This window comes from Prosthecobacter sp. (assembly GCF_044222345.1).
Classification (GTDB): domain Bacteria; phylum Verrucomicrobiota; class Verrucomicrobiia; order Verrucomicrobiales; family Verrucomicrobiaceae; genus Prosthecobacter.
This window is the reverse complement of the sequence record NZ_JBGANL010000025.1, coordinates 1-57671: the sequence shown is the minus strand read 5'-3', so window position 1 is coordinate 57671 and position 57671 is coordinate 1. Positions and strand designations below refer to the sequence as shown.

At 62.5% G+C, this 57671-nt stretch carries 33 protein-coding genes and 1 tRNA gene (1 of these 34 running past the window's edge); 18 read left to right on the top strand and 16 right to left on the bottom strand.

Annotated features, from left to right (window positions below):
* The 3 genes from ACILSL_RS14625 to ACILSL_RS14615 all read left to right on the top strand — a co-directional run.
* Nucleotides 1-18928: the 3' portion of a putative Ig domain-containing protein gene (locus ACILSL_RS14625; protein ID WP_395732783.1), read on the top strand. Its footprint begins 11525 nt before the window's first position; the window shows 18928 of its 30453 coding nt (coding positions 11526-30453); its start codon lies off the left edge, out of view; its stop codon occupies nucleotides 18926-18928.
* 92 nt (nucleotides 18929-19020) lie between these two features.
* Nucleotides 19021-19647: a L,D-transpeptidase gene (locus tag ACILSL_RS14620; protein WP_395732782.1), complete on the top strand. Its 627-nt coding sequence runs from the start codon at nucleotides 19021-19023 to the stop codon at nucleotides 19645-19647.
* 97 nt (nucleotides 19648-19744) lie between these two features.
* Complete coding sequence (locus tag ACILSL_RS14615) at nucleotides 19745-22528, top strand: hypothetical protein (protein WP_395732781.1); 2784 nt, start codon at nucleotides 19745-19747, stop codon at nucleotides 22526-22528.
* Nucleotides 22529-22544: 16 nt separating this feature from the next.
* On the opposite strand, the gene ACILSL_RS14610 is transcribed toward ACILSL_RS14615, so the two are convergent.
* The 4 genes from ACILSL_RS14610 to ACILSL_RS14595 form a co-directional block, all read right to left on the bottom strand.
* Nucleotides 22545-26774: a PAS domain S-box protein gene (locus tag ACILSL_RS14610; protein WP_395732780.1), complete on the bottom strand. Its 4230-nt coding sequence runs from the start codon at nucleotides 26772-26774 to the stop codon at nucleotides 22545-22547.
* 116 nt (nucleotides 26775-26890) lie between these two features.
* Nucleotides 26891-27562: a spermine synthase gene (locus tag ACILSL_RS14605; RefSeq protein WP_395732779.1), complete on the bottom strand. Its 672-nt coding sequence runs from the start codon at nucleotides 27560-27562 to the stop codon at nucleotides 26891-26893.
* 164 nt (nucleotides 27563-27726) lie between these two features.
* Nucleotides 27727-28113 (bottom strand): type II toxin-antitoxin system death-on-curing family toxin, encoded by a 387-nt coding sequence (locus ACILSL_RS14600; RefSeq protein ID WP_395732778.1) that lies wholly within the window; start codon nucleotides 28111-28113, stop codon nucleotides 27727-27729.
* On the bottom strand, nucleotides 28110-28337 hold the full coding sequence (locus ACILSL_RS14595) for an AbrB/MazE/SpoVT family DNA-binding domain-containing protein (protein WP_395732777.1): 228 nt from the start codon (nucleotides 28335-28337) through the stop codon (nucleotides 28110-28112). The genes ACILSL_RS14600 and ACILSL_RS14595 overlap by 4 nt, the downstream gene beginning before the upstream one ends.
* A gap of 112 nt (nucleotides 28338-28449) precedes the next feature.
* Between ACILSL_RS14595 and ACILSL_RS14590 the strand changes: the two genes are divergently transcribed.
* Together ACILSL_RS14590 and ACILSL_RS14585 are read left to right on the top strand one after the other, a co-directional pair.
* Complete coding sequence (locus tag ACILSL_RS14590; RefSeq protein ID WP_395732806.1) at nucleotides 28450-29487, top strand: DNA cytosine methyltransferase; 1038 nt, start codon at nucleotides 28450-28452, stop codon at nucleotides 29485-29487.
* Entirely contained in the window at nucleotides 29457-30038 is a 582-nt protein-coding gene (locus ACILSL_RS14585) for an HNH endonuclease (protein ID WP_395732776.1), read from the top strand. The genes ACILSL_RS14590 and ACILSL_RS14585 overlap by 31 nt, the downstream gene beginning before the upstream one ends.
* A 71-nt stretch (nucleotides 30039-30109) precedes the next feature.
* Here ACILSL_RS14585 and ACILSL_RS14580 read toward each other — a convergent pair whose 3' ends face one another.
* Nucleotides 30110-34792, bottom strand: coding sequence for a hypothetical protein (locus ACILSL_RS14580; RefSeq protein WP_395732775.1), 4683 nt, complete (start codon nucleotides 34790-34792; stop codon nucleotides 30110-30112).
* Nucleotides 34793-35092: 300 nt separating this feature from the next.
* Here ACILSL_RS14580 and ACILSL_RS14575 point away from each other — a divergent pair, with 300 nt between their 5' ends.
* The 3 genes from ACILSL_RS14575 to ACILSL_RS14565 all read left to right on the top strand — a co-directional run bounded on the left by ACILSL_RS14575 (nucleotide 35093) and on the right by ACILSL_RS14565 (nucleotide 36341).
* Nucleotides 35093-35275: a hypothetical protein gene (locus tag ACILSL_RS14575; protein WP_395732774.1), complete on the top strand. Its 183-nt coding sequence runs from the start codon at nucleotides 35093-35095 to the stop codon at nucleotides 35273-35275.
* Between the two features lie 72 nt (nucleotides 35276-35347).
* A complete protein-coding gene (locus tag ACILSL_RS14570; protein ID WP_395732773.1) occupies nucleotides 35348-35950 on the top strand; it encodes a hypothetical protein in 603 nt (200 codons plus the stop codon).
* Nucleotides 35951-36098: 148 nt separating this feature from the next.
* On the top strand, nucleotides 36099-36341 hold the full coding sequence (locus tag ACILSL_RS14565) for a hypothetical protein (protein ID WP_395732772.1): 243 nt from the start codon (nucleotides 36099-36101) through the stop codon (nucleotides 36339-36341).
* Nucleotides 36342-36420: 79 nt separating this feature from the next.
* On the opposite strand, the gene ACILSL_RS14560 is transcribed toward ACILSL_RS14565, so the two are convergent.
* Nucleotides 36421-36915, bottom strand: coding sequence for a hypothetical protein (locus tag ACILSL_RS14560; protein WP_395732771.1), 495 nt, complete (start codon nucleotides 36913-36915; stop codon nucleotides 36421-36423).
* A gap of 11 nt (nucleotides 36916-36926) precedes the next feature.
* Nucleotides 36927-37478 (bottom strand): hypothetical protein, encoded by a 552-nt coding sequence (locus ACILSL_RS14555; RefSeq protein ID WP_395732770.1) that lies wholly within the window; start codon nucleotides 37476-37478, stop codon nucleotides 36927-36929.
* Nucleotides 37479-37890: 412 nt separating this feature from the next.
* Between ACILSL_RS14555 and ACILSL_RS14550 the strand changes: the two genes are divergently transcribed.
* Together ACILSL_RS14550 and ACILSL_RS14545 are read left to right on the top strand one after the other, a co-directional pair.
* Nucleotides 37891-40263 (top strand): hypothetical protein, encoded by a 2373-nt coding sequence (locus tag ACILSL_RS14550; protein WP_395732769.1) that lies wholly within the window; start codon nucleotides 37891-37893, stop codon nucleotides 40261-40263.
* Between the two features lie 89 nt (nucleotides 40264-40352).
* A complete protein-coding gene (locus ACILSL_RS14545; protein WP_395732768.1) occupies nucleotides 40353-40850 on the top strand; it encodes a hypothetical protein in 498 nt (165 codons plus the stop codon).
* A 285-nt stretch (nucleotides 40851-41135) separates the two neighbouring features.
* Here ACILSL_RS14545 and ACILSL_RS14540 read toward each other — a convergent pair whose 3' ends face one another.
* The 3 genes from ACILSL_RS14540 to ACILSL_RS14530 all read right to left on the bottom strand — a co-directional run bounded on the left by ACILSL_RS14540 (nucleotide 41136) and on the right by ACILSL_RS14530 (nucleotide 44679).
* The gene (locus ACILSL_RS14540) at nucleotides 41136-41774 is read right to left on the bottom strand and encodes a DUF1801 domain-containing protein (RefSeq protein WP_395732767.1); all 639 of its coding nucleotides are present in this window, start codon (nucleotides 41772-41774) and stop codon (nucleotides 41136-41138) included.
* Nucleotides 41775-41804: 30 nt separating this feature from the next.
* Entirely contained in the window at nucleotides 41805-42269 is a 465-nt protein-coding gene (locus ACILSL_RS14535; protein ID WP_395732766.1) for a hypothetical protein, read from the bottom strand.
* A 235-nt stretch (nucleotides 42270-42504) separates the two neighbouring features.
* Nucleotides 42505-44679, bottom strand: a complete 2175-nt coding sequence (locus tag ACILSL_RS14530) for an alpha/beta hydrolase family protein (RefSeq protein WP_395732765.1) — start codon at nucleotides 44677-44679, stop codon at nucleotides 42505-42507.
* A gap of 142 nt (nucleotides 44680-44821) precedes the next feature.
* Here ACILSL_RS14530 and ACILSL_RS14525 point away from each other — a divergent pair.
* Nucleotides 44822-44906, top strand: a tRNA-Leu gene (locus tag ACILSL_RS14525).
* Nucleotides 44907-45057: 151 nt separating this feature from the next.
* Here ACILSL_RS14525 and ACILSL_RS14520 read toward each other — a convergent pair.
* The 4 genes from ACILSL_RS14520 to ACILSL_RS14505 all read right to left on the bottom strand — a co-directional run bounded on the left by ACILSL_RS14520 (nucleotide 45058) and on the right by ACILSL_RS14505 (nucleotide 48571).
* Complete coding sequence (locus tag ACILSL_RS14520) at nucleotides 45058-47160, bottom strand: TonB-dependent receptor (RefSeq protein ID WP_395732764.1); 2103 nt, start codon at nucleotides 47158-47160, stop codon at nucleotides 45058-45060.
* 88 nt (nucleotides 47161-47248) lie between these two features.
* Nucleotides 47249-47860 (bottom strand): RNA polymerase sigma factor, encoded by a 612-nt coding sequence (locus ACILSL_RS14515; protein ID WP_395732763.1) that lies wholly within the window; start codon nucleotides 47858-47860, stop codon nucleotides 47249-47251.
* Nucleotides 47835-48299 (bottom strand): periplasmic heavy metal sensor, encoded by a 465-nt coding sequence (locus ACILSL_RS14510; RefSeq protein ID WP_395732762.1) that lies wholly within the window; start codon nucleotides 48297-48299, stop codon nucleotides 47835-47837. Before ACILSL_RS14510 ends, ACILSL_RS14515 begins: the two co-directional genes overlap by 26 nt.
* Nucleotides 48296-48571, bottom strand: coding sequence for a hypothetical protein (locus tag ACILSL_RS14505; RefSeq protein ID WP_395732761.1), 276 nt, complete (start codon nucleotides 48569-48571; stop codon nucleotides 48296-48298). The genes ACILSL_RS14510 and ACILSL_RS14505 overlap by 4 nt, the downstream gene beginning before the upstream one ends.
* 140 nt (nucleotides 48572-48711) lie before the next feature.
* Here ACILSL_RS14505 and ACILSL_RS14500 point away from each other — a divergent pair, with 140 nt between their 5' ends.
* Genes ACILSL_RS14500 through ACILSL_RS14490 form a run of 3 tightly spaced genes read left to right on the top strand, consistent with a single transcriptional unit; the run spans nucleotide 48712 to nucleotide 50909 of the window.
* The gene (locus tag ACILSL_RS14500) at nucleotides 48712-49098 is read left to right on the top strand and encodes a DUF302 domain-containing protein (RefSeq protein WP_395732760.1); all 387 of its coding nucleotides are present in this window, start codon (nucleotides 48712-48714) and stop codon (nucleotides 49096-49098) included.
* Nucleotides 49095-49793 carry a DUF488 family protein gene (locus tag ACILSL_RS14495; protein ID WP_395732759.1) on the top strand — a complete coding sequence of 233 codons (699 nt, stop codon included), beginning with the start codon at nucleotides 49095-49097 and terminating at the stop codon, nucleotides 49791-49793. The genes ACILSL_RS14500 and ACILSL_RS14495 overlap by 4 nt, the downstream gene beginning before the upstream one ends.
* Before the next feature lie 57 nt (nucleotides 49794-49850).
* A complete protein-coding gene (locus tag ACILSL_RS14490; RefSeq protein WP_395732758.1) occupies nucleotides 49851-50909 on the top strand; it encodes a peptidyl-prolyl cis-trans isomerase in 1059 nt (352 codons plus the stop codon).
* Between the two features lie 56 nt (nucleotides 50910-50965).
* Here the strand turns inward: ACILSL_RS14490 and ACILSL_RS14485 are convergent, their stop codons facing one another.
* Nucleotides 50966-51415 carry a hypothetical protein gene (locus ACILSL_RS14485; RefSeq protein WP_395732757.1) on the bottom strand — a complete coding sequence of 150 codons (450 nt, stop codon included), beginning with the start codon at nucleotides 51413-51415 and terminating at the stop codon, nucleotides 50966-50968.
* A 416-nt stretch (nucleotides 51416-51831) separates the two neighbouring features.
* Nucleotides 51832-52305, bottom strand: a complete 474-nt coding sequence (locus tag ACILSL_RS14480; RefSeq protein WP_395732756.1) for a nucleoside deaminase — start codon at nucleotides 52303-52305, stop codon at nucleotides 51832-51834.
* 349 nt (nucleotides 52306-52654) lie between these two features.
* On the opposite strand from ACILSL_RS14480, the gene ACILSL_RS14475 reads away from it, so the two are divergent.
* The 4 genes from ACILSL_RS14475 to ACILSL_RS14460 all read left to right on the top strand — a co-directional run.
* Nucleotides 52655-54715 (top strand): sodium-translocating pyrophosphatase, encoded by a 2061-nt coding sequence (locus ACILSL_RS14475; protein ID WP_395732755.1) that lies wholly within the window; start codon nucleotides 52655-52657, stop codon nucleotides 54713-54715.
* A 496-nt stretch (nucleotides 54716-55211) separates the two neighbouring features.
* Complete coding sequence (locus ACILSL_RS14470; protein ID WP_395732754.1) at nucleotides 55212-56552, top strand: hypothetical protein; 1341 nt, start codon at nucleotides 55212-55214, stop codon at nucleotides 56550-56552.
* Nucleotides 56553-56837: 285 nt separating this feature from the next.
* Nucleotides 56838-56978: a hypothetical protein gene (locus ACILSL_RS14465; RefSeq protein WP_395732753.1), complete on the top strand. Its 141-nt coding sequence runs from the start codon at nucleotides 56838-56840 to the stop codon at nucleotides 56976-56978.
* 240 nt (nucleotides 56979-57218) lie between these two features.
* On the top strand, nucleotides 57219-57671 hold a 453-nt coding region (locus ACILSL_RS14460; protein ID WP_395732752.1), incomplete at its 3' end, for a hypothetical protein.

Here is a 57671-nt window from a genome sequence, read left to right as displayed (position 1 = left end):
CAAGGAATACGAGCTGAGCGTGTGGGCTTCCAGCGCCTCGTCAGGTGCGGCTTCGATCCTGTGGAATCTCGGAGCAAATGCACAGATTTTCCAAATCATCACCGGAGCGACGCCGGGGCTGTATCAGTACTACACGGTGCCGCAGGGTGAAATGAGCGCGACGGCTCCGGGCGTGAGCCAGTGCTGCGGATACAATGGCGGCACGATTTCGTACTCGGCCTTTGGCGCATCCGATTACAACAACTGGACGGAAGCGGGCGCGAACAGCACGCAGCCACTGTGGAGGCAGTTTACCTATCACTTCCGCGTGGCCAACGGCGCGACGCCATCGCAGATCGACACCGCGACGCTGGCGCTTTCCGGCGGCAGCAGCACCAATGCGGTGGCGGCTGACCTTGTGTATCTCTGCCAGGTGAACACCACGGCCACGCTGACGATCGGCAATCTGGTGTGGAACGACGCGAACAAGAACGGCGTGCGTGACACGGGCTCGAATCCTGAAATCGGCATCAGCAGCGTGGTGGTGGATCTGTTCCGCAGCACGAATGACATCGCCGGAGACGCGGATGATCTGCTGATCGCCAACACGACGACCAACTCGGCGGGCGCTTACAACTTCACCGGACTGGCCGATGGCAAATACGTGGTGCGTGTGACGCCGCCAGCGAACATCCCAGCGACCGGGGGCAACGTTGTGGCGCTGGACAATGGCGTGAACAATGACAACAACGGCAGCCAGCCCGGCGGTCCGGGAACGTACATCTACAGCCCGGTGATCACGCTGGCCAGCGGCACGGAGCCCGCGAACGATGGCGACACCAATCCCGACACGGAACTGAGCGTCGACTTTGGTTTGTTCTCCGGTATCCAGCTTGGCAATCAGCTCTTCATCGACGCCAACAATGACGGTGTCTTCAGCAGCGGCACCGAAGCCGGCGTGGGCGCTGGAGTGACGGTGGAACTTCTCGATGGCACGGTGAACACGGTCATCGCCAGCACGACGACGAACAGCTCGGGCGTGTATGGCTTCACGGTGTACCAGCCTGCGAACTACCGCGTGCGTGTGCCGACTCCGCCTTCGGCTTATCCGCTGGCTTCCGGCGTGGTGGACACTTCGGATGACGGGCGTGACAATGACAGCAACGGCATCCAGAGCGGCGGCATCAGCACGGCGGTGATGAGTCCGGTGATCGCGCTGACGGCGGGTGGCGAGCCGGGAAGCACGGGCAATTCGAACACGGAGAACACCGTCGACTTCGGCTTCCGCGGCTGCCCGACCATCACGATCACCCCCGGCACGGTGGCGGTGGCGACGCAGTATGTGGCTTACAATCCGCTGACGCTGACCTCCAGCGGCGGCTCGGGTGGCTATGTGTATGCGATCAGCAGCGGCGCCCTGCCGAATGGCATGTCGATGAGCAGCGCCGGAGTCATCAGCGGCACGCCCGGCGCCTCGGCAGTTCCTGGCAGCTACAACTTTACGGTGCGCAGCACGGACAGCATGGGCTGCTCCGGCACGCAGAACTACACGCTGACGCTGAGCAACGCCATCGTGACCGTGAATCCGGCCACGCTGCCTGCGGCGACGCAGTATGCGGCCTACACGCAGAATCTGGCGGCAACGGGCGGCACCGCGCCTTACGCCTGGAGCTACGGACCTTCCGCACTGAGCGGAGCCGCCGCCTGGTGGCCGGGTGAAAGCGGAGCGACGGAAGTGGTCGCGGGCAACAACGGCGCGCTGATGAACGGCGTGGCCTTCACCGCCGGTCTGGTGGGACAGGCCTTCAGCTTTGATGGCGTGAATGATTACGTGCAGGTGGCTGACCAGTCGGTGATGCGTCCGGCGCAGATCAGCCTGGAAGCCTGGGTGCGTCCGGCCAGCGCCACGCCTGCGGCAGATCAGATCATCCTCGAGAAGACATCGAGCGCGAGCTCTCCAGTGAACGGCTACGGTTTGATCCAGCGCAGCGGCACGAGCACGGTGCGCTTCTGGATCAATGGCACGGGGTCGGTGGCCGGCACGTCCGAATTTGTCGATGCGACGCTGACGGTGGGAAGCTGGAGCCATGTGGTGGCCACGTATGACCTGACCAACATCCGCATTTATGTCAACGGCGTGCAGGTTGCCACGAAGGCCTTCACCACGGCGATCAATCATGCGACGCAGCCGCTGGTGATGGGGGGCAGCGCGACAGCCGGCACCGCATGGAACGGTGCGCTGGATGAAGCGGTGCTCTACAACCGCGCGCTGAGTTCTGCGGAGGCGCTGGCACGTTACACGGTGACGAACAGCGGCAACAACGGGATGCCTGCCGGGCTGACGCTGGACACCACGACCGGCGTGCTGAGCGGCACGCCCACGGCGGTGCCTGCGAGCTATCCTTTCACGGTGCGCGCCACAGACTCCTACAGCGGCATCGGTCTGCGCAGCTACTCGCTGACGGTGGGCTGCCCGACGCTGAGCATCTCTCCGGGCACCTTCACGGATGCGATCCAGTATGCGGCCTACACGGCGGTGACGATGACCGCGACGGGCGGCACGGCTCCGTATCAGTGGGACATCACCAGCGGTGCGCTGCCCACGGGCATGAGCCTGAGCAGCGCGGGCGTGCTCAGCGGCACGCCGGGCTCCGCACCCGCGACCTACTCCTTCACGGTGCGTGCGCGTGATGCGAACAACTGCGTGAGCACGAAGGCGCTGAGCGTGAAAGTCATCTGCCCGACGATCACCCTGACACCGTCCACCCTGGCGAATGCGCAGCAGTTTGCGGCCTACTCCTCCGTGCTGCTGGATGGCACGGGCGGCAGCTCCCCCTACACCTTCAGCATCCAGAGCGGTGCGCTGCCCACGGGCATGAGCCTTTCCAGCGCGGGTCTGCTGAGCGGCACGCCCACGGCGGTGCCGGGAGATTACACGGTGGTGGTGAAGGGGACGGACAGCGCGGGCTGCTCCGCCACGCGCAGCTACACGCTGCATGTGAACTGCCCGGCGATCACCATCAGCCCGGCCACGCTGGCTGCCGGCAGGCAGTATCAGGCCTACAGCCAGACTTTGACTGCGAGCGGTGGCAATTCCACCTACACCTGGTCGCTGGCCAGCGGCAGCCTGCCAACAGGGCTGACCCTGAGCAGTGGCGGACTCATCAGTGGTACGCCGACGGTGGCACCTGGCACCTACACCTTTGGCGTGACGGCGACGGACTCCGAGGGATGTACGGCCACGCGCTCCTGCAGCATCATCTTCAGCTGCCCTGCCATCGCCATCACACCGACGACGCTGCCGCAGGCGACGACGACAGTGGCCTACAGCCAGCAGCTCACGGCGACGGGCGGCTCCGTTCCCTACACCTGGACGCTGGCGGCCGGCGCGCTGCCATCCGGCATCACCTTCTCCTCCGCAGGTCTGATCAGCGGCACGACTTCGGCGGTGGGCTCGTTCAACTTCACGGTGCAGGCGAGCGATCTGAACGGCTGCGTGGTGCAGCAGGCGCTGGCCTTGGGCGTGAACTGCGCGGCGATCACCATCTCGCCCGCATCCCTGACCACCGCGACGGTGGGCGCGGCCTACTCGCAGCAGTTTAGCGCCAGCGGCGGGGTGGGGACAAAGACATGGACGGTGAAAACGGGCACGCTGCCAGCCGGCATGACGCTGAGCACGGCAGGTCTGCTGAGCGGTACGCCCACGGACACGGCGGGCAGCTTCAACTTCACCATCCAGGCGATGGATCAAAACAACTGCCCCGGCACCTCGGCCTACACTCTGACGCTGCAGTGCCCTGCGGTGACCATCACACCGAGCAGCGTGCCGAACGGCACCGTGGCCACCAGCTACTCGACGACGCTTTCGGCCTCCGGCGCGACCGCTCCTTATACCTGGAGTCTGGCGTCTGGCAGCATACCGCCCGGCCTGGCACTGAGCCCAACAGGAGTGATCAGCGGCACGCCGACGGCAACCGGCAGCTTCAGCTTTGGGGTGACGGCACGCGGCAGCTATGGTTGCGCGGGCACAACGACCATCACCATGACCGTGGACTGCACGACGCTGGCTCTGAATCCGACGAGCCTGAGCTCGGGCTATCGTGGTATGGCTTACAGCCAGACGGTCACGGCCAGTGGAGGGATCAGTCCCTACACTTATTCGGTGACGGCCGGCAGCCTGCCTCCGGGCGTGACCTTGAACAGCACCACCGGAGCGATCAGCGGCACGCCGACGGCGGCGGGCAGCTTCAGCTTTACCGTGCGTGCTCAGGACAGCGCCACGTGCTCCGGCACGCGCGACTACATCGCCGTGATCAACGGTCTGACGCTGGGCAATCTGGTGTGGCAGGACACGGACCAGAGCGGAACGAAGGATGTGGGAGAGCAGGGCATCGGCAGTGTGTCGCTGCAATTGTTCGCCACGACGGATTCAGTGATCGGCAACGGGGATGATGTTTCGCAGGGCACGACGACCACGGACGGCACCGGCGCGTATGCGTTCACCGGACTCGCTCCTGGGAAATACTTTGTGAAGATCGCCACGCCGCCGACGGCGTATCCGCTTTCCTCCGGACCGCAGGTGGCGCTGGACAACGGCGTGGACAATGACAACAACGGCGTGCAGGCCGGTGGTGTGAGCACGGCCATCGTCAGCCCGATCGTCACGCTCGCGGTGGGCCGTGAGCCGGGCGATGTGGTGGGCGGCATCGATGCGGACAACACCCTCGACTTTGGTCTGCGAGCCGTGCCGGCCTCCCTCACGAACCTGCTGGAATACGAGCTGAACACAAGCACCGGCGGGCTGCCCGCAGCGCCGAGCCTGAAGAGCGCCGCCGTGGTGAACGCGGCGAAGATCCAGATCGAGGACGACATGAACGGCCTGAAGGACATCAGCGAGCCGACGAGCAACGGGCCGATCCGCAGCGGGGCGCTCTCACGTCGCATGCGCGACTGGGATGCGGCGTATGACACGGGCTATGATGCGGTGCCGGGATCGCTGGTGCAGCGCCCTGACAGCCTGTGGATCCGGTTTGACATGGACCCGACGGCCACGGGCAACATCGGCAATCTGCTCTTTGATGTGTACCGCGTGGGCAGCACCGCGCCCGTGCAGGGGAAGGTGTTCCTCTCCTGGATGGAAGGCGCGACCATGAAGACGGTGACGACGAACGTCTTCCAGCTTGCAGCGACTGCGTCCTGGTATTCGATGAACCTGGCATGGACCAGCTCCATCGGTGGTGCCTCGACGCTGCCGACGGGAGCGCAGCTCGCGGGCAAGTCCTTCATGATCGAAGTCTATCTCTGGGGCGGTGACGGCTCCGGGTACATCGACATCGACAACATCCTGCTGCAGGGCAGCGCGACGACGAATCCGCAGTCGCTGGCCATCGGAGACTTCGTCTGGGCTGACACCAACGGCAACGGCCTCAAGAACCCACGTGAGCCCGGGCTGCAAAACCTCACGGTGCAGCTCATGAACCCCGGCGCTGATTCGCTGGCGAACACGGGGGATGACACGCTGATCTCCACCACCACGACGGATGCGAACGGCTACTATCTCTTCAGCGGGCTGACGGCGGGCAATTACTTTGTGAAGCTGCCAACGCCTGACCCGATGTGGCCGACGGCGTCTCCGGGCGTGAGTCTGGACAACGGCGTGGACAATGACAGCAACGGCATCCAGACCGGCGGCGTGGGCACGGCGGTGTCCAGCCCGGTGATCAACCTGGCGCTGGGCAAGGAGCCGGGCAATCTGGCCAGCGGCGGCGGCAACCAGGACATGACGGTGGATTTCGGCTTCAGCGCGGCGATGACGATGGGCAACTTCGTCTTCTCCGACACCAACAACAACGGCCTGGTGGATGTGGGTGAAACCGGCGTCGCAGGTGCGCAGCTGGAGCTTTACACCTCCACCGACACGACGGTGAACAACAGCGATGATGTGAAAGTGGGCACCACCTTCACCACGGGCAGCGACGGCCTTTACAGCTTCAGCGGCCTCAGCGCAGGGAAGTATTACGTGAAGCTCACGCCGCCGATCACGCACCCACGGCGCAGCAGCACCAGCAGCAACGCGGACAACGGCATCGACAACGACAGCAACGGCATCACGCAGTCCGCCACGGGAGCGCCGATTTATTCGCCGATGATCACGCTCTCCGCCCTGACGGAGCCGGGCAGCCTGCTGGCGCCGTTTGGCAGCAACCTCGACAACACGATCGACTTTGGTCTGCGCCCGACCTTCTGCCGCATCGGCAACCTGGTGTACAAGGATGCGAACAACAACGGCGTCTATGACTCCGGTGAAGGCATCGGCGGTGTGCGCGTGGAGCTGCTCAACAGCGCGGGTTCCTTTGTGGCGAGCACGACGAGCAGCACGACCTCGACGAGGGTGGGGCAGTATCAGTTCACCAATGTGGTGCCGGGCTCCTACTATGTGCGCGTGCCGGCCTCCGAATTTGCCACGGGCAAGGCGCTGGTGAACACGGTCTCGATCTTCCCGGCCAGCTCGTCTGACAACGATGTGGACGACAACATCGTGGGCAATGACGACGGGATCGACAACGTGCAGCCTGCCGTGAACGGCATCAGCAGCGCGCTGATCTCCCTGAGCGACAGCGGCGAGCCGATCAACACGAACGGTGAGAGCGGCGCGTTCAACACGATCGACGACGCGGACGACAACAATGGCAACATGACCATTGATTTCGGCTTCAAGTCCAGCGGTCCAAGCGCCACGGGCTGCTACCACTTCCTGGCGATGGACTCGAACGCCGACGGCGTGCTGAGCGGAGCGACGGAATGGACGCCGGTGCAGGCGTATGACTTCAACTACACGCAGGGCGGAGTGGCGACGATGAACAAGGCGGACGTGATCTATGACGCCGCGCTGAGCCGCCTGAACCTGGACCTGACGTTCAACCAGATCGGGGCCTCCAAGGTGGACGCGCTGTGGTTCCTCGTCAGCACGGGCGGGAATCCTGCGACGGCGGACCATGCGATCGTGTATGTGGACGGCATCACGCGCGGCAGCCCTGTGGTGACGATTTACAAGTATGATGCCACGCTGGGCAGCCAGAGCTGGCAGACGGCGGCGAACCTGATGGTGAGCACGGTGGCCGGCAGCAGCACGGCGGGAGACGTGATGCTGAACAAGGTCACTGAAACGGGCAGCAATGTGCGCTTCCAATGCGTGATCGATGTGAGCCGCGTGAACAACGTGACGAACTGGAGCGCGATGGGTGTGAATGCGGCGACGTGGGAAGGCATCCAGACCGGGGGCGCCACGGGCATGGAGCTGCACATGGTGGACCTGAGCAGCACGCCGACGTATGACAGCAACGGCGCGCTGACGGCCTTCAGCTATGCCACGGAAGGCTCCTTTGTGACGGATCCATCCGGAGTGTTCACCATCGCCACGGAGCCGTGCTCTGTCTCGCCATGGGTGAACGTGGGGAACCTGGTGTGGAATGACGCCAACAGCAATGGTCTGCGCGATGCCGGGGAACTCGGCATCAGCGGCGCGACGGTGCAGCTCTTCAATCCGGGGGCGGACAACGCCATCGGCGGCAGCGGCGCGAATGCGGACACGCAGGTGGGTGCGAGCGTGCTGACCAGCAGCACGGGAGTGTATGCCTTCAGCAATCTGGTGCCGGGCAAATACTACGTGCGTGTGACGCCGACGGTGAGCGTGCCGGGTGTGAGCAGCGTGGTGGTGACGCTGGACAACGACGTGGACAATGACAACAACGGCAGCCAGCCAGGCGGGCCGGGCACGTTTGTGTACGGGCCGGTGATCGATCTGCAGGTGGGCACGGAACCCGCCAGCGGCGTGGATGGCGACGGCACCAATGGCAACAACACGCTCGACTTTGGTCTGTTCTCCGGCATCACCGTGGGTGACCTGGTGTGGAATGACCTCAACAACAACGGCCTCAAGGACAGCACGGAAACCGGGGTGAGCGGGGTGCAGGTGGATCTCATGAACCCCGGCGCGGACAATGCCGTGGGCGGCACCGGCTTGAATGCAGACACGGTGCTGCTGACGGGCTCCACGCTGAGCGGCGGCTCCTACAGCTTCAAGGTTTACACCGGTGGCAACTACTACGTGCGCCTGACGCCGCCCGCCGCCTACTCGCTGGCGAGCAGCGTGGTGGCGACCGCGGACAACGGCGTGAACAATGACAGCAACGGCTCGCAGCCGGGTGGTGCGGGTTCGGTGATCAACAGCATGATCTTTGCGCTGACTCCCGGTGGTGAGCCTGGCACCAGCGGCGTGACCAACACGGAAAACACGATCGACTTCGGCCTGCGCTCCTGCCCGGCGATCACGATCACGCCAGCGACGCTGACGAATGCGCAGAAGGGCTCGTCCTACTCGGCCACGTTCAGCGCGGCCGGCGGCAACTCACCTTATGTGTGGAGCATTGCCAGCGGCGCGCTGCCAGGCGGGCTGACGCTTTCGAGCAGTGGTTCGCTGAGCGGAACGCCCACAGCCGCGGCGGGTACTTACAGCTTCACGGTGAAAGTGGTGGACGCCTCCAACTGCTCCGCCACGCAGGCGATGACGATTGGCGTGGTCTGCCCGACGCTGACGCTCTCCCCGACCACGCTTTCCTCGGTGGCGCAAAACACGGCCTTCAGCCAGCAGTTCAGCACCACGGGTGGCGCTTCGGCCTACACCTACACGCGGCCCTCCGGCACGCTGCCCGCCGGTGCGACGCTTTCCAGCAGCGGTCTGCTTTCCGGCACCATCACGGGTGCGCCGGGCACGTACACGTTTGTGGTGCGCTCCACGGATGCGAATGGCTGCGCGCTGGATACTTCCTTCACCTGGGTGGTCACCTGTCCGGCGCTGTCGCTGTCTCCGACCACGGTGCCTGCGGCCACGCAGTATGCGGCCTACTCCCCGCAGACGCTGACCGCCAGCAATGGCAACAGCCCGTATGTCTGGAGCTTCACCGGCACGCTGCCCACCGGCATGACGCTGAGCAGCGGCGGGGTGCTGAGCGGCACGCCTTCCAGCGCGCCGGGCACCTACAACATCACCGTCACCGCCACGGATGCCAACGGCTGCGCCAAGTCCGGCGTGTATGCCATCACGGTGAACTGCCCGTCCTTCACCATCACGGCGCCGACCTTCCCGAGCGCGACGAAGAATGTGGCGTATCCGAACCAGCAGCTCAGCGCGTCCGGCGGCACCACGCCGTATACCTGGACTCTCGCCTCCGGGGCGCTGCCTGCGGGCATGTCCATGAGCACGGCCGGTCTGATCTCCGGCACGCCGACGTCCGTGCCTGCCACTTACAATTTCACGGTTCGTGCCACGGATTCGGTGAACTGCTCGGTGACCAAGGCGCTGGCCATCGTGATCGCCTGTCCGACGCTGACGATCACACCTGCGACGCTGCCAGCGGGAGTGCAGTATGCGGCCTACAGCCAGACGCTGACGGCGGCGAACGGCACCTCCCCCTACACCTGGAGCCTGGCCTCCGGCGTGCTGCCCACCGGCATGACCCTGAGCAGTGGCGGTGTGCTGAGCGGCACTCCGACGAGCCTCGGCAGCTTCACCTTCGTGGTGCGTGCGACGGATGCGGACAACTGCTCCTCGACGCTGTCCTACACCTTCACGGTGAACTATCCGCCGATCTTCATCACGCCGTCCACGCTTTCAAACGCGACGCGTCTGGTGCCTTACTTCACGCAGCTCACGGCGACGGGCGGCACGGCGCCTTACACTTTCAGCAAGCTGACCGGCAGCCTGCCCGCAGGCCTGTCGATCTCCACCGCAGGCGCGATCTCCGGCACCACGACGGCGGCCCCCGGCACCTATTCCTTCACGGTGCAGGCGCTGGATGTGAACGGAGCACCGGGCACGCAGCCCTACAGCATCACCATTGTCTGTCCGACGATGACCATCTCTCCGGCGACGCTCACGAACGGCGTGGTGGGCACGGCTTACACGGCCTCGCTGACGGTTTCAGGCGGCAGCGCTCCCTACACCTGGAGCGTGGCCAGCGGCGCACTGCCAGCGGGACTTTCCATGAGCTCCAGCGGCCTCATTTCCGGCACGCCGACGCAGGCGACGACGGCGTCCTTCACGGTGCAGACGGTGGATTCGTTCAACTGCTCCGCCACCCAGATCTACACGCTGTCGGTCAACTGCCCGTCTGTGAGCATCACGCCGACTTCGCTGACGAGCGCCTACTACGGCATCGCTTACAGCCAGCAGCTCAGCTCCAGCGGCGGTACCGGACCGTACACGTATGCGGTGATCGCGGGCTCTCCTCCGGCGGGCATGACGGTCTCCTCCAGCGGATTGCTTTCAGGATCGGCGCAGGTGTATGGCACGGCCAATTTCACGGTGCGCAGCACGGACGCCTACAACTGCTCCGCCACGCAGTCCTACTCGCTGCTGGTGAAGGGGCTCAGCATCGGCGACACGGTGTATGAAGACAGCAACTTCAACGGTCTGCGTGATGTGGGCGAATCCGGGATCAGCGGCGTCACCGTGGAACTCTGGGATCCGGGTGCGGACCACGCCATCGGTGGCAGCGGTCCGAACAGCGATCTGATGTTCACCAGCACGACCACGAACGGGCAGGGGCAATACACCTTCATCAATCTGCAGCCCGGCACCTACTTCATGCGCGTGCTGATGCCGTCCGAGCTGAACATCATCGGCGGCAATCCGGTGAACCTGGACAACGGCGTGGACAATGACAACAACGCGGCCTCCCAGCCCGGTGGTCCCGGCACGCCGGTCTTCTCCCCCGTCATCACCCTCGCCACGGGTGGCGAGCCGACTGTGGATGACGGCGACGCGGACACGGAAAACACGATCGACTTCGGCCTCTTCCGCGGCATGAACGTGGGCAACCTGGTCTGGCAGGACACGAACGACAACGGACTGCGTGACAACGGTGAGCCGGGCATCGACGGCGTCACGGTGCAGCTGTGGAATACAGGCGCGGACGGCAGCATCGGCGGCACGGATGATGTGCTGCTGAAAACCACCGTCACCAGCGCTGGCGGGGCCTATCTCTTCACCTCGGTCCCGCCGCTGAAAGTCTATGTGCGCATCCCGCGTGCGCCGGCTGCGCAGCCGCTTTCCAGCAGCAGCACCGCGTTTGTGGACAACGGCGTGGACAATGATGACAACGGCCTGCAGCTCAGCGGTGGTGCGGTGAACAGCCCCGTGATCACGCTCACCGCCGCAGACGAGCCCGGCACCGGCGGCGGCACCTATGAGGAGACGACGATCGACTTTGGCTTCCTCAATGTGGCGCCGAGCATCTATGTGTCCGCCACGCAGGCGGACAGCATCCAGACTTTCGATTCCAGCACGGGGCTTTACTCCGGCTCCCTGGTGCCTGCGTTTGGCAACAGTCTCAGCCAGGGCAATGCGGACTATGGCGACGTGCCCTATGGTATGGAGCTGGGTCAGGACGGCAACTGGTATGTGGCCCACTATGGCGCGAGCAACCTGCGCAAGATCAGCCCGACCGGCACCGACCTGGGGCCGGTGCTGGACAACAGCGTCACGAGCATGAGCCTGGTGACGCAGTTTGCCATCGGCCCGGACGGGAACTTCTATGTGTTTGATGTGAACGGCGGCCGCGTTGTGCGCTTCCAGGGTCCGACGGGAGCGGTGCCGGGCAAGCCGATCGGCACGGCAGCACCTTACACCTTCATCAGCCAGACGGGGGTGGAAGACATGAACTTCGGCCCGGATGGCAACCTCTACCTCGTGGTGCAGACGAACGACACCCGCGAAGTGCGCCGCTACAGCACGACGACGGGCGCGCTGCTCAACACCATCGTCACCGACACGCAGCTCATTGCGATGGTGCCGGGCGGTGGTTCCATCGCGCTGATCTCGGGCATCGACATCGAAGGCAGCACGCTTTACGGCATCAACCGCTCCGACGGGGAAGTCTTCAGCCTTGATCTCAGCACGCCAGCCGCGCCGGGGCTGCCGCAGCTCATCGGCACGCTTTCCAGCGCAGGCAAAGGCGAGGTGGACACGCGGGACATTGAATTCAACCCATCGAACAACAAGCTCTACATCACCGGTTACAGCTGGGGCAAGCCGGTGAACGCCGGCAGCTACAACAGCGGTGCGCTGATCAGTGTGGACGTCACCGGAGCGCCCAATGGAGCGGTCAATGTGCATGAAGTGCCGATCCCACGGCCGCCGGGTCCGAACTTTGAAGTCTGGTCCGGTCCGCGTGACCTGGCCATCGGGCGTCCGTATGCGCCGCTGCCGGACTCGGTGGCGATCGGTTCGCTGGTGTGGAATGATGACAATGCCAACGGCATCCAGGATGCGGCCGAGCTGGGCATCCCCGGAGTGCGCGTGGACCTGTGGCGTGATGTGAATGGCGACTCCGCCGACGGCGCCGAGTTCCTCGTGGGCTGGACCTACACGGACAACAAGGGCTTCTACTACTTCTCCGGCCAGGCTCCGGGCGTGTACCAGGTGCAGATCCCCGAGTCCAACTTTGTGGACGGTCTGCCGCTGGCAGGCAGCGGCTACAGCAGCCCGATCTCGTCCAACCTGGATGACCAGATCGACGGTGATGACAGCGGTCGTCAGCCCGGTGGTCCGAAGACGGTGGTGAAGAGCCCGCTGATCACGCTGACTCCCGGTGCGGAGCCTGTGGGCAACGGCTCCTCCGGCGCGGAATTTGGCCGTGGTGGCGAACTGGACAACTACACGGTGGATGCCAACGGGGACATGACGGTGGACTTCGGCTTTGTGGAGCCGGGCATCATGGGCATCGGCAACCTGGTGTTTGTGGATGACAACGGCAACAACCGCTTCGACGTGGGCGAGGGCCGGGATGATGCGACCATCGAACTCTATCGCTGGGGCGATACTCCCGGAGTGTCCACGCCAGTGGCCACGGCGACCACAGCCAACGGCGGTCTCTACCTCTTCAGCAATCTGTGGCAGGGACAGTACTTCATCCATCTGCCGGCCTACCAGTTCGAATCCAGCGGCAATCTGCGCGGTCTTTACAGCCTGCCCGTTGTCACTGCGGGTGACGACAACACGGGCCAGGATGCGCTGCCGACGGACACGCCGTGGATCACGGGTGTGAGCACGGGGATCATCAATCTGGTGCGTGATCAGGCGCCGTCGGACACAACCTCGGAGACGGGCTTTGACTCCTCCACCGATCTCAATGACATCAACATCGACCTCACGGAGGACATCGGTCTCTTCCGTCCGGTGGCGCTGGGCAACATGGTGTTCGCGGACAACAATTCGAACGGCCACTATGACTCGGGCGAAGGCCTGGCCGGAGTGAGCGTTGAAATCTACACGGACACGCAGTTCCCTGAAGTGGACAATCCGCTGTCCATCACCACGTCGGATGCGGCAGGCCGCTACGGCTTCAATTTCCTGCGCCCCGGCAATTATGTGGTGCACATCCCGTCGTCGCAGTTCCAGGCCGGAGGCCCGCTGTATCAGCGCATCAGCATTCTTGAAGGTCTGGTGGGTGATGATGATGTGGGTGAAGACGGCATCAATGACGGCCTGCCCACGGACAACGGGGTGTCGTCTCTGGTGATCAGCCTCTACCCCGGCAATGCGCCGACGAATGACAGCGGTGAGACCGGCTTTGAATACACGTCTGATGACCAGAACGATGCGGCGATCGATCTGAGCATCGACTTCGGTTTCCAGACGCCGGTGGGCGTGGGCAACCTGGTGTTCGTGGATGCCAACCAAAACGGCAGGGCCGACGTGGGCGAAGGCGTGGACGGTGTGACGGTGGAGCTCTACCGCAGCAGCCAGACACCCGGATTTGGTGTGCCGCTCTACAGCGCCATCACCAGCAACGGCGGCCAGTATTTCTTCAATTCGCTGACCGCCGGTGACTACGTTGTGCACATTCCGTATACGCAGTTTGAGCCAGGGCGTCCGCTCAACGGACTCTCCTCCCTCACGGGCGCCAGCAGCGCCTCCCTGGCGGTGGATGATGACGTGCCTGACAGTGAAAACGGCATTGATAACGCGTCCCCATTCCTCAACGGCATCAGCAGCGCGGTCTTCACGCTGGCGGTGAATGCGGAGCCGACCGACGCCACGGGTGAGACTGGTGCGTTCAATTCGGCCGACTCGTTCGATGATGACAACTTCAATCTCACGATCGATTTCGGCTTTGAACTGAACAACCCGAACGGCGTGGGCGTGGGCAACCTGGTCTTCGTGGATCTCAACGGCAACAGTGTCTATGACGCCGGTGAAGGCATCGACGGCGTGAAGGTGCAGCTCTTCAACGCGGCGGCGGACGTGCATACGGCCAATCCGATCGCCACCGTGATTTCGAACAACGGTGGCAGCTACATCTTCAGCAACCTGGTGGAGGGCGACTACAAGATCTTCATTCCAGCCTCGGAATTTGCGGCGGGCAAGCCTCTCTCCGGCTGGCGTTCGCTGCCCGGCGATGGCGCTGACAATGGCGTGGACGACAACGTGGATGAAAACGGCATCGATGTGGCTGATCCGTCCGCCACGGGGGTGGAGTCTGCGCAGTTCCACCTGTCACCGGGTGACGAGCCGACGGATTCACTTGGTGAGTTTGGCAGCAACGCCTTCATGGATGATGCGAACGATGCCAACACCGATCTGACGATCGACTTCGGTTTCTTCCGCTCCGTGGCCGTCGGCAATCTGGTGTTCCTGGATGCGAACTACAACGGCCGTGCGGATGCCGGCGAAGGCGTGGGCGGCGTGACCCTGGAGCTGTATAAGGAAGGTGCGCTCATTCCGTTTGATGCAGCGGTGGCCACCACCACCACGAACACGGACGGCAGCTATCTCTTCGCCGACCTCCCACCGGGGCGCTACTTTGTGCGCGTGCCTTCGTGGCAGTTTGACTTTGGTTCACCGCTGTACGGGTATGCCAGCGTGCTTGGCACGCAGAGCGGTGACGACAGCGTGGGTGAAGACGGCCTCGACAATGGCAACCCCTCCATCAATGGCATCCAGACGGCCGTCATTGACCTGACTCCGACCAATGCACCGACCGGCAGCCAGGAAGGCGGCTATCAGGGCTCCAGCGACGACCTCAATGATGCCTCCACCAATCTCACCGTGGACCTCGGCTTTGTGCTGCGCTCCGGTGTTGGCAACGTGGTCTTCAATGACCTGAACAACGACGGCCTGTTTGATCCGGGTACTGAATACGGCATCGATGGCGTGACCGTCGAGCTGTGGTCCAGTCAAGCGAACGCAACGACGGCGGTGGGCAGCACCACGACCTACGGCGCCGGTCTCTACAGCTTCAGCGTGGCGCCGGGCAGCTACTATGTGAAGATCCCTGCCAGCAACTTCCTGGAAGGTGGTGCACTGGCGAATCTGGTGCCTTCGAAGCCAGCGGCGGTGGGTTCAGCCGTGCCGACGACGACGGCGGGTGATGATGACACGGAACAGGACGGCTACACCACGGGCTCTGTGCTGGTGGACGGGGCACGCACGGCGGTCTTCACCCTGGTGCCGGCGCAGTCGCCGACCGCAGCCACCACGGAAACCGGCTACGACTCCGAGAGCGATGACTTTGACGATGCGAACGTGGACCTGACGATCGATCTGGGCTTTGCGCCGAAGCCGCTGAGCGTGGGCAACCTGATCTTCCGGGATGTGAATTCGAACGGCCTCTATGACAGCGCGGACTTCGGTGTGGCCGGGGCCAAGGTGCGCCTCTTCAAGGTGGGTGACGATCCTGCGACCGCCACGCCGGTGATGGAGACGACGACCAGCATCGACGGCACCTACCTGCTGAACACGTATGAGGAAGGGCAGTACTTCCTCCACATCCCCGCGACGCAGTTTGCGAGCGGCGGCGCACTCTTTGGCACGACCTCGGTGACTGGTGCCGGCAGTGATGACAACCAGGATGACGACGTGGATGAAAACGGCCAGGATGCCGCCAGTCCGACGAGCACGGGCGTGAGCTCCACGGTGTTCGCCCTCGCCTACGGCACAGAGCCGCAGGGTGAAGCCGGCTTCCTCAGTTCGATGGACGAGTACAATGATGCGGATGTGGATCTCACGATCGACATGGGCTTCAGCGGCGGCTCGCTGCCAAGCCTGATGAACATCGGCAACATGGTCTTCAACGACGCCAACAACAACGGCGTGGCGGATGCAGGCGAAGGGGTGCCCGGCGTGTGGATGCTGCTGTATGCAGGAAGCGGCACGGCGGGGTCCACCAGCTACATCCGCAGCACCACGACGGACGCCAGCGGCCGCTACTTCTTCACCAATCTGAGCCCCGGTGTCTACACGGTGCATGTGGCGGCAGACAACTTCAAGGCATCCATCAGCATCAATGGAGGTCCGGTGGGTCCGGGACCGTTGTACAAGATGATGTCTCTGCGCGGCAACCAGGCCGCCGCCAGTGCGGGGGATGACAACCTGGGTGAAGACGGCATCGATTCGCAGAGCCCTGAGCAGGTGGGCATCACGGCGCCAGCGGTCACGCTGACGGCCAATGCCGCACCGACCGGCGCGCAGGAAGGCGGCTTCGAGGGCACTTCAGATGATGCCAATGACAGCAACACGGACCTGACGATCGACTTTGGTTTCTCCACACGTCTGGGCGTGGGCAATCTGGTGTTCCGTGACGCCAATGCAGATGGCAAATACCAGGCTGGCGTGGACAGCGGCCTCGCGGGCATTCAGCTGGAACTCGTGTGCAATGATGGCGCTGGTACGGAGAAAGTCGTGAGCACCACGACGACGGACAGCACGGGCAAGTATTTGTTCTACGCACCGCCGGCGGTGGCTCCGCAGACCTACCATGTGCGCATCCCCGCCACGCAGTTCGCTGCCACGGGCCCGCTGAATTTCCTGGTGCCGAGTGCGCTGACGACCAACGGCAGCGACGACAATCTGAACCAGAACGTGCAACCCGCGGCCAATCCGGAAACGACCGGAGTGGTGACCGCCGGATTCTCCCTGGTGGCGGGCACGCTGCCCACGGACACGGATGGCCGTGAAACCGGATTCGGCAAGACCGCTGACAATGATGACGATGCGAACATTGACCTGACCATCGATCTGGGGCTCAAGGCGAAGGCGCTGATGGTCGGCAACCTGGTGTTCCGCGACGCGAATGCGAACGGTACGTATGAGTCCGGCATCGATGTGGCGATGGCCGGCGTCACGGTGCAGCTCTTCCAGCAGGCGCAGGCGGTGACGGACACGCCGGTGTCTGAGGCGGTGACTGCTGCAGACGGCACCTACATGCTCTACGCCACCGCGCCAGCGGCCTACTACGTCCACATTCCTGCCAGCATGTTTGCCGTGGGCGCACCGCTTGATGGCATGACCTCGGTGGCGGGCACCGGGGATGTGCAGCCCACCACCAATGCGGACACCGGCAAGGATGACCGCTTTGATGAAAATGGCGATGACGCCACGCAGCCGTCTGCCACGGGCATCACCTCCGGCATCATCAATCTGGCCTACGGCACCATGCCGCTGAACAGCAGCGTGACCGCCACCACCGGTGAAAACGGCTTCCAGTCCTTCATGGATGATGCGGCGGATGACTCCGGCATGATGACCGTGGACTTCGGCTTCCTGGGCAGTGCGGGCTCGCCGAATGGCGTGGAGATCAAACGCAATCTGGTGACCAATCCCGGCACGGTGAGCACCGCGACGACCTTCACGGCATGGCAGACGCAGAACAGCCTGAGCGGACTCAACAGTCCGAATGATGATCCGGATGCGGATGGCCAGACGAACCTGCTGGAGTACGCGCTGGGCACGGCGGGTGGCAGCGGCCTGGGTGTGTCGCGCTTCACGCTGGTGAACAACACGGTCACGGGCGCCATCGATGCGGTGCTCTCACGGCCTGCAGGCGGGCATGCGGACGTGCGCTACTCGCTGGAAGGCAGCAATGATCTCAGCAGCTGGACCACGCTGGCGCTGACTCCTGTGACGACGGCTAACGCGGACCAGACAGAAACGCTGCGCTACAGCGCGGTGGAGTCCGCCTTCAGTGGCGCGGCACGCGGCTACCTGCGCCTCAAGGTGACGCTGGATGCGAACCTCGACGGCACGCCTGAAGCCACGGCCACCACGGGTGCGCAGGGCTGGGCACGCATGCAGTTTGCGGTGGGCCGTCAGTCGCTGTCCATGCCGCTGCTGCTGCCTGCCGTTTACACGGGCCAGGTCGCCTCGGTCAGTGGACGCACGGTGGTGCTGAACATCAACGGTGGAGACATCCGCACGCAGTTGCAGAATGGTGTGAGCTACTATGCGGAAGTGCTCAGCGGTGCGCTGACCGGCCGCACCTGGGATCTGGACACGACGGCTTCTACGAGCAGCAGCATCTCCCTCACCACCAGCGCGGACAGCGCGCTGGCCGGTGCACGCATCCGCATCCGTCCGCACTGGACGCTCGGTGCGCTGGTGCCGGTGGCCGGCCTGCAGGCTGCCGCCACGGCGGACACGGCAGACCGCGTCATGTTCTTTGACAGCGCCAGCGGCCAGTTCCAGATCGACTGGCTGCAGAGTGCGACCAACGGTGAAGCGCAGTGGGTGCGAGATGGAGATGCCGCACTGGCGAATGATGCCGCCCGCACCATCCCGCCGCAGACGGGCATGCTGGTGCAGATCCGCAGCACGCCGGCCACACTGACCTTCGTGGGTGAGGTCCGCAGCGCGGCACTCGCGCTGCCGCAGACCGCAGGCACCGCGTTGCTCGGCACTGGCTTGGCCACGGCCAAGACTCCGGGTTCGCAGCCTTTTGTGATCGGCTCACGCCTGCGCCTGTGGAGCGGAGACACTGATCCTGCCACGGCGGTGTATCAAAACTACCTGCTCAATGAGCAGTCCCAGTGGGTGGATGAAACCACCGGCCTGGAGGTGACGAACCTGCCGCTGCTGGATGGCTTCCGGGCGTTCTTCCTGGTGAAGCCGTAGGGCGGGGGGAGGTGGGAGTGCCCATCGGACTTCCTGAAATTTTAATCTCTCTCGCGTTGCAAATCGCAATCCCGGAAGCATTGCTGTTTTGCATGAGGTCACTCCGGCTGCTTCTTCTTTTTTCGCTCAGTCTCGTCAGTTGCAACACGGTGAAAAACACGGGCAACAATGCGTTTCATTACAGCCGCAGGTTTGTGACCAGTGACATCCCACGGGCCTCGCGCTTTGTGTGGAAAGGGGTGACGGGATTGTTTGGCCCGAACGACAACTCCTTCTGGTATGCGGATGAGATGCGCGGCAAGCCCAGCGTGGTGATCAATCTCAGCGAGCAGATGGTGTACCTCTTCAAGCGGGGCGAACTGGCGGGTGGCTCGCCCATTTCCTCCGGGGCGGAGGGGTATGACACGCGGCCCGGCAAGTACCATGTGATGGAGAAGGACATCGGCCACAAATCCTCCATCTACGGCGACTACGAGGACTACCAGGGCAATGTGATCATGCAGAACATCGACAACCGCAAGGACCGCAGGCCGCCGGGCACGCGGTTTGAAGGGGCGAAGATGTACTACTTCATGCGCATCTATGGCGGGGTGGGCATGCATCAGGGGTATCTGCCCGGCTACGCCGCATCGCATGGCTGCATCCGCCTGCCGGGGCACATGGCGGAGAAGTTTTTCCGCGAGGTGCACGTGGGCACGCCGGTACAAGTGGTGCCGTAGGATAGGAGTTTTTAAGTTGGGGCGAGGGTGGATTAATATAGGTTGCCGGAGGTGGGCTGAGTCCCAAGGTGGCGGGAGGAAGCCAACTGCACTGACCATGACGACGAAGACCTGCCTGTTCATTCTGGGCTCAGTGGCGCTGATGGAGATCAGCGCACGGAGCCAGTTCATCAAAGACCGGAGTGATCTGCCGGAACTGGCGCAGGCGGCGGGGAGCCGGCTGGCGGTTGATTATGAAAAGAAGTGGCTGGCGTGGTGCGAGCGGGTGTGCATCCAGCCGTTTGCGGCGAGGCCTGGCGGCAGCGCTGAGGTGAAGGAGAGGGCTGTGAAGGTGGTGCGGCGCGGGATTCCGCTGCTGAAAAATCATGCTGAACGTGATTTCAGCTACAGCTCTGCGAACCTGGCCAGCGACTGCGCGGAACTGATCAAGCAGGGGGTGGATGATCCGCTCCTCTACTGGCTGCAGTGCTGGGCCATCCATGACAGCACGCGTGATTTCCCTGCATGTGCGGCGGCCTTTAAACGTGGCTACAATCACAAGCTGGCGCAGACGATCCTGCCTACGGTGCGCTACCTTCTTATCGTCACCTTTGAGGACATCCGCCGTGATGCCGGGCAAAAGGGAGATGACAGGACCTATGACCGGACGCTGATGGAGTGTGCGAGGCTCTCGCTGCTGGACGGCAGCTACCTTGAGGAAGATGAGGAGATCCTGGCGGAGAACCTGGTGCCGCTGTTTTATGAAGAGGTCTTCACCACGGATGAAAAGAAGGTGGCGGAAATCTGTGAGACGCCGCTGAAGTCGAAGTATGCGCAGCTGATGCTGAAGGGGGCGTTTGAACTGCGCAAGGGAAGGCTGGGCGAGGGCTCTGCCGGAGACCCGTTTGACGGGAAGGTCGGTGCAGAGCACTCGAAGAAAGCGGCGGAGAAATTCCGCGCGGCCTGGGAGCTGCGGCCTGAATACCCGCAGCCGGCGACGAACATGCTGGACCTCAGCATCGTGGCAGGGAAAGTGGTGGAGGAGGACAGTGCTGAATGGCTCAACCGGGCGCTGACGGCGCAGTTTGACTATCTGCCTGCCTACAAGGCGTGGCTGAACGGGCTGCTGCCGCGCTGGGGTGGACGCCATGAGAAGATGCTGGATTTTGGCATCATGTGCGCCCGCACGCACCGCTACGACACGCAGGTGCCGTATTACTTTTTCAAGATCCTCGGGGATGTGCTGGATGAATCCAATATGGGACGGAAGGTGTTTGAGGATGTCATCGTGAAGGAGACCACGCTGGCGCTGTCCGAACAAAAAGTGAAGGACGCGCGGAACGAGGTGCAGCGGGAGAATGCGCTGTCCATGCTGGGCATCCATGCCTGGGCCTGTGAGGAGTATGCGCGGGCCACGGAGGTGCTCAAATCCCAGCCGAAGCGATTCAACCGGCCTGCCATCATCGTGATGCTGCCGTTCAAAACGAACGAGCGCGACATCCGCGGCGAGTCCGAGCTTTATGCCCATGATTGGAAGGATGAATGGGAGAAGGCGGAGTCTGCGTGGAAGGCCAAACGACTGGAGGAAGCGGTGCGCCTGTACGAAGCGCTGCTGGCGAAGCCGGGCGGCAGTGACAATGAACTGGTGGCCTCCAAGCTGGCGTCGGTGCGATTTGAGCAGGAGTTCGCCAAGGGCGGGTGGGTGTCGCTCAACATCGAGCCCCGGCTGCTGTGCTGGCAGCTGGACAAAGGGAACTGGACCGCGACGGAGGAGGGCGTGCTGACGAACGTGGGCATGGGTGATTCGGCATTCATCCTGCACAACGGACGGATCGGTGATGATTTTCAGATGCGCGGGGTGTTTGAAATCAAGGGGGCGCGTGCCGAGGCGGGCATGGGGGTCATGCTGGGCTACGGACGCGATGAGGAGTCGGCGCGCTGGGTCAGCTGCGTGCATCAGTTCGAAAGAATCGGGAGCCGGGTGGAGATGCTGGACGGGAAGTTTGACTCGACGGTGGACGATGCGCTGCTGGGGGATGGCGTCGGGCGTTTCGAATTTGAAATCATCTGTCACGACGGGCGCATCACGTATGCGGTCAACGGCTGCAAAGTGTACACCGACTGCACGGCCTATGACACGCTGGAGCCTTTCCCGCCGCTGAAACGGATGCGTGACGGACGTGTGGGGCTGGGGCATCTGCTCTGCCCCAGCGGCGCGACGACGCGCCTGCTGAAGGCCGAGGCCCGCCGCCTGCCGGATGACTACACGCTGCGGCCCGCAAGCGGGGCGCTGCCCGGAGACACGAAGATGACGGCGCAGCAATTGCTGGACTATCTGGATGAAACGACGTGGAGCTTCAGCAAGGCGGAGAATGAGCCGGAGTTTGCGGAGGTGACGTTCCGTGCCAGCGGCCGCGAGTTCCGGTTTTTCAAAGCGCCGGATGAAAGGCAGATGCACCGCTTTGCAGTGAAGGACGGCCAGACCCTGCGGCTGGCGCAGGATCGCAAGCTGGTCTTCAATGCGGACCACAGCGGGTTCGTGATTCAAAACTGGCCAGGGAAGGGGGAGCAGCGGTACTGCCGCCTGAAAAGCCGCCCGCAGCCGGAGGCCTCACTGGTGGTGCTGCGCAAGGCGGTGACGAAAGAGGAGGTGAGCGCCGCCCGCAAGGCGCGCTGGCAGCACACGCACTGGAAGCGCGGTGACTCCACGCTGGAGTTTTTCGATGACGGACGCTGGCACGAGGACTGGGTGGTGCGCCCGTGGGATGGCAAATGGATGGTGCAGTCCGACGACGAGGCCGTCGTGGTGAAGGGTGACAATGACGTGCAGCACTTCCACATCTCGCAGGACGGGCAGACGCTGAGACGGTCTGACGGGACGGAGTGGAAGCGGGTGCCGTAGGGGTGGAGGCTTGCAGTTACTTGGGCGAAAGGATTTCGTGCAGCACTTCGGCGAGCTGGCCTTCGGTGAAGGGTTTGTCGAGCCGATGGGTCACGCCGAGGGCTTTCATTTCTGCGGCCTGGGGATCTTCCATGCGGCCGCTGGCGACGACGACGGGGATGTCCGGCAGGAGCAGGCGGAGCACGCGTACAAAGGCGAGGCCGTCCATGTGGGGCATGTGCAGGTCTGTGATGATGGCACGGAGGCCGGCCTTGTGACGCATGGCCAGCTGCAGACCGTCCGCGCCGTCTGTGGCGGTGACAGGGTTGAAGTTCAGCCGCTGCAAAACCACGCCGGCCATCTCGCGTACGGCGGCTTCGTCATCCACGAGAAGGATGGTTTCCCCCTGGCCACGGCATGAGACCGCTGCTGCGGGCGCGAAGGGCACGCCACCTTCCGCCACACTGGCCGGGAGGCAGGCGGTGAAGGTGGAGCCCAGGCCCGGCTGCGAAGAGGCCTGCAGGAATCCGCCATGGCTCTTCACAATGCCCATGACGGTGGAGAGGCCGAGGCCGGTGCCTTTGTCCGGGCTTTTGGTGGTGAAGAAAGGGTCGAAAATCCGCTCGAGGATTTCCTTGGGAATGCCGGTGCCGGTGTCGTGCACGCGGAGCGCCACATAGCTGCCGGGGCGGGCATCGGGCACGGAGCTGGCAAAGGCTTCATCCACCACGAGGGGCTGTGCCTCCAGGGTGAGGGTGCCGCCGGTGGGCATGGCATCGCGGGCGTTGACGCACAAGTTCAGCAGCACCTGGTGCAACTGCGTGGTATCTCCGAGCACGGCGGGAAGCTCGGTCGCGCTGGTGACCACCAGCTGGATGTTTTTTGGGAAGCTGCTTTGCATCAGCTTCTCCATTTCCCTGACGAGATGCGCCACCTGAAGGAGCACGCGCTCTCCTTCCGCGCCTTTGGCGAAGGTGAGGAGCTGGCGCACCATCTCCGCGCCGCGTCTGGCGCTGGCTTCAAACATGTCCAGAATCTGCGACTCCTGGGGGCACCTCATTTTGAGCAGCTCCACCCCCATGAGGATGGGGGCGAGGGCGTTGTTCAGATCATGCGCCACGCCGCCGGAGAGCGTGCCGATGGCCTCCATGCGCTGGGAGCGCAGGGCGAGGCTTTCCATGTTTTTGCGTTCGGCGAGGTTGCGGCTGCGCTCGAGCTCCATGGCGACGCGCTGGGCGATGATGCGCAGGATTTCCTGATCCTCCTCGATGAACTCATGCGGGGTGGGGTGGATGAGGCAGGTGACGGCGACGACGTTGCCGTGGGCGTCCAGCGAGGGGATGCCGCAGTAGGCGCTGGCATGGTGGTCGCGGACAAAGGATGAACGGGGGAAGCGCTCCTGCACCTGATTGCAGACGCTGAGTTTTTTGCTGTCTACCACCAAGGAACAGGGGCTGGTGGAAAGTGGCACACTGCCTGCGTCATGCTTGATCTGGCCGTTGATCCACACGACCTTGATCTGCAGCTCCTGGCCGACGACTTCGGAGAGGCAGACCACGGGGACGTCAAAGAGCTTGGCGATCATGCGCACGACCTCCTCGAACACGACGCCGGGATCTCCCGAGAGCTGCATGCTGAGCTCAGAGAGGAGGTGCAGCTTGCGGAGATGCGCGGCATCCCGCTCCTGAGCCTGCCTGCGCTCGGTGATGTCCTGCACGGTGCCGAGGGAGTGGAGGGGCCTGCCGGCGGCGTCATAAACCGTCTCACAGCGCTCCTCCACGAACTTGATGCGACCGTCTGGCAGCAGCAGCCGGTGCTCGATCTCATAGGTGGTGTGGTCGCGCACAGACTCCTCGTAGGCGCGGGTCACAAGGCTGCGGTCTTCGGGGTGGACAGCCTGGATGAATGAATCATAGGATGCCTGGAAGGTGTGGGGATCCTGCTCAAAGATCCGGAAGATTTCGTCCGACCATTTCAGGTGGTTGTCGACGAGATCCAAATGCCAGCTGCCCATCTGGCCGATGCGCTGGGCCTCACGCAGCTGCGCCTCCCGCTCCTGCAGTGCGCTGGTGCGCTGGGCGACGAGCTGCTCGAGCTCCGTGTTGAACTGACGGATCTCTTCTTCCGCCTGCTTCCGGGCGGTGATGTCTGCGCGGATGGCGATGTATTGCACGGGCCTGCCGTCTGCGCCGAGGAAGGGGACAATGGTGGTGTCCACCCAGTAAAAGGAGCCGTCTTTGGCACGGTTTTTGATCTCGCCTTTCCAGACATTTCCGCTGCTGATGGTGTGCCACAGCGCATCGATGAAGTCTTGCGGATGATGCTTGGGATTGATGAGGCCATGCCCCTGGCCGAGAAGCTCCTCACGCGCATACCTGGAGATGGCGCAGAACTTGTCGTTCACATAGGTGATGATGCCGCGTGCGTCTGTGACGGCGACGATGGCGTGCTCATCGAGTGCGGACTTGAAATCCTCCAGCACCTGCTCGGCACGTTTGCGATCGGTGATGTTGATCTGGGCAATGACGGCGCCGCCTTCCTTCCTGGACAAAGGGGAGACCTGCATGGTGAACCAGCGGAGCTCGGTGGGCGAATGACAGGCGTATTCGTATTTGAAAGTCGGCTGTGAATGATCCAGCACGCTGCGCAGACCCTCCATGACGTGCCGCGCTTCATCGCCGAGCTCCTGCATCGAACGCTGGCAGACATCGAGGTAATTGGCGCCCACGCCCACGGCGGAAAGGGAGGCGTCCGCCCCGTTTTCCAGTGCGAAGCGCTCCCAGCCATCGTTGATGGTGATGATGGTGCCATGGCGGTCCACGACGGCGATGTTGGCCATCATGGAATTGATCACGGCGCGGTTCAGAGCCTCGCTGTCGCGCAAGATGCGTTCGAGGTCGTGCTCCTTGGTGGCATCCCGGAAGATCAGCACGACGCCGATGATGCGGCCTGCGGGATCGCGGATGGGAGCGGCGCTGTCGGTGATGGGCCGCTCGGTGCCATCGCGGGAGATGAGGACGGTGTGATTGGCGAGGCCGTGGATTTCGCCGGTGGCCAGCACGTCATCCACGGGGATGAGGGCGGGCGCACGGGTTTCTTCATTGATGATGTGAAAGACTTCATCCACCGGACGCCCCAGCGCCTCGGCCAGGGTCCAGCCGGTGAGGTGTTCCGCGATGGGATTCAGACGCGTGATGCGCCGCTGTGCGTCCGTGGCCAGCACGGCATCGCCGATGGAGTTGAGCGTGACGGAGAGCTTTTCCTCGCGGGAGCGGAGGATTTCAGCGGCGGCTTTCTGCTCGGTCACGTCGCGTGCGGTGGCAATGACGACCTCGCCGGGCTGCGGGACGGACTTCCACCAGAAGAGGCGGGAGGAGCCGTCCTTGAGCAGGCAGCGGTTTTCAAACTGAAGGACGCCCTCGCCTCCGGCCATCTGGCGCGCGACTTCGGCCTGCGTGGCGGCGCGATCATCCGGGTGCACAAACTCGATGTAGGGGCGCGAGGTCAGCTCCCTGGCGCTCCAGCCCAGAATTTGGGTGAAGGCGGGATTGACGCGTTTGAGGTAGCCGTCTGCGCCGATGATGCAGAGCATGTCCAGCGGCACGGTGAAGAAGAGCTCGCGCTCCGCCTCGGCCTGCTGGCGTTTTTCGAAATCGCGCCGGACGAGGAAGCTGGCAAAGCCGATCATGCCGAGGGAGAGGATGCCGCCGAAGGCCACGATGGTCATCGTGGTGGTGGAGAGCTTTCTGGACCGGGTCTTGATGTCCGGGATGAGCTGGCTTTCCTCGGCCTTGAGGGCGATGATCACTTTGCGGATTTCCTCCATGGTCTGCATGCCCTGGCCCTGGCTGATGAACTGAAGTGCTGCGGTGGCATCACTGCTGCGGCGCAGTTTGATCACCTCGCCGGCATGATTGAGTTTTTCTTGAACCAGCGGCTCCAGAGCCGCCAGGCGCTGCTGCTGCCGGGGATTCTCAGACATCAAACGTTTCGCTGTCGCGAAGGCTTTTGGCACCGCGATGATACCTGCCTGATAGGGGTGCAGGAATGACTCATCCCCGGTGATGACAAACCCGCGGTTGGCCGTTTCAATGTTGAGCATTTCCACGAGGATCTCGTCGAGGGTGTCATTGACACGGTGGGTGTGGTCAAAGGAGTCAAAGGTGGCCCCATTTTCATGCTCGCTCCACCAGGCGCTGACACCGGTGAGGAGCAAGAAGACCAGAGCGATGAGAAATCCCGCCTGAATTTTATGTTGGATCAGCACTTTTTACATAGGGAGGGCGGGGTCCAGTTCTTTCATAGCCATGGATTTAACCAGGGTGAAATGATGCTGGAAGGGGGCGCGGCTTGCTGGCTGCGGAGCTTTCAATCCTGGGAGGGCTAGCGGCGCTCTGCGACGAAGATGGTGTGCGTGCAGCGTTTGGCCTGCGGGTAGGCTTTGGCGGCGACGGTTTCGACTTTGAAGCCTGCTTTGGAGAGGCGTTTGGCGAAGGCGTGATCCGTGCTGGCGGACCAGAAGGTGACGCGGCCGCCGGGCTTCAGGGCGTGGGTGATGGCGGAGAAGCCCTGGGTCTGATAGAGGCGTGAGTTGCCGTCCTGCACCATGGCGATGGGGCCGTTGTCCACATCGAGGAGGATGGCGTCGTAGTGGCCTTTGGGGGCGCGGGAGATGACCTGGAAGACATCGTCTACGGTGATCTCGACGCGCTTGTCGTCGAGGAGGTGGCCGTTGACGGCGGTGAGAAATTCACGGTTCCAGGCGACGACCTGGGGCAGCAACTCGGCGACTTGCACGTGGGCGGCGGGGCTGACGAGTTCCAGCACACGGCGCAGGGTAAAGCCGAAGCCGAGGCCGCCGATGAGGACGCGGGGCGTGCCTGAGCCTAGGCGTGCGCAGGCGAGCTCTGCGAGGACTTTTTCGGACTCGGAGGCATTGGTGCCCATGAGGGGCTGGCGGTTGACGCGCAGATAGAAATTTGAATCGTGCGAATGCAGGGTCAGCTCCGCGCCGTCAGGCGTGTGGGAAGTGGCCAGCAGAAGGAAGGGTTTCATGGGGAGGTCGGCACCCGTGAAAGACATGGGGCTCCACGGCCTGTGACAGGAGCGCGGAGAGGGCTGGGTGCAATGGTGAATGACCAGAATTGGATGGCCGCAAAAAGACGCAAAGAAGGGACGCAAAAAGGCGGGGAAGCACCTCTTCCTTGCTGGGCATGCCATCAGGCGCGTTTCGAGTTCTTGTGCAGCCATTCTGCATAGGCTGCTTCAGTCGTCTCTCCCGCAGCCAAGGCCAGGGTTTGCAACACAGCATCGGCTTCGGTGGCGTGGAATTCGCGGCCGTTGCGTTCGAGAAAGCCTGCGCCGAGCATGAAGCCTGTACGCTTGTTGCCATCGAGGAAGGGATAGTTTTTCACGATGCCTGCGGCATAGGCTGCCGCCATCTCTGCAAGGGTGAGCTTGCCGTAGTGGAACAATTGCTGGGGCCTGGAGATGGCGGACTCCAACAGATGCTCGTCACGCAGGCCTGCGATACCGCCGTAGTCCGAGAGCATCATGTCATGCAATGCAAGGCACTCCTCACGGGTCAGCCAGTAGGGCTCTTTCATTTGGCCAGCTCGCGAAGGGTGTTGCGATAGCGGCGGTTCAGGCTTTCAAAGACGGCCATGGTTTTGGCGAACTCGGGGTTGCCTGCAGTGAGCCGGATGCCGTCCTGAGATTCAGTGAGTGTGACCGTGTCTCCCTCCTCCACTTTGAGGTGAGCCAGTGCTTGCTTCGGCAGCACAAGGCCGACGGCGTTGCCGACTTTGCGAAGTTTGAGTTCGAAGGCCATGTGGAAGTGTGATTGCGGATATTGTTACGTCAAGGGTGTTCCTGGCTCGATTGTTTTGGAGTCAGAACACCGAAGTGGACAAATGCTCGCCAATGGTCAGTATCAATTCACAATGAGTTTCTTTTCCCTCGAATTATGCGCTGGTGGTGGTGGTCAGGCCCTTGGCTTGGAAGGAGCAGGTTTTCACCACGTCGCTGTCGTGGAATATGAGCCGCAGTTCTGTACCACGCTGCGGTTAAATCGTCCTCACTGGAATGTTATTCAGCAGGACATCCGCGAATTTCAGCCCAACACTTTTGGTGATGTGGATTTGATTGCTGGAGGGGTTCCATGTCCTCCATTCAGTGTCGCGGGTAAGCAATTGGGTGGAGACGATGAACGCGATATGTTTCCCACCGCACTCAATATAATCGCGAAAATCAAGCCTCGTGCTGTCATGCTGGAAAATGTGCAGGGGCTGGCTTCGAAAAAGTTTACCGAATACCGAAACGAACTGCTGAAACGCTTTTCTAAACTAGGCTATGAAGCGGAGTGGCGTGTGCTGCAAGCTTCCGATTTTGGTGTGCCACAATTGCGTCCTCGATTCATTCTCGTTGCCATGCGGCCCGATGATATGATGCACTTCATGTGGCCTCGCGGTACCGACCTTGCACCGACGGTTGGAGAGACATTGGTGGACCTCATGGGGGCCAATGGCTGGCTGGGTGCGGAAGAATGGATGGAGCGAGCCAATCGTATAGCTCCTACTTTGGTTGGCGGTTCAAAAAAACACGGGGGCCCGGACCTTGGTCCGACACGTGCCAAACGCCAGTGGCGCGAGCTTGGTGTTGATGGCATGGGTCTCGCTGACGAGGCTCCAGATGTCACTTACCCAGAAGATAAAATGCCAAGACTGACAGTTCGTATGGTGGCTCGTATCCAAGGCTTTCCTGATGAATGGCAGTTTAGTGGCAAAAAAACCGCCGCCTACCGCCAGGTGGGCAATGCATTCCCGCCCCCCGTTGCCAAGGCGGTAGGCCGACGCATCATTGCAGCCTTCAAAAGGAGGCGAATTTCAGAAACTGACGAGCCTGTCGAATCTCAGATGCGACTTCTCGAAGAAACCACCACCAAGAAACCATGGAAAAAAAGCCAGGCTCCAAAGCACTGATTCTCGCATACCTTCTTCAGCACAAAGGAGAGGTGGTTAGCAGTAAACAACTTCAAGATGCCTCTGGTGGAGCTTCCGAGTGGGCACGTCGAACGCGAGAACTGCGCGATGAAGAAGGTTACGACATCCTGTCTCACAAGGACAGAGCCGACCTAAAGCCCGGTCAGTACATCCTTGTCAGTGATAAGCGCCGACCTGCATTCAAGCGTGGTATCTCCAAGGAAACCCGTGCCATCGTCTTAGAACGCAATGGCTACACCTGCCAGATGTGCGGAGTTGCCGCTGGTGATCCTGACCCATTCAATACGAACCGGACTATTCGTCTCACTCTTGGGCATATAAAAGATAAATCCAAAGGAGGTGAAGACATACCCTCCAATTTGCGTGCCATGTGCAGCAATTGTAACGAGGGACTTCAGAACGCAGCGCCCATCAAACCTGATCGCCTTCAACTCCTCTCCCAGATCAGGCGTGCGACGATTGATGATCAGAAAGAAGTGTTGGAGTGGATGCTAAGGAAATTCAAGCTGCGGGCTGTTATCGATGAGTAAGCGGCTCTGCGGGCAAGACTGTTCACACTACAGCTTATGATGAACAGGCCCAAGGAGATTGAAATTTCCGCCTACCGTTTCGCCTTGGCGGCGATGGCTTTGTAGTAGCTTTCGATGGCGGCGCGGTATTCGGGGGCGGCTTCGCTTCTTGTGGCTTCGGTGAGGTCGTCGGCCATCTTTTGGGGGAGGTGGCCCCAGTCGCCTTTGACGAGGATGGTGCCCTCTCCGAGGACGCCGTCCTGGAGCTGGGTGGACTGGTTGCCGCCTTCGGCGGACTGGGCCTGGGAATTTTGACCCTGCTGCTTCTGATTTTGCGCCTGCTGCTGGCCGGGCTTCTGGCCGGGGGCCTGGCCCTGATTGCGGGAGTCGGCCATGCTTTGCTGCTGGGCCTGCTGGGCGTTGCTGAGGCTCTGCTGCGCGGATTGCTGGCTGCCTTCGGGCTTGCCGCCCTGGGATTGCTGCTGCTGGCCGTTTTGCTGCTGATTTCCCTGCATGGGGTGGAGCTGGGCATCGAGCTGATCGAGGGCCTGGGCGAGCATCTGGCCCTGAAGCTGTTCGAGGGGGGAGGCGAGCATGGGAGGGGAGGTCTTGCTGGCGGTGGCTTCGGCGGCTTTGGCTGCCTGGGCGGCGTTGGCGAGGCTCTGCTGCGCGGCCTGGGGATTGGGCACGGGATTGGCCTGGGTGGCCTCTGCCTGCTGACCGGCCTGCTGGAGCTGATTGCTGGCCTGCGCGACCTGCTGGGCGGCTTCTTTATCGCCAAGGCGCTGCTGATGGCGTGAGACGCGGGCGAGATCGCTGGCGGCTTGTTTTTGCGCCATGCCGTTTTGCACGGCCTGCTGGGTTTCTTTGGCGACGGCCTGCTCGGCAAGCTGGGCGGTGGCCTGTGCGGCATCCGCGAGGGCCTTCTGCATGGACTGGTTTTTGGGCAGTTCTTTTTCCAAGGCTTCAAGCACGGCCTGCGGGTTTTGCGTGGCGTCCTTGGCCATTTCGGCGAGCTGCTGGGCGCGCTGGTAGGCTTCATCCAGCGGCTCCTGCACGCCGAGGTCCTGCTCCATCTGCTGCATGGCGGCCTGCTCGGCTTCGGTGAGCTGCTGGCCGTCTTCGACCTTCTGCATGTTTTGCGCGAGCTGCTCAAGCGCCTGCGCGGTCTGCTGCTGGGCATTGGCGGCGGACTGCAGGGCCTGGGCCTGGGGCTTGCTCTGAGATGCCTGGGCGGCCTGCTTCAAATTTTGCGCAATTTGAGGGGTCTTCTGCTGAATCTGCGCGAGGGCGACATCCGCGGTGCGGGCGAGCTGGGCTTCGGCCTGCTTGGTCAAGTCAGACGCGTTGGCTTCCTGGCGAAGGGCGGCCTGCAGGGCGGCCATTTTCTCGGCGTTTTCGGCGGCTTCGGGGCGGAGTGCCTGGGCTTTTCCGGCGACTTCAGCGACGGGCTTTTCGGCCTTGGCGGCATCGGCGGCGGTCTGGGTTTCCTGCTGGGTCTTTTTGAGATCGGCGGCCACGCGTTTCATCATGTCGCTGACTTCCGGGGTGAGTGAGGCGAGCTGGGCGCGTGCGGCATCCACCTGCGGCTGAAGCTGGGCGGCGAGCTCGCCGGCCTTCTGCTGGGCATCGGCGGTGGCCTGCTGGCCGGGCTGTGAATTGAGCTGCTGGCCGGGCTGCTGCTGCGAGGCTTCGCGGGCGAGGTTTTTGTTCTGCTCGGCGGCGTTGCGGGAGGCATCGCTGGCCTGTTGGGCGGCTTGGCGGAGGTTGTTCGCGGCCTGCGGATCTTTCTGCTGCATGGCATCGGCAATGCGGGCGCGGTTGATCTTGTCCGGCACCTGCTGGAGGGCCTCGGCGGCGGCGCGGGACTGGGCGGCGGTCTGGGTGAAATCCTGCTGGCTCTGCGGGCGGCTGCCTCCAGCTTGGGCGGCCTCCAGGGCCTGCGCGGCATCCTGTGCAAGGGCATCGGCTTCCAGGATGCGTGTGGCCAGATCGAGCTGCGAGGTCTGCTCCTTGAGATCTGCCATGGTCTTGGCGGCCGGAGAGGGCGGCCCATTGCTGCGCCGTGCTTGATCGGCCTCTTCCTGAGTAGGCAGGGGAATGCTCCCGGCTGCGGAGGCCTGGCGAGCGAGCTCGCCCACGGCGCGGCTGGCGCGATTCATGTCGAGCGCGGCCTGGGTGTTGGTGGCCTGGTTTTGCTCGCGCAGTTCGGCCTGGTCTTGGAGTTGTTTGGCGGCTTCGGTGAGCTGCTTCTCGGCACTCTTCAAGGCCATGAGGCCATCGTTGTCGTTCTTTTTTTTGTGACGTGGGTCACGTGCCTCATTTTCAGCTTCCGCAATATAGTACCGGGCCTTGACCAGCTTGGCCAGTGCAGGGTTTTCCTGGCGGGTGAGGTTTTCGCGGCGCTGCTGGGCTTCGTTGGCCGTTTGTTCGGCAATGTTGCGGGTCACTTCGGCGGCCTGCTGCAAACGGCTGCGCAGATTGTCGGATGCGCCATAGAGATGCTCAGGGCTTTTCGTTTGATCTTTCTTGTCCAGACTGCTGTCAAGATCAGCGGAGGTCTCGGCGACCTTTTTGTCGATGTCCTGAAACTGCCCGCGATTGCGGCCTTTCTGGGATTCATCGAGCTTGGCCAGATCCTTCTGCAAGGTCTTGGCCTGGGCCATGAGGGCGCGCTGCTGCTCCTGCCATTTGGGGCGCTGCTCGGCATCGCGGTTGGCCTGAAGGGAGGTCTCGGTGAGCATGCGGGACTGGCGCTGGAGCTGCTGGGACTCCTGTGCGGCGATCTTGGCGCTTTCTTCGGCGGCGAAGGCGCGGAGGGCATCGGCGATGACGCTGGCGTGGCCGGCGGCTTCACTGGCGGCGCGCTTGAGGGGCTCGGTGTTTTCGATCTCGTCGGCGTTGAGCTTTTCGAGGTCGGGAAGCTGCTCGCGGCGGAGCTGGGCGAGCTTTTTGCCAAGGAGCTGGGCTTCGGAGGCATCGAGCTGATTGGGGGCATCGCGGGCGGCGTCTTTGAGCGCGGTCCAGAGTTCTTCGGACTGGGCTTTGACCTGCTCGAGCTTTTCCTGGGCGGAGGCGAGGGCGTTGGCGGCATCGTCCCTGGCCTTGTCGGGGGCTTGGCGGGCGTTCTTTTCGGTCTTGCGGACTTTGTCGAGTTCCTTGCGCAGCTCGCGGGCTTGTTCATCGAGACGATCGGCCTTCAGGGCGAGGCGGCGCTGGCTTTCCGCCCAGTCGCGCTGGCGGGGATCGATGGTCTGCTCCAGGATGATGACGCGGACGGGCGGGGATTCGGCCTTCTGGCCTTTGAGGTCGGTGGCGATGAGCTTGATGAGGAGGGCGTCTCCGGTCTTCACGCCGAGAGGGGCGAGGGGGAGGAGGGTCTGCACGGTGGCCTCTTTCGCAGACTTGGTGATGGGGAGATCGCGCTCGGTCCAGTTGGCGCCATTGATGGCATGGGCGAGCTTCATGCCGCCGAGGCCGACATCATCCGTGGCGAAGCCGGCGAGGCGCACGGCTTCATCGGGCAGGAGTTCGATCTGCTCGGCGGGGTCGTTGATCTGCGCGATGGGCGGGAGATCGGGGATGGTGGTGATGCGCCAGGGGGTGCTTTCCTCATTGGTGAAGCCGGTTTCTTTGGACTTCAAGGTGACCTTCCATGAGCTGTGGGTGGCCTGCACGGCGATGTCTGCGGTAAGAAGGCCTTCGGGCGTGGTGGAGGAGGGCAGGGGCTTTTTCTCGGGGAGATCGGGGTTCAACTGGAAGTCGCTCTGCGAGACGGGCTGGTTGGTCTTGAGCGTGAGCTTGATGGTGGAGCCGTCGAGGGCTTCGAGGTCGCCCTGGTCTGCGGTGACCTTGGACTCCGGCCAGCCGGAATAGGCGGGCGGGAGGATGGTCTTGGTGAACTCGACGATGCGGGGCTGTGCGCGGGCGCTGAGGGTGCGCCAGGGGGTGATGGCGTCTGCGGCGTGGATGCGGTAGCGAACGTCCGTCTGGCCGACGGGGACGACGCCTTCAAAGCGTGCGGTGCCGATGGCGGAGAGCTCGGTGCGGCGGGGCTTGGAGCCTTCCACGGCGAACTCCAGGGTGACCTGTGCGGGCTGGGGGCCTTGGGTTTCGATGATGAGGGGGACCTCCGAGCCGATGGGGGCGAGGGCGCTGGCCTGCTGGGGCTCCAGGATGCGGATCTTGACGGAGGCGGGGCGTTCGAGATTGGCGAAGGGCAGGGCGGCGCGGACCATGAAGCCGCCAAGGTGCAGGCCGGGGACGAGGCAGAGAATGAGGATGGTGGCGGCGACTGAACCGACGGCGATGAACCAGGGGCGCAGGGCACAGGTGGGGAGCTTGCTATTCCAGTCGATGCTTTCGATGGAGGCGGCGACGTCGTCCTGAAGCTTTTCGCGGAACTCGACGGAGTCCTTCACATTCACGCCGCCTTTGGGATCGGCGAGTTCGACGGCGGCGAGCAGGCGCTCGCGCAGGGCGGGCTCTGCGGCCTCGATGAGCTTGGCGGTGCCTTCCTTGCCATGGGCCTGTGCGATGAAGCGCCATGCCACGCGCCATGCGGCGTAGGCAGCGCCACCGTAGGCGGCGAGGGTGACCCAAGGGCGCAATGCATCCGGCATGAACCATGCGCGGTCGAGCAGGGCGATGAGTGCGAAGGTCGAAAGAGCGAGGGTGGCGGCGCAGAGGGCCGCGCGCAGTTGCAGCAGCTTTTGACGGCGCAGGCGGAAGCGCTCCAGGGCTTCATGCGTGGCGGGACGGAGGGCGAGATTCATGCGAAGGGAATGTAACGCGGCAGGGAGAGGGTTCTTTGCGGGGAGAGGGTGACGTGAAAAGGAGCAAGTGAAAGGGGAAAAGGTGGGTGGGGGGGCGGACTGAAAAATGAGAACTGAAAACTGAAAATTTTTAAAATGGATGAGCAGAGGCGGCAGGCGGGGGCAGGGCGGGCTGCGGCCAAGGCTTGACCTTGGGAGGGGTTTTGGGTTTCATGGTGGGGAATTCGGAAGCAAACCAGAGGTGCGCCACGGGCTGCGTGGCCGGCTGTCTGGCCGAGGAAACTGAATCGATGTCCCGCCATGAAACGCCGATCTTTCTGTCTGGTGCCGCTTTTCGAAGGCGAATCAAAAGACGCATGGCTGCTTTTATTTGTTTTTCCGCCTGTGTCGCACGGGCATATGATGTCGATCTACTTTGACCGGGAGGCGGATCTGGAAACGGCCAAGGCGATCTGGCTGAGCGTGGAGGAAAAAGAACCGTGAGTGAATCTGAGAGCTGAGCATGTCCCTATGAAAAACGTCACCCTGCATATGTTAATTCTGAGCCTGAGCTGCATGCTGAGCGCCTGCGCTGCGAAGACAACGTCTGCCGCGACTCAGTGTCCGGTGAACGAGCCTGTCCGCTGGAAGGTGGACGATGCTGATAGGCCCTCTTATCTGGATGCAGATGTCGAAGAGATCGCGGTGGTGGAGCGGATTTCCTATGACCAGCAGGCGCAGGCCTTTCGCATGCTGGAGTCCGGAAGCTTTGTGCGCGTGACGAATGCCAAAGCCGAGGAGCTGATGGGGCATGCCTTTTCGGCGCGCAGCGCCATCCTGAAGCAGGCGGAATACCATGCGGAGCGTGCGGCCTTTTTCGCGGAGCTCTGTCTCGAAAATCCGAAGGATACCAGCCACAGGGATGCCAGGGACGAGGAGCAGGCCTCGGCCCGGCGGCTGCGCTCTCAGAGCAGACATCTCAAGCCCTACCTGATGCGGGCCATCGGTCTCGCAGGCTGCGGAACGGGGAGCTTCAGTGCGCTCCGTCATCATGATGATATCTGGGTTTCCTTTGGAGGGATTGGCAGCGGATTCACCCCGGAGCCGCAGGCGGTGATTGTTTATCTCGACCGCCCGCCCCGAGCTGCGCATGTGACGACTCCGGGGACCTGTCTCTGATGGAATGGGAGCGTTGAGTTCGTGCATGGTTATGCCCCTCATTCCTGCACGGAAACGACGGGGTGCGGAAGGCGGGTAAGGAGGCGATTCTCGGGCTTGACCCAAACAAGATGGAGTGAAAGAGGATGTTTGAATTTTCCGCCGCCCCATGAGTGATTCCGAGCCCCTGCTGATTTATCCGATTCCGAGTTTGATTTCGATCCTGGTGAGCCGGGAGGAGGAGAAGGGGAGCGCGCTGACGGAGGCGGAGGTGATCGAGATCCGCAATGGGTGCAAGGCGGCGGCGGTGCCGAGGGAGGTGGCGGCGAAGATTGATGCGGAGCGCGGGTACAAGGACATCGACCCGGTGCGGTGCTGGGAGGAGTGGCAGGAGGTGAGGAAGACGTTTTGAGGATGGTTTGTGCTGCTGTTTTCTGGTATCCACACGCCTTGAGATGGATGCCAAGCCGCCATCGTCTGAGCCGTCAGGTTTATCTGACGGGCTTGTAGGACCTTCCATCTCTCAGCCAGCCGGTGCCATCGCAGCGAGGGCAGGTTTCAAAGGATATGCTCAGGCCGCCAGGGTCCACGCGTCCATAGCCGCCGCATTTGGGACACTTGTAGGCTCCCTGATCCATGGCCTGCGCATCCCTCTGATGCTGCTCCGCCGTGATCCGGGTCATGCCTTCGCCCGCCTTGTCGAGGCCTTGTTTGGCCACTGCGGCACCCGAAAGCAGAACGGCGCCTGCAACGGCTCGATAAGGCTCCATACGAGATGCTACTTCTGATCTGTACTCAGCGGTTTTGGCATTGACGTCGATCTTGGGATCTGAGTCATCGACCATGCCATTGTTGAAGGAAGGCTCTGGCGGTGAGCTGGGTGCAATGGGGGCGAGCTGGGCGGAGTACCGGGATGGGGCGGTGTTTTCAGTCGCGCACGCGGCCAGCAGCAAAGTGAGCAGAAGAAGCGCAGAAGGTGTTTTCATCGGAATGAATCCTAGTTGCTGTGAGTCACGGTTTTGAAATCATACATGTTCACCTCGAGTTTGACAGATCCCTCCTGTTTGGAGCCGCCTTGGAAGACTCCGAGAAGGTGGGCGGATTCGGCCAGAGGGACTTTCTTCGTCCACCTAAAAGTAGTGGGGCTGGCGGATTCCAGTGTGACTTCGCGGCCAGAACCCAGACTCAATATGTAGTCACACTGTCTTGAAATGGGGAAAGGGAGGCCGTCTTTGAAGGCGATGGTTGTTTCGAGGTCGTAGTCAACGTATGTGCCGATGCGCGAGCCGATCAGCTCAACATGATTTTCCTCATAGGGCTCGCTTTTGCTGATGATGCGGATGTTGTATTTGAACAACAGGTCGGGGCTCCGCGTGGTCGAGCGTGAGGGATTGCTCTCAAGCGGGATCCGGTACAGCCAGCCCATGGGGATGTCCTGGTTGCGATCCAGTCTGAGGTATTTCAGGAAACGCTCGTACATTTCAGAGGCTGTGGCGTCATCTTGCGAGACTCTGGAGAAGGATGAGCCGCTGTCAGATGTGGTCTGCATGGCGGAGTCAAGCAAGCTACAGGAAGGGATCGACAGTGCAGTCAGGATTGCAAATGCGCGTCGAAAGGAAGGATGCATAAGGCAGTTGGTGGGTGGGTGATTGGCACCTTCATGCATTCAGCTGCATTTTTAAGGTGAACATTGAAGAGATGTTAACCGAATATTGGATTTTGCGGCAAGTTTTTTTGGTTATGAGTTCTGGAGAACTTGAGCCCTCCTTCTTCCGTCCAACCAACCGAGCACTGAGGTCTTATCCGCAGGTAAGGTTATTCTCGTTTTCGAGAATAACGTCAAAGGCAAAAAACTTACTTTCTGCGGAGTATGAATTGGCATAAATATCATTGTATCTGACCTGAATCAGAACACTGAAACCGGATTCATTGTGGAAAGTCCAGAATCGCCATTACCAAATTTGCAACCGTCCGCTTTTGGACTGCCGCCTGCTTTGCCGCAGGGGGAGAGTCTGAATCCGTTTGCGGATGATGTTTGTGCGGGGCCGTTTGGCGTGGCGGAGAATCGCTCGGTGCCGGGTTTGAACGGGGACATTTTAGGGCAATTGACGGCGACGATTGATGAGCGTCAAAGCAGCGCGGGTCGTGCTGGCGGGCAGCCTCTGCTGCTGCTGACGGCGCCGCGTGCGGGCTACGGCAAGACGCATCTGCTGGGGCGTCTGGCGGCGGCGGCAAACGGGCAGGTGGTGCTGGTGCCGCTGGCGTTTCGGCTGGAGGATGAGATCGGTATTTCGGCGGTGGCGGTGCGCGGGCTGGAGTCGATGGCGCGTGCGGAGGCTTCGCGGGAGGGCTGGACGAAGCTGCGTGAGGCCTGTGCGGGTGTGTGCGCGACTTTGGTGCGGCGTTTGATCGAGAACGGTACGCTGCCGTGTGCAAACCCGGAGCAGGCGCTGCGTGTGCTGGGCGGTGATCCGGTGGAGGTGTTTGACGAGAAGGGCAGTGCACGGCTGATCGGTGACTGGGTGCGGCGCTTTGAAGGGCAGCTGCGCAAGCCGATGACGGAGCAGGCGATGAAGCGTGTGCCGGCGATCCCGACGGCGCTGGAGTCGTGGGTGAATGCGATGCTGAACCACGCGCTGGACGGCGGCATGAGCCACATGGCGGTACTGCGCATGCTGGCGGCGGATGAATCCAATGAAGGCCCGGTGACGTGGCTGCGGCTGCTGGGCCTGTGGCGGCCGGTGGTGCTGCTGGTGGACCATCTGGATGCGTATTACCGGAATCCGGAGGCTGGGCTGCGCATTGCCTCCCTGCTGCTGGACATGTCTGACATGGATGGGGTGCATGTGGTGCTGAGCCTGAACCAGGATGTGTGGCAGGCGACGTTTGGCCACCATCTGCCGAGCGCGATGGAGGACCGGCTGACGGCCTCCCAGATGCTGCTGCGTGGCATCGGGGAAGGCGAGGCGGCGACGCTGCTGCGCCTGCGCCTGCAGCATGCGGGCATCCCGGTGGATGCGGGGCGTGAGTTCACGAATTTCCTGGATGTGAAGCGCTATTTCCTGGGACGGCCGCTGGGCTCGGTCTCGGCGCGTACGTTTCTGCGGCATGCGGCCAAGCAGTGGGACTTTTTTCAGCAGACGCTTTCGGCTCCGGTGATGCAGGGCGGGGTCTCTCTGCACACGATGACTGCGGATGAGGGCGTGGTGCCGCTGATGACGGAGGAGGTGGCTGAAAGCACGGAGGAAAACCAGGCATCTGCGGGGGAGTATCCGATTTTTGATTCCAGCACGACGACGCAGATGAAGCTGATGGCGGAGGGGCTGGCGGAACCCACGCCGGCGCTGCCACAGGAGGATGAAGCGCCGCTGCTGCCACCGCCTGCGGGCCTCAATGGGAAGCATCTGCCGCCGCCGAGCGCGGTCGTGCATGCGGACACGAGCGAGGAGGATGAGGCGCCGGCGCAGTTCTCGCCGAGCTCTGCGGGTGCGTTTGAAAATCTGCGCGAGATGCTGGGCAAGCTGAGACAGCCGAGTGCGCCGCATGCTGCTGAGACGACTGGGACGCATTCGGTGGCCGAACGTCTGTCTGATGTGCTGGGTGCTGTGGCCACACCGGCGCCCGAAGCGGCTGTGGCTGCTGCGGCTGTGGCACTGCCTGCGCCGGCTGCTGCGGTGGCCATGCCGCCGGCGTTTGTACCCGCATCCCGGTCTGCGGCGACGGGTGCGCCAGCCGCGCAGAATGCGGAGCGTGATGCGCTGCTGGGACGCTATGAGGCGCTGCGCCTGCAAATGGCTGCGGAGGCGCTGTCTCTGCCGCTGGATTTTACGAAGCTGGCGGATCTGATCCGGCTGGCGGGCAGGCGTTTTCCGCTGGTACGCTTCAGCGAGCATGAACTGCCGGGCATGACGGGCCGCTATGCGATGTGCTGGTCGCTGCAGGGACTGGAGGTGGTGTTTGGCCTGGCGAATTTCGCGGACGGCCCCTACTGGCGCACGCTGGCGGGTTTTGCCGCCGGGCGTCTGGCGGAGGTGAACCAGGATGCGCAGGCCACGGGCACCGCGGTGCCACGGCTGAAGATCACCACGTTCAAGACGGACCGCGAGCAGGAGAGCTGGACGATTTTGCAGCAGAGCCCGTCTTTTCCTGAGGTGCTGAAGACGAACGTGGACCCGATCCACCTGGACACGCAGAATGTGGCGGCGCTGTATGCGATGCAGCGGATCATCAAGGAGGCGGAAAGCGGAGCGCTGGAGGCCACACCTGCGCAGGTGATGAGCGTGCTGGCGCGTGAGCTGGACTTCTTCTGGAAGAGGGTGACGCGGGCGGCGTAGCGGAGGAAGTTTGCAGTTGTTTGCGGTGGTTGACGATTGTTTGCGGTTGTTTCCTGAGTCAGAGCTGCGGAAGATGAGCGGGAATGGCAATGATGAATGACGAAGGTGGAGATGAGGCGGTGCTTCCGCTTTTTACGGCACGGCCATGGGCGGTGGCGGGAGGCTTGGGGTCTTCTGAGCCGGGCCGTGCAGTGAAGCCGGCGGTGACGGAGGGGCTGGAGCTGTTTCAGGCGGCACCTGCTGCAGCGGAGGCGGAGGGCTACGCGGCGTGGAAGTCGGAGATGGCTGCGGAGAAGGCGGCCGAGGAGGCGCGGCGGCGCAGCGCGGAGCTGCCCGTGCGTGCGGGTGAGGAGGGCTTTGCGCGCTGGAAGGAGGACGCGGAGGTGGCGCGGCGTGCTTTTGAAAAGCGCTGGGGCGTGCCGCTGGGAAAGCTGGTGCGCGTGCAACTGCGCGGGGAGGCGCGTGAGCGTGAGGGGCTGCTGCGCGTGGCGGAGGAGGCGGCGGAAGGATCGAGCAAGCTGCTGCGCCTGACGCTGGGCGGACACACGTTTGCGGCGGCGCAGATCGAGAGCGTGGTGCGGGTGTAGCTGCGGGGGATGGGGTGGTTGGGTATTTTGTGGTATGACTGTGTCTGGGCGGGCTTTCACAGCCATCGCGATGCAGAGGGCTGCAAGGACGACGCACTTTTTTGAAGCGCCTGCGGGTGCTGCAGACCCGGAAACAGGGACGCGCACAGCGCATCCCTACCAGCTCTGGAGCTTCGCGGCAGGCCCGGAGAAAGCGGTGGCTGCGATCGTGCTTCCATACGCAACCTCATTCCCAATTTAAGGCTGTGGTGGAGGAGCAGTAAAATGAAGAGCGGCGGCGACTCCTTATTTGGCAAAGAGCTTGTGCGAGCCGTCGCAGGCGGGCATTTTTTGGGAGTGGCCGCAGATGCAGTCGTGGATGCCTTTGCCAGCGAGGATGCGGGGCGTGCAGGCTTCGATGCGGGAGGTGCGGGTGGCGGACTGCTTGGCGGCGTTGAAGTGGAGGAGGTAGGCGCGCTGGCGGCCGGGGGTGAGGGCGGCGAAGGCTTCGTCGAGCGCGGGGTTTTTGTTGAGTTTGGTTTGCAGCTCTTCGGGGATGGGCTCGGGGGTGGTTTTGTACTCCGGCTTCACTCCTGCCTTTTCGTTTTCGATGGCGGCGAGGAGGAAGGCTTTGAGGTCGGGCTCCAGGGCTTTGATTTCCTTCACGCTGGTGAAGGGGATGTAGCGCCCGGCCTGGGTGTGTTCGCCGGGTTTTTGGAGGAGTGCGCGGGGATCGTCAAGGAGGGAGCCGTTGCAGAACATGAGGCGGCAGTGGTCTTTGAAGCCGCCGATGAGGACGATGTTGCGGCCTTCATGGGTGTAGCAGGGCTGGTCCCATTTGAGCTCTTCGGTGAGGCCGGTGGAGAGGATGATGCGGCGCAGGGCTTTCATTTCGGGCTGCCATGCCTTGGCGTTGGCGATGTGGGCATCGATGGCGGGGTGCATGCGGCTCATGAGGGATGAATCGAAGCGGGTTTAGTTTGAGCCGGTCGAAAAATAAATGGCCGCAGCGGAAGGTGAGAGAGCGACGAAGCCGAATGTGCGGCCCGTGAGTTTCTTGGGTTCGTAGAACTCGCAGTTTTGGAAGGCGGCGGCAGCGGGCCACCAAGCGGGCGCGGGGCTGTGGCCACCGTAGCGGGGAGAGTCTACGTGGCTTGTTTGTGGAGAGAGAATCTTCTGCCACTTGGGGAGGTCTGCGGCAGGGAAGGTGATGACGCCGGAGAGAGTTTCATTCGAAGGGCCGGGAGCCAGGCCTCCACTGATGACGTCTTGGGCCATGTGGGCATCGAGGAGCGGGCCGGGGAGCTTGTCGTATTTGGAGAGGATGGCGGTGGCGCGGGTGACGCGCTCTGACTGCGTGCCGGTGATCTCATCGCGTGTGTGGTTTGGACCGCAGGCGCTGAGGGTGCAGGCGAGGATGAGGAGCGTGAGGGCTTTCATGGGGGAGCCGGTTTGCTGGTCTTCTTGAGCAGGAGAGGGTGGGGTTTTCGAAGACGAGGGTGAATGAGGAGGCGCTGCCACACACGCACTGGCCCACGAATGACCCTAAACTGAGGCGTGGGAAGTTCCATGCCTTCGCTGGAGGGTCATTGTGCGGTTGTTTGGGAATCAGGGGCTCTGGCGAAAGCGCTGGTCGACGGGCAGGAGTGCCCATCGTACTTGGCGAGCCTGCGGCCTACTTCTTGGGCTCTTCTTTTTTCTTCTTCGGTTCTTCCTTTGCCTCTTCGGGCTTCACGGGGACGCGGACTTGGAACTGGGTTTCTTTGCCGAGGTTCTTGGTCAATGTGGCGGGGTAGTCCCAGGCGGACTTGTCGGGGGCGTAGACGACGACTTTGCTGCGCATGGCGGCCATGGCGGTGGCCTGGGGGATGTCGAGATATTTGAGGACGTTGAGCATGGCGGGGCCGACGGCCTGGGGATCGCCGGCGACGGCGACGGTGCCGTTGTGGGTGAGGGGGAGGTCGTGGAGGTCGAGGCGCTTGATGTTGTCTTCAAAGAGGGAGGCGTAGAGGGCATCTACGGCCATGTCGCGATGGGCCTGAATCCAGAGCGGGGTTTCGCCGAAGCCGGGGATGGCGCGGATGGTTTGCAGGGTGCGGCGGATGTCCCAGACGCGCATGCCATCGAGGGTCTGGCCGAGGAGGTAGAAGCGGCGGAGGCGCTGGGTCTGGGCCTTGGCGCTGCCGGTCCAGGCGGTGGGGCCGACGCCGCGCGGGCAGATGTAGGCCATGCCCCATTTGAAATTGGTGAACATCTTCTTTTCCTGCTCGAAGGCGGCGTCGTCCTTCGGTGCACCGGGGAAGACTTCGATGAGCTTGCCAAAGCGTGAGTGGTAGGTGGCGCAGAATTCATCCCAGCCGGGTTCATCGAGGACGTTGAGCGCTACGAGGTCGAGGTCTTCGGCGCGGAGGCCGTCGCGATGGACGACGTAGAGGCGGAGGCGGAAGGGGGACTGGCTGTCGAAGTCGTAGGCGGTCATGCGGATGCCATCGACTTCGGCGCTGCTTTCCTTTTGCGGATTGACGGAGGCGATGTCCTTGGGCCAGCCGTTGAAGACTTTGTTTTTGAGGTCCTGCATCCAGGTGTCGCTCTGCTTGGACCAATCAGCCGTGTTGGTGGCAGGCGAGGGTGCTTTGGCCATGGGGACGAAGGTTTCGTCGGCCTTGGTGTTGATCTCGTCCTTGGGGAGGCCGGCGGTGAAGACTCGGAGGGATGCGGGCTCGATGGTTTTCTTCGCGCCGTCGATCACGGCCATGGTGTCGGCACCTTTGAGGAAGCGCTCGAACCAGTGGAAGGCGCCCATGTTGAGAGGCTGCAGGTCCTTGTGCGGACCTTCGGCGACCTGGAGGCCGATGTTTCCCTCTTTGCCGAGGAGGGAGTAGAGCTTGCGCACGTTTTGGTAGATGCGGAAGACGCCGTCGATGGGGAAGATGGAGTCTTTGTCGGTGTTGACGATGAGGAGCGGGCGCGGTGCGGCGAGGGCGACCATGCGCTCGAAATTCCAGCGGTAGGTGTTCACGAAGAACATGCAGTCGCAGTGGCCTTCGACGCAGCCGTCGATGACCTGGTTTTGCATGTCGGTGACGCCGGCGGTGGGGGCGCTGGCTTGGATGCGTTCATCCAGCGCGGTGATCCACCAGGAGTAGGCGCCGCCGCCGCTGCGGCCGGTGACACCGAAGCGGGTCTTGTCCACTTCCTTGCGGGTTTCGAGGTAGTCGAGGGCGCGGATGCAGCTCCAGGCTTCGAGGCCTGCGGGGGTGTAGCCGCGTGAGAACCACCACCAGCGGCCTTTGCTGTAGGTGCCGTGGTGCTCGCCACGGATCTCGCCGAGCTGCACGGTATCGATGATCATGCAGGCGTAGCCGTGGCGTGCGTACCAGACGCCGTGGTGCTCATAGCCGGCCTTGTTGCCGAGGCTGACGCCGTCTTTGACCACAACGGCATGGCCGCAGACGTAGAGGATGGTGGGCAGAGGTTTGTCCATTTTCTCCGGCAGGTAGAGATTCGCCGTGACGTAGAGTCCGGGCATGGACTGGAAGTGCATTTTTTCCACGATGTAGCCGTCGCCTTTGAACTCGCCGGTCTTGGTGGCATTGAGCGGGGTCTTTTCCGGCAGGGGATCGAGGCCGAGCATCTCAAAGAGCTGGCGGCGGTACTCGGGGGCCTTGGCCTCCCAGTCGGCAGCGGTGGTGATCTGCGCGAGACCATTGTCTGCGGTGATCTCGCGTGTCTGCTCGGCGAAGTAGCGGTCGATGAGCCTGTTTCCCAGCGTGTCCGGGGTCTTTTCAGGATAGGGCGAGGCCGCGAGCAGGAGGGACGGCAGCAGGCAGAGGAGCAGGGGAGAGCGCATGAGATGGGATGACAGCCAAAACGTTCCCCGATGGCAAGAGTGATCGTCATTTCCATCGGCGCATAAAAGTGCACGAAAATGCAAAACAGTGGTTGCATAAAAACTGAAGCGTCTATATTCGCGGCCCCTGTTTTTCACACCTGCTCGGGTGGCGGAATTGGTATACGCGCAAGACTAAGGATCTTGTGCCGAAAGGCTTAAGGGTTCGAGTCCCTTCCCGAGCACCACTCTTTGAAGTACAAAGAGTCACGGAGAACAGTGTGAGCTTAACAACTGACTGATTTGTTCACGGGTGAACTTGAGGTTCGCGCAGATGATGAGCGCGGCATGCGCGGGTGTTGCCGCGTTCTTGTTCACCAAGCAAAAAACGTGGCTGGCTCAGAAGCGGTAGGTCACCGAGAGGCGAAACATGCGGGGCTCGATGGGGTGCACGTGGACGCCGTCCACCGGGGCGGCATCACTTTTGAGCTGGGAGGCATAGTAGTAGGCCACATCGTAGTCGCTGCGGTTGAGCAGATTGAGGCAGTCCATGGCGATCTCCCAGTTGTTCTTGCGGTACCCGAGGCGGGCATTGACCTGAAGTGACTCGCGCGTTTTGACGTCCACCACGGAATCCAGGGGGCGCGGTGCGAAGTAACGGGCACGCAGCGAGCCGAAGAAGCCCTGCGCGCCGCCGAGGGTGATGCCGCCATTGAAGGTGTATGGAATGGAGTTGGGGATCTTTTGATTGGGCGGATCGGTGTCGACGAGGTGCGCGCTGGTCAAGGTGGCCTCCATATCGACCATGACCCAGTCCTTGGGACGCCAGTAGCTGGAGAGCTCGATGCCCTGGCGCATGGAGGCGGCCCCCGGCTGGGTGGTGCCGGCATCACCCGTGTAGATGAGCTCCGAATCGCTGTGCAGCATCCAAAAGGAGAGTGTGTTCACCAGCTTGGGGATGGACTCGTTGCGAATGCCGATCTCGGCGCCGTAGGTGCGCACCAGCGGATTGACGCGGTCTGCGGGGAGGCCGGTGTTGGGATCGGTGGTGATGTTCACGCCGCGTGCGTCATTGCTATGAAAGCCCATGCCGGCGTTCACATAGAACTCTGTTTTGGCCCAGGGGCCGAACACCATGCTGAGCTTCGGACTGACGATGCCCTTGGTGAGCGATCCGGCATTCTCGGGGAGGTTGCTCTTCTCCACGTTGAACTGAAACACGTCGCCGCGCAGACCGGGGATGATGCGCAGCCAGCGCACCGGCTTGAGCTCAGCCTCTGTGTAGAGGCCGTAGGTGGACTGGGTGATGTCATCCTGCCGCACGGTGTTCCAGCGCTGACGCTGAGAGGTGTTGTAGAGGCCGAGGCCGGTGATGATGTCGGTGCGCAACTGCACGCCGAGGGTGAAACGCTGCTCCTGGCCCAGGGCATCAAAGCGCCAGTCACGCGCGAGTTCGCCGCCGAGAAACCAGCGGTGGTCCCTCTGCTCGAACTGGTCGCCCAGGGTGTCGCCACGCGCGAGGCTGTCCAGGTAGAAGGTGAAATTGGAGAACAGATCGAGGTCGTAGAAGCCCGCGTAAGCATTGGCGCGCGTGGTGGTGCGGCCTTCATTGCGCACCCAGTCGAAGGACAGGCTGTAGCGCTGTGAATTGCCGCCGTCGGTTGGGTCCAGGTTCCCGTAACGACCGACCAGGCCGCTTTCCATGGCACGCACCGGCACCTGGTCGGTGGACCTCCATTTGCCATGATAGCCCATGAAGGTCAGGTTGATCTTGTCCTTGGCGTTCTCCCAGTGCCAGCGCAGGAAGCCGTTCAAGCGGGTGGCGTCTGAGGGCAGATCCCAGGGGCCATTGTAGTACTGATGCTCCAAGGCCACGGTGAGCTGACCGGCACCCGCCTGGATCGTATCTGCGATCAGCGTGCGCGTGTAATCGTACTCGCCCCAGGTGGTGGAGAGGATGCCCTGCGGGAGGGCATCGAGCAGCTTGAAGCGCGCCGCCCCGGTGGAGCTGAGATCACCGTGCTGCGCGTAGTAGGTGCCCTTCCAGTACTCCAGCTCACCGACCAGTTCCGGGATGATGAAATTGGTGTCCGCATAGCCCTGGCCGTGAGCGTGGTTGCGCAGGTTCACCGGCATGCCATCGACGTAGATCGCAAAGTCGGTGCCGTGATCAAGGTTCGTGCCGCGCAGGTAGTACTGGTTTGCCTTGCCATCCCCGCTGTGCTGGGTGGCGATGAAGCCCGGGATGCTTTCAAGAAAATCGACACGACTTGAGAAGGGACGTGCCATGAGCTCCTTGGTGCTGGTCTGGCCTTTCGAGGCGGAGGTGGCGATGCCGATGAGGCTCTCCGCCTTGCCCTCAATGACGATCTCGGGCATTTCAAACGCCAGCTCCTCAGCCAGCGAGGCACCTGCGCCAGGTGCTGCCACGGGAGCGGTCTGCGCCTGTGCAGACCACGCAAGCAGCAGGAAAGGGATCAGGAGAAAGCGGCGGTGCTGCATGTGGGAGGAGTGGCTGTCACGTCTCCCAGACGATTTTCCGAGCGCCGCCCCATAAAATGACCGGGGAAAACTGGCGTGGCCGGCAGGCTCAATGCTCTTCGTTCCACCATTGGAGCAGCATCTGCCGCGCACGATAGAGGCGGCCTTCCACGCCACGCACGGAGCAGTTGAGGACCTCGGCGCATTCTTCATGGCTCAAGCCCTCCATGGTGGTGAGCATGAGCGCCGCCCGCAGTTTTTCCGGGAGCATGGCCAGTCCGCGCTCCAGCTTCTGCATGTCGCTGTTCAGCTCGGCACTGGCGTCCGGTGAATTTTGCGGGCAGAGCGGCGAGTCTTCGACATCGTCTAGGGCAATGGTCTTCTCCCGCTGACGCGAGGAGCGCGATTTCAAACGATCCCGGCACAAGTTCAGGGCGATCTGATACAGCCAGCGGGAAAACTTCGCACGTCCTTCAAATTCCGGCAGCGCCTGCCAGGCGCGCACAAACATGTCCTGGCAGACTTCGCGCGCATCCTCGGTGCAGCGCAGCCAGCGGCAGCAGAAGCCGAACAGCCGCTCCTCATGGTGCTGCACGAGCCATTCAAACGCCGCCATGTCCCCCGCCTGGGCAGCACGGATCTTCTGCTGCTCCACGTCTTCCAGCGTCGCAGCATCCGGCTCCGTCAGCAGGAGGTCAATGCTGGCGGGCAAGGCTGTCATGGGTCCACTCCAGGAGTTTGTTCGCCTGTGCCGGGCGCAGGTAGCGCTTCATGGCAAAGAAATGATCCAGCGTCATGCGCTGCAGTTCGCCCTGGGCCTTGTTCAGGCGCTCCAGCGCTGATTTGAGCCGGGCATCGTTGACATTGGCCTCGGCGATCGTGGCGGCGACTTCCAGGCCTGCTGCGTGGATCTCGCTCCTCAGCCGCACGCGTTGCTGCTCAAACTGCGCTTCAATCGGCTCCAGTTTTTCATGCTGCTCCGGTGTGATGTCGAGGTGCTCATGCATCCATGCATGGAAATCCGCCTCGGCATGGTCATGTGCGTGACCTTCGCCATGGCGGTGCAGCGCCCAGTCCGTGACGAACAAGGCTGTGCCGCCGGCAAAGAGCGCGGAGAAGAACATGGAGATGAGCAGCCATTTGACACGTGAGGTCATCATTGGGTCGGTCCTTCGCGGAAGAGATTCATGGCCGGGGGAGTGGTGTGCGTGGTGTCACGTGAGGCGAGGGTCCATCCGATCATGCCGGCGACAAGCATGCCGGAAATGGCGGCGAGGATGAGCAGCCACTGGACGAACACACGCCGGCGCTTTGCCCGGCCATCATCGGTCCGCACGCGTGCCATCACCGCGCCTTCGAGCGAAGGCGGCAGCGCCGCCGGCGCAGCCGTCGCTGCGCGTTTGAGCAGGCGGTTGAGATCATCATCGTTCATGGCGGCCATCTATGGCCAGACTTTGGCCGTTTTGCATCCTTTTAATAAACGGGCGGCTTGAACCGAGTACCCTTACGGCCAGAAAAATAAATCCCCGACCCGGGCAGATGGGACGTAATCTATTACCAACCACTTATCTTATGATGATCCAATTATCTACGAGCAAGACGGTGAAAGAGACGGCTGCGGCGCTGCAGATTGCGGTGCCTGCGAACAAGTTCGGCATCATGCAGGTGCATGATCTCAAGGAAACGATGTGGAAAAAGGGCGTGGAGTTTGACCATGAGTGCCTGATCTTCGAAGTGTGCCAGCCGGAGCAGGCGAAGAAAGTGCTCAGTGAAAACATGGGCATCTCCACGGCGCTGCCGTGCCGGATCTCCGTGTATGAGGAAGGAGGCCGGACGGTGCTGGCCAGCCTGAAGCCTACGACGCTGCTGGGCATGTTCAACGCGCCGCAACTGAAAGGCGTGGCGATGGAGGTGGAGGAGACTCTGGTCAAAATCATGACGGAGGCGGCCTCGGGGTGACGAAGACTCCCAAGACGGCTGCGCCTGTGAAGGGGGGCGTGGCCAAGGAAAAGCTCCCTGAGATCGTGCTGACGATCGGGCATTCCACACGCACGATCGAGGAATTCACGGCTCTGCTGAAAGCTCACGGAGCCACCTGTGTGGTGGATGTGCGAACGGTGCCACGATCCCGGCACAATCCGCAGTTTAACAAGGATTCGCTGCCTGCCTCCTTGAAGGAGGCGGGCCTGGGATATGTCCACATGGCGGGGCTGGGAGGGCTGCGCCATGCGAAAAGCGACTCGCCGAACATGGGCTGGCGCAATGCTTCGTTTCGCGGCTATGCGGATTACATGCAGACGCCCGAATTCGCGCGGAATCTTGAGGAGCTGATCGAGCTGGCGAAGCGGGGGAGGATCGCCGTGATGTGCGCGGAGGCGGTGCCGTGGCGCTGCCATCGGTCCCTTGTGGCGGATGCGCTGCTGGTCCGTGGCATTCCCACGGAGGACATCATGAGCGAGACGAGGCGTCAGCCGCACTCTCTGACACCGTTTGCCAAAGTCCGGGGCGGCACCCTCACTTATCCGGCTGAAGCTGCGACGGAGGTGACAGCCAAGCCTGCGGCCAAACGCCGCGCGGTGAAAGCCCGGGGCAGCAAGCCAGTTCAGAGAGGACCGTCGTTATCGACGTCAGCCGCAAGCTCTGCGGGAGGGTAGGTCTAAAACCTATCAAGTGCTAATCGACGGTTTGGAAACGTATGGTATCCCATTGTTATGAGCCTGACCACTCCCATGGATCATTGCCCGCCCCAGGTGAACTTGCCGAATGGATGCCGTTGGCGCGTGAGGAGCGCGGTGAATGTGGCTGCGCTGTGGCTGATGCTGGTGCTAGGCGGATTTGCCCAGTCCGGCGCGCAGGGTGCGGAGGCGGCGAAGGAGCGCCCAACGAAGGACCGTGTGGTGGCCAAGGTGAACGGGATGCCGATCCATGCCTCCGATCTGGATGCCATGGTCAAAGCGCAGGAGCGGATGCTGCGGGCCCAGCTGGCGGATGATCCGGTGCGACTGAAGAAGGAACTGGCGGACGTCCGCCGCAATGCTCTGAACGCGCTCATCGACTTCCAGCTGCTGGAGGATGAGTTTTTCAGGCTCGGGGGTGTCATCAACAAGGAGGACATCGAGAATGATGAGCAGCAGGTGACGAAGCTTTCCTTCAACGGGGATCACGCGGCATTGATGGCGGAGATCGCCGCGGTGGGCGTGTCCTTTGAGAAATTTCGTGAGCTGAGGGAGCGGATGATCATCGTGAGCGCGGTGCGCGAGAAGATCGCGAATGACCTTGAGTTGACGGACGCGATGGTGCGGGAGCATTATGACAAGGACCTGCAGCGCTGGCGTGAGCCGGAGTCGGTGAAATTCCACACGCTGACGATCCTGGGCAAGACCGCCAATGCGCGCACCCTGGCGGAGAGCCTGCGCACGCGGATGGTGAACGGGGGAGACTTTGCGGAGATGGCGCGTGAGAACAGCGCGGACAGCCGTGCGGATGACGGCGGTGCCTGGCCCTGGACACGACTTTCAGACATCAATGATCAGGTGGCTGGTGTGATGGCAAAGATGAAAAAGGGAGAGCTCAGCGCGGTGCTGGAGGAGCCGGGCAATTTCCTCATCCTGCGGGTGGATGACATCCAGCACACGGAGCCGAGGCCGTTTGAGAGCGTGAAGGAGATCGTGAGAACGTCGTTGATGGAGGAGCTGGCGCGGGAAAAGATCGAGAACCGGCTGAGCCAGCTGCGCGAGGCGGCGGACATCCAGAGGATGGGGCCGGTGTAGGGCGGGGGATGCGCCGGGGTGAAGGGGGGGCTTTGCGAGGCGGAGAGGCTGGCGGGTTAAAAGCCTTCGAGGAGTTTCTTCTCCGCGTTGCGCACCTCGTCTGCTTTTCGCTTCTTCTCCGCCAGCGCCTCGAACTGCAGCAGGCCCGTGTGGCGGTCCCACTGGCACTCGCAGATTTCATTGGACCAGTAGAAGTGAAAGTTGCGGCTGGCGTCTGGGCGCAGCTGCCAATTGCTGCCATTGGCCATCCGGAGGATCTCCACTTCGCGTTCATTGAAGCGGGTGGCGGAGTCGAGTTTTTTGTAGCTGATCTGCACGCAGAGGCCATCGACAAAGAAGCAGGTGATGGCGATGCCTGACTTGTGAAAGAGCAGGGTCTTGGGCTGGGGGCGCTGTGCGGGCTCGCCGTAGCGTTTGATGCATTCGTCCAAGGTTTCACCGATGCGCGCCTCTGTGCTGAGGGCGAGGCAGAGGAAGGAGAGGAGGGTGAGGGAGAGGGCTTTCATCGGCGGGTGTGGAGGAGATGACAGCGTGACGAGGTGGAAATGACAAGATCAAAGTGGGAGGGGTGCTTGAAGAGGGAGCGGCGGGAGGAATCGCCTGCTGCGGCGCCGGACTCCATGGGCGCTGCGCCAGGCAGCCGGTGGGGACCGAACTCAGGTCTCTGCGGCGTTTCTGCCGGTGCGATGCAAAGACGGGTGCTGTGGATGATGGCTGGCAGACCGCTCGCCCAGAGCCGATCTGGACATCAGCGCTCCCAGCCATGAGCTAGGCCTGGCACGGAGCGGCATTCGGTACTGGGAGCGCCGGTTTTTAACCGGCTCTGGAAAAGCTCCGCAGTAGAAACAAGTGTCGCAATTCCCCTGAGCTCAGTCGCGCCCGCCAGCTTTTCGCCTGCGTGCATGTCGTGGACCTCATTCCCTCAATAGGGAATCTTGTCGGCTTTGGCCTGCCATGCATCCAAGACCACCACCGCTTCGTCTCGCAACAGCTGATCCATTGGGAGCTCTCTTTGAGGGATGGGCAGCGCAAGCTCACGATAGAGGTGTTCATCATTGAAGCCGATGGCTGCCGCATCCTGCCTCGTGGCGGCATAGACCACACGATCCACCCTGGCCCAGTAGGTCGCAGCCAGGCACATCGGGCATGGCTCGCAGCTGGTAAAAAGAGTACAGCCTTCGAGCGAGAACCTCCCCAGCCTGGCTGCTGCAGAACGAATGGCGACAATCTCAGCATGGGCTGTTGGATCATTGGTCGACGTGACCTGGTTCCATCCCTCGGCAATAATCTGGTTCTCGCAAACGATCACCGCACCAAAGGGGCCTCCATGCCCAGCCTCCATGTGGTGTTGGGCAAGTTGGATGGCATGCCTCAATAAGTCGGTGTCTGGATTCATCTGAGTTGTGCGTTTCAAATCCTCCCGAGAAGTTAATAACAGGCTCTGAATGATTCCGGGGTGGTTAATATCCAGGAAGGCTGGAGTGAAAGCAACGTGGGATCCAATGACGTGCTGCCGAGACGAGAGAGTGGCTGGTATGATGGAGCAGATGGCATGGATGAATGGAAAATGGGGCGGGAGGGGATGGGCGGGGCGGGGGCTTGTTTAAGGAGGGGGCTGGGAGGGGGCGGGGAGAAAAAAAGGGAGGAGTCAGAAAACTCGGAGCAAGTTCTTGCCTGTAATTTGCGACTTGCTAAAGTGCGCGGCTTTACCCGCCACGGATCAACCAACCGACCCATATTCACTCATGCCTCCATCCTTTTTGCTGACCAACGGCATCGCCCTCGCCATCGCCCTCTCTATTGTGGGGCTTGTTTTTGCTTTCATCCTGATCAAAAAGGTCGTGGGGGCGGATGCGGGTAATGAGAAGATGACGGAGATCGCGAGCGCGATCCAGCAGGGGGCGAAGGCGTACCTGAACCGGCAGGTGATGGCGGTGAGCCTGATCGCGGTCGTGGTGTTTGCGGCGGTGTGGTGGCTGCGCGGCGGCCTGACGGCGGCGGGTTTTGTGGTGGGCGCGGTGTGCTCGCTGGCGGCTGGCTACATCGGGATGATGATCGCGGTGCGGGCGAACGTGCGCACGGCGCAGGCGGCCTCCGTGGGGAGCCATCCGGCGCTGAAGGTGGCCTTCAATGGCGGTGCGGTGACGGGCCTCCTGGTGGTGGCGCTGGGACTGCTCTCAGTGGGTGTGTTTTACCTGGTGGTGCGCGGCACGGGGGCGCATGCAAAGCACGCTATCGACTCGCTGGTGGGTCTGGCGCTGGGCAGCTCGCTGATCAGTGTGTTTGCTCGTCTGGGCGGCGGTATTTATACCAAGGCGGCTGATGTGGGCGCGGACCTGGTGGGCAAGAATGAGCAGAATCTGAATGAAGATGATCCGCGCAATCCGGCGACGATCGCGGACAACGTGGGCGACAACGTGGGGGACTGCGCGGGGATGGCGGCGGACGTTTTCGAAACGTATGCGGTGAGCCTGATCGGCGGCGTGCTGGTGGGCCACCTGACGGTGGGCACTGAGGCGGCGGTGGTTTACCCGTTTGTGCTGTGCGGTCTGGCGATCATTGCTTCGCTGATCGGCATCGGCTGGGTGAACTTCATCAAGCAGGAGGCGACGGCGTCCCTGGTGTGCGGGGTGGCGGTGTCTGGCATCGTGGCTTCGGCGCTGTTCTGGTGGTCCACAGCGGCGATCTTCCCTGCGGGGATCAAGATCGGTGAGCTGGCGGTTTCGAGCACGAACCTGTTTTACTGCGCGGCGGTGGGTCTGGTGATGACGCTGCTGGTGGTGTGGATCACGAACTACTACACGAGCACGCACCACAAGCCGGTGCGCTTGATTGCGAAGGCTTCCGAAACAGGCCCGGCGACGAACATCATCGCGGGGATCAGCATCGGGAACCAGGCGACGCTGCTGCCGGTGCTGGCGATCGCTGCGGCGATCTGGGGCTGCTATGATCTGGCGGGCCTGTATGGCATCGCGATCGCGGTGGTGTCCATGCTGTCGCTGTCGGGCATTGTGATTTCTTTGGATGCGTTTGGTCCGATCACGGACAACGCGGGCGGTATCGCGGTGATGGCGGGTCTGCCAGAAGGCGTGCGCAAGATCACGGACGAACTGGATGCCGTGGGCAACACGATGAAGGCGGTGACGAAGGGCTACGCGATCGCGAGCGCGGGCTTGGCGGCGATGGTGCTGTTTGGCTCGTATGTGGAAGACTTGCAGGCCTTTGTGGGGCACAAGGTGAGCTTTGACCTGATGGACCACCGGGTGGTGATCGGGATGTTCATCGGCGGGCTGCTGCCGTTCCTGTTTACGTCTTTCTGCATGAGCGCGGTGGGCAATGCGGCGGGTGCGGTGGTGCGCGAGGTGCGCCGCCAGATCACGGCGAAGCCTGGCATCCTGACGGGTGCGGACACGCCTGACTATGCGCAGTGCGTGGACATCGTGACGAAGGCGGCCCTGGGCCAGATGATTGTGCCGGCGCTGCTGCCGCTGATCTTTGTGATCGCGGTGTCGTTCCTGGGCATGGAAGCGCTGGGCGGGGTGCTGATCGGCACGATCGTGACGGGTCTGTTTGTGGGCATTTCGATGACGAGCGCCGGTGGCGCGTGGGACAATGCGAAGAAGTTCATCGAAGAAGGCAACCACGGCGGCAAGGGCAGCTTTGCGCATCAGGCGGCGGTGACGGGCGACACGGTGGGTGATCCTTACAAGGATACCGCCGGTCCTGCCGTGAACCCGATGATCAAGGTGGTGAACATCCTGGCGATTCTGGTCATCCCGATCGCGTTCAAGGCGGTGGTGAAGTGATCGCCTGAAGAGTCTAAATGAGAGGGGCCTCCAGCGATGGGGGCCCCTTTTTTTATGGCGGGGGCGGTGGAGTGGTGGAGTGCGAGGCGGTGTCGATGGACAGGATTAACAGGATGGCAGAATTTCAGGATTACTGGAGGGGTGGAACCGAGCGTAAAGAGGTAGACGAACGGAGTGAGCCCGGAGGGTGAGTGTGGCGAATCAATGGTGGAGGGACTGTGGGCGGGGGCTGTAGGAAAGGGGGATGGCGGCTTGGCTGGCGGGCTGTGGTGGGACGAAGGATTCTGGGGACGCGCACAACGCGTCCCTACCAGCGGTGGGGCCGCGCGAAGGGGGGCGGTGGAGGATGGCCGGGGAGCTGGGGGATTGGAGCGAGTACGAGTCTGGGGATGAGAGGGGGAGGTGGGGTGTGAGCCTGCTCAATCAGCATTTGATTCTCAAGACTGGGAGCGCACTATATTGGGGGCGGCGTTCCTCCCTGTGTTCGCCCGGCATTGTGACTGACTTTTATCCCATCGATAACCAACGCAGCAGCAACCTGCGCATTGCCATCACCGGCACGGTGGTGGTGCATGCGCTTTTGCTGGTGCTGCTGGCGTGGATGTTTGCGAGCGAGGCGGCGCACCGGCTGTGGCTGGAGGCGCACCAGCCGCCGAAGGTGGAGAAAAAGGAGGAGGAGGTGCTGCTGTTTCCTGAGCAGTTCCTGACGACGCCACCGCCGCCTAAACCGAAGCCGGAGCGGCAGGTGTACATCCGCACGGCGCAGAATGAGGGCTCGGACACGGCACCGAACAAGCCGGCGTTCATCGCGGACCGGAACACGCACGCCTCCACCACGAAGGCCCCGTCTCCGGATGGGACTGAGCCGCTGCCTTCGATGGACGGCCAGAAGAGGCAAATGCGTGAGCTGGCGGACCGTGACTACCGCGATGGGGACCTGAAGGATGATGCGCGGCCGAAGTCGCAGCCGCCCGAGGTGGCGATGCTGAGCCCGAAGCCGCCGGCGCCGCCCACGCCAGAGGCCCCGCCTTCGATCTTGAAGCCGAAGAATGCCGCACCGCCGCAGCCGCCCAAACCGACGGAAATGACGCCGGAGACCGCCAAGCAGGAGCCGACCAAGACGGAGGCGGAAAAGGCTGCGGAGACGCAGAAGATGGCGAAGGTGGAGCCTGACAAGACGCCGCTGACGAAGATGATGGAGGAGGCGGACAAGGAGCTGGCGAAGGTGGACCTGAACCGGCTGCCGCTGGACGTGAAGAAACCGGACCCGATGGAGAAGAGGCCTGACGCGCCGCCGAAGACGGAGCCGGTGCCGAAGAAGCCTGAGATAGCGCAGGACATGCCGCCGCCGACTCCGCAGGAGAAGCCCATCCCGAAAGCGCTGCCGGTGGTGGAGGATGAGGCGGTGAAGCGGACGACGAAGAACGCGGACCCGAACGCCTTCAACCCCTACACGCGCCGGTCAGAGACGAAGGGCACGATTGCCAACCGTGGCCTGGAGGACTCGGTGGATGCGAAATCGACGCCGCTGGGGCGCTACTACCGGCAGGTGACAGGCCAGATCGAAAGGAAGTGGCATCAGTATCTTCATCTGCGAGGGGATGCGCGGCATCCCGGGTACATCGAGATTCGTTTTTACATCAACAAGAAGGGCAAAGTGGAAGGGCTGCGGGTGACGGATGACAAGGATTCCAACCCCCTGCTGACCGAGGTGACGGTGCGGGCGATCCAGGATGCGGAAATCCCACCGATTCCCGATGATGTGCTGCCTTTGCTCCCAGAGGAGGATGAGGGGCGCTTCAAAATGAATTACAACGGGCTGATCGATTACCAGTGACAGCCTGGCCATCCCCTGACGCGCTGCCACCGGCAGGTCGAGGGCAGGGGGGCAGGGGGGAGGGGTAGCGGCATGTCTGCTGGCACCTGCGGCGGGGGGCGGTGTGCCGGCCGGGGAAATGGAAATCGTGTTTTCCGTCAATAAAAAGGCAAGGTTGAGTATGTTCGTGCCGTGAATGTCAGGCTGCCTTAACCGGTGCGCATCGAGGCGACCTTGCATGCCATCAAGGCTGCGGGGATGCCGTGGTGGCCAAAAATGATTCCAAACACTTGAAAGTCGAATTCAATGTCCTTCATAACTGACCTGACCGCCGCCGAATTTTGTCTGATGGGGCTCAATATGCTGCTGGGCTGCTTTGCGCTCTCGATGACCCTGCTCGCGGGGCGGAGGCTTGATGCGCAGGCGTGCATGCCGGATGTGCTGTAGATCGTGGGCATGCTCTTTCTGCGGGCACTCCGGCGGGTGAAGAGCGGTGTGGGGGGAAGCTGCCGCCGTGGAGCCGGTACGGCCTCAAGGTGTCCGGGCGGGTGGAAAACCAGTGGCAGATGTGCCGGGTTCTCACTTTATTTATCTTGCGGGTGATCAAGGATGCGGACATACCGCGGATGCCTCTTGATGTGATCCCTTCGCTGCCGATGAATGATCCTGAGCGCCTGAAAATTCAATATGATGCCCTTATTTACTGAACTCCTCGCTTCTGCCACTCCCATGCTGGCGGCGGCTGCCACAGCTGCTGCTGAGGCCACTGAAAAGGCTGCGCCCTCGGGGCTGCAGCTGGTCTATGAGTTCCTCTCGACGGGGGGCTTTGTGATGGGGCTGATTGTGATTTGTTCGATGTCGGCCATCGGGGCGTCGATCATGGCGTGGCTGCAGCTGCGGGAGCAGGTGATCATGCCGAGCGCGGTGGTGAGCCAGCTGCGGGCGATTCCCAACTATGCGCTGAAGGGGGACATCCGGCCGCTGCAGGAGTTTCTGGTGCATGATGGCTCGATGCTTTCGCGGCTGGGGAGCATGGCGATCAGCGGGGCCTTTACGAGCAAGCAGGAGTGCCATGATGCGTGCGCGATCAAGGCGCGGGAGGAGATCCACCGGCTGGAGAGCGGGATCCCGCTGCTGGAG

Coding starts and splice junctions, on each gene's coding strand:
- ACILSL_RS14620 (WP_395732782.1), top strand. CDS start 19,021: ATGAGGTCACTCCGGCTGCTTCTTCTTTTTTCGCTCAGTCTCGTCAGT.
- ACILSL_RS14615 (WP_395732781.1), top strand. CDS start 19,745: ATGACGACGAAGACCTGCCTGTTCATTCTGGGCTCAGTGGCGCTGATG.
- ACILSL_RS14605 (WP_395732779.1), bottom strand. CDS start 27,562: ATGAAACCCTTCCTTCTGCTGGCCACTTCCCACACGCCTGACGGCGCG.
- ACILSL_RS14600 (WP_395732778.1), bottom strand. CDS start 28,113: ATGAAAGAGCCCTACTGGCTGACCCGTGAGGAGTGCCTTGCATTGCAT.
- ACILSL_RS14595 (WP_395732777.1), bottom strand. CDS start 28,337: ATGGCCTTCGAACTCAAACTTCGCAAAGTCGGCAACGCCGTCGGCCTT.
- ACILSL_RS14590 (WP_395732806.1), top strand. CDS start 28,450: ATGAGTTTCTTTTCCCTCGAATTATGCGCTGGTGGTGGTGGTCAGGCC.
- ACILSL_RS14585 (WP_395732776.1), top strand. CDS start 29,457: ATGGAAAAAAAGCCAGGCTCCAAAGCACTGATTCTCGCATACCTTCTT.
- ACILSL_RS14580 (WP_395732775.1), bottom strand. CDS start 34,792: ATGAATCTCGCCCTCCGTCCCGCCACGCATGAAGCCCTGGAGCGCTTC.
- ACILSL_RS14575 (WP_395732774.1), top strand. CDS start 35,093: ATGAAACGCCGATCTTTCTGTCTGGTGCCGCTTTTCGAAGGCGAATCA.
- ACILSL_RS14570 (WP_395732773.1), top strand. CDS start 35,348: ATGCTGAGCGCCTGCGCTGCGAAGACAACGTCTGCCGCGACTCAGTGT.
- ACILSL_RS14565 (WP_395732772.1), top strand. CDS start 36,099: ATGAGTGATTCCGAGCCCCTGCTGATTTATCCGATTCCGAGTTTGATT.
- ACILSL_RS14560 (WP_395732771.1), bottom strand. CDS start 36,915: ATGAAAACACCTTCTGCGCTTCTTCTGCTCACTTTGCTGCTGGCCGCG.
- ACILSL_RS14555 (WP_395732770.1), bottom strand. CDS start 37,478: ATGCAGACCACATCTGACAGCGGCTCATCCTTCTCCAGAGTCTCGCAA.
- ACILSL_RS14545 (WP_395732768.1), top strand. CDS start 40,353: ATGATGAATGACGAAGGTGGAGATGAGGCGGTGCTTCCGCTTTTTACG.
- ACILSL_RS14540 (WP_395732767.1), bottom strand. CDS start 41,774: ATGCACCCCGCCATCGATGCCCACATCGCCAACGCCAAGGCATGGCAG.
- ACILSL_RS14535 (WP_395732766.1), bottom strand. CDS start 42,269: ATGAAAGCCCTCACGCTCCTCATCCTCGCCTGCACCCTCAGCGCCTGC.
- ACILSL_RS14530 (WP_395732765.1), bottom strand. CDS start 44,679: ATGCGCTCTCCCCTGCTCCTCTGCCTGCTGCCGTCCCTCCTGCTCGCG.
- ACILSL_RS14520 (WP_395732764.1), bottom strand. CDS start 47,160: ATGCAGCACCGCCGCTTTCTCCTGATCCCTTTCCTGCTGCTTGCGTGG.
- ACILSL_RS14515 (WP_395732763.1), bottom strand. CDS start 47,860: ATGACAGCCTTGCCCGCCAGCATTGACCTCCTGCTGACGGAGCCGGAT.
- ACILSL_RS14510 (WP_395732762.1), bottom strand. CDS start 48,299: ATGATGACCTCACGTGTCAAATGGCTGCTCATCTCCATGTTCTTCTCC.
- ACILSL_RS14505 (WP_395732761.1), bottom strand. CDS start 48,571: ATGAACGATGATGATCTCAACCGCCTGCTCAAACGCGCAGCGACGGCT.
- ACILSL_RS14500 (WP_395732760.1), top strand. CDS start 48,712: ATGATGATCCAATTATCTACGAGCAAGACGGTGAAAGAGACGGCTGCG.
- ACILSL_RS14490 (WP_395732758.1), top strand. CDS start 49,851: ATGAGCCTGACCACTCCCATGGATCATTGCCCGCCCCAGGTGAACTTG.
- ACILSL_RS14485 (WP_395732757.1), bottom strand. CDS start 51,415: ATGAAAGCCCTCTCCCTCACCCTCCTCTCCTTCCTCTGCCTCGCCCTC.
- ACILSL_RS14480 (WP_395732756.1), bottom strand. CDS start 52,305: ATGAATCCAGACACCGACTTATTGAGGCATGCCATCCAACTTGCCCAA.
- ACILSL_RS14475 (WP_395732755.1), top strand. CDS start 52,655: ATGCCTCCATCCTTTTTGCTGACCAACGGCATCGCCCTCGCCATCGCC.
- ACILSL_RS14465 (WP_395732753.1), top strand. CDS start 56,838: ATGTCCTTCATAACTGACCTGACCGCCGCCGAATTTTGTCTGATGGGG.